The sequence below is a fragment of the Pseudomonas sp. WT-JTC genome (assembly GCF_056711565.1).
The window spans coordinates 2,804,931-2,861,110 of record NZ_CM160042.1 but is presented as its reverse complement, the minus strand read 5'-3'; the positions used below and the strand labels follow the sequence as shown (position 1 = coordinate 2,861,110).

General features: G+C 59.5%; 57 protein-coding genes, 1 tRNA gene and 2 pseudogenes (1 of these 60 only partly in view). 27 read left to right on the top strand and 33 right to left on the bottom strand.

The genetic code is table 11. The features are described 5' to 3' along the window. Positions 1–1,072 carry the 3' portion of an SMP-30/gluconolactonase/LRE family protein gene (locus tag AC06G5_RS13195; protein ID WP_413423566.1) on the top strand. Its footprint begins 8 nt before the window's first position, so the window shows 1,072 of its 1,080 coding nt (coding positions 9–1,080); its start codon lies off the left edge, out of view; it ends in the stop codon at positions 1,070–1,072. A gap of 240 nt (positions 1,073–1,312) precedes the next feature. On the opposite strand, the gene AC06G5_RS13190 is transcribed toward AC06G5_RS13195, so the two are convergent. The 3 genes from AC06G5_RS13190 to AC06G5_RS13180 form a co-directional block, all read right to left on the bottom strand. Beyond that, a complete protein-coding gene (locus AC06G5_RS13190) occupies positions 1,313–1,546 on the bottom strand; it encodes a DUF465 domain-containing protein (protein WP_480459638.1) in 234 nt (77 codons plus the stop codon). A gap of 225 nt (positions 1,547–1,771) precedes the next feature. Continuing rightward, complete coding sequence (locus AC06G5_RS13185; protein ID WP_413705023.1) at positions 1,772–3,883, bottom strand: ATP-binding protein; 2,112 nt, start codon at positions 3,881–3,883, stop codon at positions 1,772–1,774. A 216-nt stretch (positions 3,884–4,099) separates the two neighbouring features. Then, the gene (locus AC06G5_RS13180; protein WP_007973313.1) at positions 4,100–4,789 is read right to left on the bottom strand and encodes a GntR family transcriptional regulator; all 690 of its coding nucleotides are present in this window, start codon (positions 4,787–4,789) and stop codon (positions 4,100–4,102) included. 140 nt (positions 4,790–4,929) lie between these two features. On the opposite strand from AC06G5_RS13180, the gene AC06G5_RS13175 reads away from it, so the two are divergent. From AC06G5_RS13175 to AC06G5_RS13145, 7 genes are all read left to right on the top strand, one after another. Continuing rightward, on the top strand, positions 4,930–6,015 hold the full coding sequence (locus tag AC06G5_RS13175) for an ABC transporter ATP-binding protein (RefSeq protein WP_413423571.1): 1,086 nt from the start codon (positions 4,930–4,932) through the stop codon (positions 6,013–6,015). Between the two features lies 1 nt (position 6,016). Further along, entirely contained in the window at positions 6,017–6,934 is a 918-nt protein-coding gene (locus tag AC06G5_RS13170; protein ID WP_413423573.1) for an ABC transporter permease, read from the top strand. Continuing rightward, complete coding sequence (locus AC06G5_RS13165) at positions 6,931–7,719, top strand: ABC transporter permease (protein WP_008015945.1); 789 nt, start codon at positions 6,931–6,933, stop codon at positions 7,717–7,719. Before AC06G5_RS13170 ends, AC06G5_RS13165 begins: the two co-directional genes overlap by 4 nt. Positions 7,720–7,736: 17 nt before the next feature. Further along, positions 7,737–8,819: an extracellular solute-binding protein gene (locus AC06G5_RS13160; RefSeq protein WP_413423575.1), complete on the top strand. Its 1,083-nt coding sequence runs from the start codon at positions 7,737–7,739 to the stop codon at positions 8,817–8,819. A gap of 121 nt (positions 8,820–8,940) precedes the next feature. Next, on the top strand, positions 8,941–10,137 hold the full coding sequence (locus AC06G5_RS13155) for an amidohydrolase family protein (protein WP_413705024.1): 1,197 nt from the start codon (positions 8,941–8,943) through the stop codon (positions 10,135–10,137). Then, on the top strand, positions 10,134–11,621 hold the full coding sequence (locus AC06G5_RS13150) for an amidohydrolase family protein (RefSeq protein ID WP_480459637.1): 1,488 nt from the start codon (positions 10,134–10,136) through the stop codon (positions 11,619–11,621). Before AC06G5_RS13155 ends, AC06G5_RS13150 begins: the two co-directional genes overlap by 4 nt. A 12-nt stretch (positions 11,622–11,633) precedes the next feature. Beyond that, positions 11,634–12,296, top strand: a complete 663-nt coding sequence (locus AC06G5_RS13145; RefSeq protein ID WP_413428871.1) for a flavin reductase family protein — start codon at positions 11,634–11,636, stop codon at positions 12,294–12,296. Between the two features lie 140 nt (positions 12,297–12,436). Here AC06G5_RS13145 and AC06G5_RS13140 read toward each other — a convergent pair whose 3' ends face one another. The 15 genes and pseudogenes from AC06G5_RS13140 to AC06G5_RS13070 form a co-directional block, all read right to left on the bottom strand. Continuing rightward, positions 12,437–15,535, bottom strand: a complete 3,099-nt coding sequence (locus tag AC06G5_RS13140; protein WP_480459635.1) for an error-prone DNA polymerase — start codon at positions 15,533–15,535, stop codon at positions 12,437–12,439. After that, positions 15,511–16,926, bottom strand: a complete 1,416-nt coding sequence (locus tag AC06G5_RS13135) for a Y-family DNA polymerase (RefSeq protein ID WP_413705028.1) — start codon at positions 16,924–16,926, stop codon at positions 15,511–15,513. The genes AC06G5_RS13140 and AC06G5_RS13135 overlap by 25 nt, the downstream gene beginning before the upstream one ends. 7 nt (positions 16,927–16,933) lie before the next feature. Then, positions 16,934–17,551, bottom strand: coding sequence for a translesion DNA synthesis-associated protein ImuA (gene imuA / locus AC06G5_RS13130; protein ID WP_413705029.1), 618 nt, complete (start codon positions 17,549–17,551; stop codon positions 16,934–16,936). Next, on the bottom strand, positions 17,551–18,168 hold the full coding sequence (gene lexA / locus AC06G5_RS13125) for a transcriptional repressor LexA (RefSeq protein WP_413428921.1): 618 nt from the start codon (positions 18,166–18,168) through the stop codon (positions 17,551–17,553). The genes imuA and lexA overlap by 1 nt, the downstream gene beginning before the upstream one ends. Before the next feature lie 146 nt (positions 18,169–18,314). Next, positions 18,315–18,584: pseudogene (locus AC06G5_RS13120) on the bottom strand (DUF971 domain-containing protein); the annotation flags it as partial. Beyond that, complete coding sequence (locus AC06G5_RS13115; protein WP_480459633.1) at positions 18,581–19,543, bottom strand: HEAT repeat domain-containing protein; 963 nt, start codon at positions 19,541–19,543, stop codon at positions 18,581–18,583. The gene AC06G5_RS13115 and the pseudogene AC06G5_RS13120, both read right to left, overlap by 4 nt. Beyond that, positions 19,540–20,388, bottom strand: coding sequence for an ABC transporter ATP-binding protein (locus AC06G5_RS13110; RefSeq protein ID WP_413428603.1), 849 nt, complete (start codon positions 20,386–20,388; stop codon positions 19,540–19,542). The genes AC06G5_RS13115 and AC06G5_RS13110 overlap by 4 nt, the downstream gene beginning before the upstream one ends. Then, on the bottom strand, positions 20,388–21,170 hold the full coding sequence (locus AC06G5_RS13105) for an ABC transporter permease (RefSeq protein ID WP_413428602.1): 783 nt from the start codon (positions 21,168–21,170) through the stop codon (positions 20,388–20,390). The genes AC06G5_RS13110 and AC06G5_RS13105 overlap by 1 nt, the downstream gene beginning before the upstream one ends. A 146-nt stretch (positions 21,171–21,316) precedes the next feature. Continuing rightward, positions 21,317–22,723, bottom strand: coding sequence for an ABC transporter substrate-binding protein (locus tag AC06G5_RS13100; protein ID WP_413428601.1), 1,407 nt, complete (start codon positions 22,721–22,723; stop codon positions 21,317–21,319). 237 nt (positions 22,724–22,960) lie between these two features. Further along, the gene (locus AC06G5_RS13095; protein WP_007946457.1) at positions 22,961–23,206 is read right to left on the bottom strand and encodes a 4Fe-4S dicluster domain-containing protein; all 246 of its coding nucleotides are present in this window, start codon (positions 23,204–23,206) and stop codon (positions 22,961–22,963) included. Between the two features lie 26 nt (positions 23,207–23,232). Then, positions 23,233–24,963: a fumarate reductase/succinate dehydrogenase flavoprotein subunit gene (locus AC06G5_RS13090; protein WP_413428600.1), complete on the bottom strand. Its 1,731-nt coding sequence runs from the start codon at positions 24,961–24,963 to the stop codon at positions 23,233–23,235. 2 nt (positions 24,964–24,965) lie between these two features. Beyond that, a complete protein-coding gene (locus AC06G5_RS13085; RefSeq protein WP_413428599.1) occupies positions 24,966–25,712 on the bottom strand; it encodes a GntR family transcriptional regulator in 747 nt (248 codons plus the stop codon). Positions 25,713–25,943: 231 nt separating this feature from the next. After that, positions 25,944–26,912, bottom strand: coding sequence for a Gfo/Idh/MocA family protein (locus AC06G5_RS13080; protein WP_413428598.1), 969 nt, complete (start codon positions 26,910–26,912; stop codon positions 25,944–25,946). Between the two features lie 16 nt (positions 26,913–26,928). Next, positions 26,929–27,816, bottom strand: a complete 888-nt coding sequence (locus AC06G5_RS13075; RefSeq protein ID WP_413428597.1) for a Dyp-type peroxidase — start codon at positions 27,814–27,816, stop codon at positions 26,929–26,931. Positions 27,817–27,909: 93 nt separating this feature from the next. Then, positions 27,910–28,950 carry an AraC family transcriptional regulator gene (locus AC06G5_RS13070; protein ID WP_413428596.1) on the bottom strand — a complete coding sequence of 347 codons (1,041 nt, stop codon included), beginning with the start codon at positions 28,948–28,950 and terminating at the stop codon, positions 27,910–27,912. 208 nt (positions 28,951–29,158) lie between these two features. On the opposite strand from AC06G5_RS13070, the gene AC06G5_RS13065 reads away from it, so the two are divergent. Then, on the top strand, positions 29,159–30,103 hold the full coding sequence (locus AC06G5_RS13065) for a SphA family protein (protein WP_413428595.1): 945 nt from the start codon (positions 29,159–29,161) through the stop codon (positions 30,101–30,103). 100 nt (positions 30,104–30,203) lie between these two features. Here AC06G5_RS13065 and AC06G5_RS13060 read toward each other — a convergent pair whose 3' ends face one another. The 3 genes from AC06G5_RS13060 to AC06G5_RS13050 form a co-directional block, all read right to left on the bottom strand. Continuing rightward, the gene (locus tag AC06G5_RS13060) at positions 30,204–31,412 is read right to left on the bottom strand and encodes a DSD1 family PLP-dependent enzyme (protein ID WP_413428333.1); all 1,209 of its coding nucleotides are present in this window, start codon (positions 31,410–31,412) and stop codon (positions 30,204–30,206) included. A 74-nt stretch (positions 31,413–31,486) separates the two neighbouring features. Then, a complete protein-coding gene (locus AC06G5_RS13055; protein ID WP_480459631.1) occupies positions 31,487–32,881 on the bottom strand; it encodes a D-arabinono-1,4-lactone oxidase in 1,395 nt (464 codons plus the stop codon). Positions 32,882–32,902: 21 nt separating this feature from the next. Continuing rightward, complete coding sequence (locus AC06G5_RS13050; RefSeq protein WP_413428330.1) at positions 32,903–33,289, bottom strand: c-type cytochrome; 387 nt, start codon at positions 33,287–33,289, stop codon at positions 32,903–32,905. Between the two features lie 265 nt (positions 33,290–33,554). Between AC06G5_RS13050 and AC06G5_RS13045 the strand changes: the two genes are divergently transcribed. Continuing rightward, positions 33,555–35,180, top strand: coding sequence for an NADP-dependent glyceraldehyde-3-phosphate dehydrogenase (locus AC06G5_RS13045; protein WP_413428329.1), 1,626 nt, complete (start codon positions 33,555–33,557; stop codon positions 35,178–35,180). Between the two features lie 44 nt (positions 35,181–35,224). Further along, the gene (locus tag AC06G5_RS13040; protein ID WP_413428332.1) at positions 35,225–36,265 is read left to right on the top strand and encodes an FUSC family protein; all 1,041 of its coding nucleotides are present in this window, start codon (positions 35,225–35,227) and stop codon (positions 36,263–36,265) included. 15 nt (positions 36,266–36,280) lie between these two features. Here the strand turns inward: AC06G5_RS13040 and AC06G5_RS13035 are convergent, their stop codons facing one another. After that, positions 36,281–37,174 (bottom strand): DMT family transporter, encoded by an 894-nt coding sequence (locus AC06G5_RS13035; protein WP_413428328.1) that lies wholly within the window; start codon positions 37,172–37,174, stop codon positions 36,281–36,283. Between the two features lie 136 nt (positions 37,175–37,310). Here AC06G5_RS13035 and AC06G5_RS13030 point away from each other — a divergent pair, with 136 nt between their 5' ends. Together AC06G5_RS13030 and AC06G5_RS13025 are read left to right on the top strand one after the other, a co-directional pair. Further along, positions 37,311–37,748: an Lrp/AsnC family transcriptional regulator gene (locus tag AC06G5_RS13030; RefSeq protein ID WP_413428327.1), complete on the top strand. Its 438-nt coding sequence runs from the start codon at positions 37,311–37,313 to the stop codon at positions 37,746–37,748. 56 nt (positions 37,749–37,804) lie between these two features. Next, positions 37,805–38,134: a YceK/YidQ family lipoprotein gene (locus tag AC06G5_RS13025; protein WP_413428326.1), complete on the top strand. Its 330-nt coding sequence runs from the start codon at positions 37,805–37,807 to the stop codon at positions 38,132–38,134. A gap of 60 nt (positions 38,135–38,194) precedes the next feature. Here AC06G5_RS13025 and AC06G5_RS13020 read toward each other — a convergent pair whose 3' ends face one another. Further along, positions 38,195–38,866: a Bax inhibitor-1/YccA family protein gene (locus AC06G5_RS13020; protein WP_007995889.1), complete on the bottom strand. Its 672-nt coding sequence runs from the start codon at positions 38,864–38,866 to the stop codon at positions 38,195–38,197. A 123-nt stretch (positions 38,867–38,989) separates the two neighbouring features. Here AC06G5_RS13020 and AC06G5_RS13015 point away from each other — a divergent pair. Further along, positions 38,990–39,077: transfer RNA gene (locus tag AC06G5_RS13015), tRNA-Ser, on the top strand. Between the two features lie 206 nt (positions 39,078–39,283). Further along, entirely contained in the window at positions 39,284–39,496 is a 213-nt protein-coding gene (locus AC06G5_RS13010) for a hypothetical protein (protein ID WP_480459629.1), read from the top strand. A gap of 196 nt (positions 39,497–39,692) precedes the next feature. Here the strand turns inward: AC06G5_RS13010 and AC06G5_RS13005 are convergent, their stop codons facing one another. Next, positions 39,693–40,451: a hypothetical protein gene (locus AC06G5_RS13005; RefSeq protein ID WP_480459628.1), complete on the bottom strand. Its 759-nt coding sequence runs from the start codon at positions 40,449–40,451 to the stop codon at positions 39,693–39,695. A gap of 353 nt (positions 40,452–40,804) precedes the next feature. On the opposite strand from AC06G5_RS13005, the pseudogene AC06G5_RS13000 reads away from it, so the two are divergent. Then, positions 40,805–41,076 (top strand): annotated as a pseudogene (locus AC06G5_RS13000) (SOS response-associated peptidase family protein); the annotation flags it as partial. 131 nt (positions 41,077–41,207) lie between these two features. Beyond that, positions 41,208–42,284: a hypothetical protein gene (locus tag AC06G5_RS12995; protein WP_480459626.1), complete on the top strand. Its 1,077-nt coding sequence runs from the start codon at positions 41,208–41,210 to the stop codon at positions 42,282–42,284. A gap of 1 nt (position 42,285) precedes the next feature. Here AC06G5_RS12995 and AC06G5_RS12990 read toward each other — a convergent pair whose 3' ends face one another. From AC06G5_RS12990 to AC06G5_RS12975, 4 genes are read right to left on the bottom strand one after another with little or no spacing between them, the layout of a single operon-like run. Next, positions 42,286–43,416, bottom strand: coding sequence for a contractile injection system protein, VgrG/Pvc8 family (locus AC06G5_RS12990; protein ID WP_480459625.1), 1,131 nt, complete (start codon positions 43,414–43,416; stop codon positions 42,286–42,288). Positions 43,417–43,424: 8 nt separating this feature from the next. Beyond that, on the bottom strand, positions 43,425–43,631 hold the full coding sequence (locus AC06G5_RS12985; RefSeq protein WP_480459623.1) for a tail protein X: 207 nt from the start codon (positions 43,629–43,631) through the stop codon (positions 43,425–43,427). Then, a complete protein-coding gene (locus AC06G5_RS12980; protein WP_095052219.1) occupies positions 43,628–44,056 on the bottom strand; it encodes a phage tail protein in 429 nt (142 codons plus the stop codon). Before AC06G5_RS12980 ends, AC06G5_RS12985 begins: the two co-directional genes overlap by 4 nt. Positions 44,057–44,093: 37 nt before the next feature. Further along, complete coding sequence (locus AC06G5_RS12975) at positions 44,094–44,552, bottom strand: glycoside hydrolase family protein (protein ID WP_480459622.1); 459 nt, start codon at positions 44,550–44,552, stop codon at positions 44,094–44,096. A 485-nt stretch (positions 44,553–45,037) separates the two neighbouring features. Here AC06G5_RS12975 and AC06G5_RS12970 point away from each other — a divergent pair, with 485 nt between their 5' ends. The 3 genes from AC06G5_RS12970 (at position 45,038) to AC06G5_RS12960 (ending at position 46,041) form a co-directional block, all read left to right on the top strand. Continuing rightward, positions 45,038–45,328, top strand: coding sequence for a hypothetical protein (locus tag AC06G5_RS12970; protein ID WP_480459621.1), 291 nt, complete (start codon positions 45,038–45,040; stop codon positions 45,326–45,328). Further along, positions 45,325–45,636 (top strand): hypothetical protein, encoded by a 312-nt coding sequence (locus tag AC06G5_RS12965; RefSeq protein WP_480459620.1) that lies wholly within the window; start codon positions 45,325–45,327, stop codon positions 45,634–45,636. The genes AC06G5_RS12970 and AC06G5_RS12965 overlap by 4 nt, the downstream gene beginning before the upstream one ends. 81 nt (positions 45,637–45,717) lie before the next feature. Next, complete coding sequence (locus AC06G5_RS12960; RefSeq protein WP_480459618.1) at positions 45,718–46,041, top strand: hypothetical protein; 324 nt, start codon at positions 45,718–45,720, stop codon at positions 46,039–46,041. A 2-nt stretch (positions 46,042–46,043) separates the two neighbouring features. On the opposite strand, the gene AC06G5_RS12955 is transcribed toward AC06G5_RS12960, so the two are convergent. The 4 genes from AC06G5_RS12955 to AC06G5_RS12940 all read right to left on the bottom strand — a co-directional run bounded on the left by AC06G5_RS12955 (position 46,044) and on the right by AC06G5_RS12940 (position 48,232). Beyond that, a complete protein-coding gene (locus tag AC06G5_RS12955) occupies positions 46,044–46,328 on the bottom strand; it encodes a hypothetical protein (RefSeq protein WP_480459617.1) in 285 nt (94 codons plus the stop codon). 186 nt (positions 46,329–46,514) lie between these two features. Next, complete coding sequence (locus AC06G5_RS12950; RefSeq protein WP_102675202.1) at positions 46,515–47,024, bottom strand: hypothetical protein; 510 nt, start codon at positions 47,022–47,024, stop codon at positions 46,515–46,517. A 499-nt stretch (positions 47,025–47,523) separates the two neighbouring features. Beyond that, positions 47,524–47,730 carry a hypothetical protein gene (locus tag AC06G5_RS12945; protein ID WP_480459615.1) on the bottom strand — a complete coding sequence of 69 codons (207 nt, stop codon included), beginning with the start codon at positions 47,728–47,730 and terminating at the stop codon, positions 47,524–47,526. A 70-nt stretch (positions 47,731–47,800) separates the two neighbouring features. Then, on the bottom strand, positions 47,801–48,232 hold the full coding sequence (locus AC06G5_RS12940; RefSeq protein ID WP_480459614.1) for a hypothetical protein: 432 nt from the start codon (positions 48,230–48,232) through the stop codon (positions 47,801–47,803). Between the two features lie 255 nt (positions 48,233–48,487). On the opposite strand from AC06G5_RS12940, the gene AC06G5_RS12935 reads away from it, so the two are divergent. Both AC06G5_RS12935 and AC06G5_RS12930 read left to right on the top strand, forming a co-directional pair. Then, positions 48,488–48,730, top strand: coding sequence for a DUF4224 domain-containing protein (locus AC06G5_RS12935; protein ID WP_480459613.1), 243 nt, complete (start codon positions 48,488–48,490; stop codon positions 48,728–48,730). Position 48,731: 1 nt separating this feature from the next. Then, positions 48,732–49,781, top strand: a complete 1,050-nt coding sequence (locus tag AC06G5_RS12930; protein WP_480459612.1) for a tyrosine-type recombinase/integrase — start codon at positions 48,732–48,734, stop codon at positions 49,779–49,781. Between the two features lie 514 nt (positions 49,782–50,295). On the opposite strand, the gene AC06G5_RS12925 is transcribed toward AC06G5_RS12930, so the two are convergent. Beyond that, complete coding sequence (locus tag AC06G5_RS12925) at positions 50,296–50,646, bottom strand: BON domain-containing protein (RefSeq protein WP_413705032.1); 351 nt, start codon at positions 50,644–50,646, stop codon at positions 50,296–50,298. Between the two features lie 509 nt (positions 50,647–51,155). Between AC06G5_RS12925 and AC06G5_RS12920 the strand changes: the two genes are divergently transcribed. The 5 genes from AC06G5_RS12920 to AC06G5_RS12900 all read left to right on the top strand — a co-directional run bounded on the left by AC06G5_RS12920 (position 51,156) and on the right by AC06G5_RS12900 (position 55,136). Further along, positions 51,156–51,470 (top strand): hypothetical protein, encoded by a 315-nt coding sequence (locus AC06G5_RS12920; protein WP_413428324.1) that lies wholly within the window; start codon positions 51,156–51,158, stop codon positions 51,468–51,470. Positions 51,471–52,192: 722 nt separating this feature from the next. Then, the gene (locus AC06G5_RS12915; RefSeq protein ID WP_413428323.1) at positions 52,193–52,381 is read left to right on the top strand and encodes a hypothetical protein; all 189 of its coding nucleotides are present in this window, start codon (positions 52,193–52,195) and stop codon (positions 52,379–52,381) included. 199 nt (positions 52,382–52,580) lie between these two features. After that, positions 52,581–53,390, top strand: coding sequence for a glycosyltransferase (locus tag AC06G5_RS12910; RefSeq protein ID WP_413428322.1), 810 nt, complete (start codon positions 52,581–52,583; stop codon positions 53,388–53,390). An 83-nt stretch (positions 53,391–53,473) separates the two neighbouring features. Then, positions 53,474–54,274: a 2OG-Fe(II) oxygenase gene (locus AC06G5_RS12905; protein WP_413428321.1), complete on the top strand. Its 801-nt coding sequence runs from the start codon at positions 53,474–53,476 to the stop codon at positions 54,272–54,274. 121 nt (positions 54,275–54,395) lie between these two features. Further along, positions 54,396–55,136 carry a Mut7-C RNAse domain-containing protein gene (locus AC06G5_RS12900; protein ID WP_413428320.1) on the top strand — a complete coding sequence of 247 codons (741 nt, stop codon included), beginning with the start codon at positions 54,396–54,398 and terminating at the stop codon, positions 55,134–55,136. The last annotated feature ends 1,044 nt before the right edge of the window (positions 55,137–56,180 follow it).

Sequence of the window (56,180 nt, the reverse complement as noted above, 5' to 3'; positions counted from 1 at the left end):
AATCTTCAAATGCCTGTTGCTGGTCATCGTCGCCATCGGCGCCTTCCTGCTGCTGATGCCAACCAGGGTGCAACCGGTGGCCTGGGCGCCACAACCCGCGCCTTCCCTCACCAGCGGAATCTACGCCGACAACCAGCGACTAAAGGGTATGGAACGCGTCGGAGCCGCCGACATCGATGGGCCGGAAGCCTTGTTGCTGGAAAACGACACACTCCTCACCGGTCTGCACGACGGTCGCCTGATCCGCACCAGCCTGGACGGCAAGACCACCAAAGTCCTGGTCGATACCGGTGGCCGGCCACTGGGCCTGGCCCGGCATCCCAATGGCCTGCTGGTGATCGCCGATGCCGTCAAAGGCTTGTTGTCACTCGACGCCCAGGGTCGCCTGGTGGCCCTGACCACAGAAGCCGGCGGCGTTCCCTTCGGCTTTACCGACGATGTGGTTATCGACAAACCGGGTCACTACGCCTATTTCAGCGATGCTTCGAGCCGCTTCGGCTATGGCCACGACGGTGAGGCCGTGCTCGAACACGGCGGTGACGGCCGTCTGCTGCGTTATGACTTCCAGTCTGGCAAAACATCGGTTGTGCTGGACAAGCTGGAGTTTGCCAACGGCGTGACCCTGGGACCGGACGATGCCTACGTGCTGGTCAATGAAACCGGCGCCTACCGTATCAGCCGTTATTGGCTCAGCGGCCCCAAGGCCGGCACTCATGACCTGTTTATCGACAACCTGCCGGGGCTGCCGGACAACCTGTCGTTCAATGGTCACGACCGGTTCTGGGTGGCACTGTATGCCCCCCGGAACGCCTTGCTCGACGGCACGGCGGCGCATCCGTTTGTGCGCAAGATGATCGTGCGAGCCATGACCGTCTTGCCCAAACCCGTGGAAAAACGCGGGTTTGCCCTGGGCCTGGACCTTGAAGGCAAAGTGATCGCCAACTTGCAGGACGGCAGCAGCGACAACTACTCCCCCATCACCACGGTGCGCGAGTATGGGGACTGGTTGTATTTCGGTTCGCTGAAAGCGCAGAACATGGTGCGGTTGCCGTTGAGCAAGGCACTGCAATGAGCAAGCCCCGCCTCTGATCCTGTAGGAGCGAGCTTGCTCGCGATAAACCCGAGAACGCCGCGGGGCACCTGCCAACCAGCGTTATCGTTGACGACCATCGCGAGCAAGCTCGCTCCTACAGGGGGGCGGTGTTCAGTTCACAGGGGTATTTGGGCTGGATGATGAGGCACCTCGTCGAGAGCCGTAACATCGGTCTCCGGGCATTCGAGGTGCCGGTTCTGGTTGCCGTTCCAGCCTGGATCAGGACGACGATCCAAGTAGCCTGACGATCTTGTCCTTGACCTCCAGGCGCTTCGCCTTGAGCTTCGTCACCGTGTCATCGCTGGATTTGGCCTCCTCCGCCTTCACCACTTCGGCATCAGCCAGGGAATACTTGTTGATCAGTGAATCCAGTAACGGATCCTTGGTGCGTTTCTGCTGGATTTCTTCCTTTGAGCGTTTCAGATCCTGATAAAGGTCATGGGGCACCGGCATGGAACACCTCCGTTTGTTGATCGACAGCGAGACGCGATCAATTGCGTTCACCAACTATCAGAATGGCCTCGGTTAGCCTGTTCTGTCGACCACCTGTCAGACCAGCGGTGTCCGTTCGTCGTCCTGTCGCAAAGGCGATAAAACCTTCGCCTGCGCCGACGCCTCCACCGGCTGACGATGACTCGATAACCTTTTGAATGCTGTGTGGGGAATCAGCTGTTTTTGTCAGCCGTTAAGCACCGTGCGCACCATTTTTCGAAGTGCTTCGGGATTGTAGGGTTTGCTCAGCAGGTGGGTGTCGGGGCTGAGCTGGTGATTGCGCGAGATAATGTCGCGGGTATGCCCCGAGGTGAACAGCACGGCCACCGGAGGCTCCTGCACTTTCGCCCAGGCTGCCAGGTCCGAACTCTTGATCAGCCCGGGCATGACCACGTCGGTGAAGATCAGGTCCACCGCCAGCCCTTCCAGCAACATTTGCATGGCGACGTCACCGTTGGTGGCCGTGAGGATCTGATAACCCTCTTCGCGCAACAACTCCACCACCGACACCCGCACCGCCTCATTGTCTTCAACCACCAGGATGCGTTCGTGCCCGCCCCGCTGCGGCATATCAGGGTTCAGCGTTTCGCTGGCTGCCACGCGCAAGGTGCGCGGGAAGTACAACTGCACCCGGGTGCCCTGCCCGACGTCGCTGGCGATTTCGATATGACCGCCACTCTGCTTGACGAAACCAAACACCATGCTCAATCCCAACCCGGTGCCCTGCCCATCGGCTTTGGTGGTGAAGAACGGTTCGAACGCCTGGGCGAGCACCTGCGGCGGCATGCCGACACCGGTATCCGCCACGGACACCCGCACATAGTCCCCGGGGGTAATGCCTTTTGCGGCGCAAAATTTGCGATCGAGGGTGATGTTTTCCGCGCAAAGGTCAATCCTGCCCTCGCCTTGAAGGGCATCACGGGCATTGATCGCCAAATTGAGAATGGCGTTTTCCAGTTGATTGCGATCGACAAACACGCTCCAGGAATCTTCAGGTGCCGTCATGTGCACCTGAAGGGTTTCACCCAAGGCACGCAGCAACAGCTCCGCCAGGCCATCGAAAATCTGCCGCAGCGTGAAGACCGCGGGCGACAACGGTTGGCGACGGGCGAACGCGAGCAACTGCGAGGACAGCTTGGCACCGCGCTCGACGGCGGCAATCGACGCCGCGACCCGGCGCTGCACATTGGCGTTACCCGGCTCATGGCGCGCCAGCAGGTGCAGGTTGCCGGCGATCACTTGCAACAGGTTGTTGAAGTCATGGGCCACGCCGCCGGTGAGGCCGCCGATGGCTTCGAGTTTCTGTGACTGGCGCAATTGTTCTTCTGCCGCCAGACGCGCCTCGACCTCATCAGCCACCCGTTGCTCCAGGTTGCGAGTGAACTTGAGCAGGGATTCTTCGGCGGTCTTGCGTTCGTGAATATCGATCAGCACGGCGGGGAAACGAAACGCCTCGCCCTGCTCATCGAACTCGCAACACCCGCTGGCGAGTACCCAGAGGTAACTGTCATCGGGGCGCTGGATGCGGTATTCGGCGTTGTAGGGTTCACCGGTCTCGACCGACAGTGTGATGCGCTCCTGAACCCAGGCGCGATCGTCCGGATGGATCCGGCTTTCAGCGATGTCCTGGGACAGATTTTGCAGGTCTTGTCCGGGCGGATAGGAAAACGTGCGAGCGAAGCGCTCATCACCCGACAACACATTGGTCTTGATATCCCAGACGAAGGAGCCGAGCAAGGCCCCGGCGTTCAGCGCCAGCCGTACTCGTTCGTTGTCGGCGTGATAGGCGTCTTCGGCCGCCTGTCGCCGACGTTCGGATATCACCCATTCGGTGGTTTCCACCACCATGGCCATGACCCCGGCCGGGCGACCGTCATCGTCGGCCACCGGGCTGTAATAGAGGTCGAGCCAGACGTCCTCGGGAACGCCGTCGCGCAGCAGTACCAGGACTTTATTGCGATAGGACAAGGTGCCACCCGCCAGGCAGGTATCCACCACATGGCGATTGAATTCGGCCACCTCGGGCCATCCCAGTTCGACCGTAGAGCCCAGCAGGTACGGATGACGTCCACCGGCAAACTTGGAGTAAGCGTCGTTGTAGATCATGTACCCCGACTGTCCCCAGAGCATCACCATCGGCAACGGCGAGGCAAGCATCAACTGCACCGCACTGTTCAGGCTTTTCGACCATGAGTCGAGTGGGCCAAGTTCAGTCAGGCTCCAGTCGAACGCACGAATGCGTTCGGCCATTTCGCCGTTCCATCCGGCACACCCGTGGCTATCCGCTAGAAACTGCATCGACTGGCCCAATCCCGGTAAATTGCACCCGTTTGTTTCGAGCATTCTGGATGCTATTCGTTTCATAGAGGTATAGCTGATTCTCACGGGCCACTGGAGATCCCCTGTAGGAGCGGGCTTGCCCGCGAAGGCGGTGTATCAGCAGACGAACAGGTTGAATGACACACCGCTTTCGCGAGCAAGCCCGCTCCCACAGTTTTTGATCTTCAGTGGGGACTAGACCTCAATCAAATGCTTGAGCGGGTTGTAACTGCTTTTCAGCGTGGCCGCGACATCCAGAATGGCCTTCTCGATGCCATTCAGGTGCATGCAGGTCAGCTCGATGGCCGCGCTCTGGTTGCCTGCTTCGATGTACTCGATCAGCCGCAGGTGTTCATCGTCGCGGCAGGCCTCATGGCTGTCGTCATCCAGTGCCGCGGCATACAGCGACGCCCGGGAAATCAGCTTCTGGAACCAGTCGAGCAGCACCGGGTTGTTCAGGCTGCGGGCCAGCTTGATGTGGAACTCGCCGAGCAGGTGAATCAGCCGCTCGTGATCACCGCTTTGATGCGCCTCATCCTCCAGCAGCAAGTGATCGCGCAGGTCCTGGGTTACCGCGGTATCGCGACGACGGCACAGTTCACTGACGATACCGATCTCGACCAGACGCCGGGTTTCGAACAGCGAACGGATCTCCTCGTCACTGGGCAACGAAACCGATGCACCTTTATTAGGCTCGGTGGTGACCAGTCCATCGGCTTCCAATTGCTTGAGCGCGGCCCGGACAGACGTGCGGCTGACATTGAACAGCTCGGCCAACGAGGCTTCGCCCAGCTTCATTCCCGGACGCAGCGAGCGTTTGCTGATCGCCTCGTAAACCCCTTGGTAGACGCGGTCGACCGTGGTTTCCAGTTTCTTTTCCGTCATTCATCAACTCCTTCAGCCCTGTGCAAACAACCCTGGCGAATGAACGGCCATTGAAAAAGGGGCTTGCACGAGCAGGTTAATCCGGGTATTTCTAAATTGCATCCAGATTTTGCATACAATAATTAGAGGAATGCACCATTATGGGTCATCCAGTTGCAATTGAAGTGCGAAACGTCTCCAAACGCTATTCCGACGATCCGGGGCTTGCACCCGCCCTCGATAATGTATCGGTGGACATTGCCGACAACGAATTCTTCACCCTGCTCGGCCCATCCGGCTGTGGCAAGACCACCCTGTTGCGCACCATTGCCGGCTTCGAGCATGTCAGCGACGGCGAGATTCGCCTCGCGGGCGAGCCGGTCAATGACTTGCCGCCGTTCAAGCGTCGGGTCAACACGGTGTTCCAGAGTTACGCACTGTTTCCGCACATGAGTGTTGCGCAGAATATCGCCTTCGGCCTCGAGATGCAGGGCCTGGATCGCAAACTGATCCCGCAGCGGGTCGATGAGATGCTCGCGCTGGTGCAAATGCAGCACCTGGCCAGGCGCAAACCAGCCGAACTGTCCGGCGGCCAACAGCAACGGGTGGCTCTGGCCCGAGCCCTGGCGCCGAAGCCGAAAGTGCTGCTGCTGGATGAACCGCTGTCGGCCCTGGACCTCAAGCTGCGCAAGGAAATGCAGGTCGAACTCAAGCGCGTACAGAAAGAAGCCGGGATCACCTTCATTTTTGTCACCCACGATCAGGAAGAAGCGCTGACCCTGTCCGATCGCATTGCCGTGATGTCCGCCGGCAAAATCCTGCAAATCGGCACGCCCAATGAAATCTACGAACGCCCGCAGCACCAGTTCGTCGCGCAATTCATCGGCGATATCAACTTCCTCCCTGGCCACCTCAAGCGCGGCCAGCAGAACGAAAAACTCTTCGTACCCAGCGGCATGCCAGTGGAAATCCCCTGCCCGGCCCAGGGCTTTGACGGCAGCAAGGTGCAACTGGCGTTCCGCCCCGAGCGTTCGCAACTGGTCGAGCCAACCCAGCCCCACCACCTGCGCGGCGTGATCGAAGCCGTGCTGTATGTCGGCACGGCCACGCTCTACCAATGCCGTTTGAACAACGACATCAAGGTCATGCTGCGCGAGAACAACGAAGGCCTGAGCCACGGGCGGGCGGTGGGTGATCGCGTCGCGGTCAATCTGCCACCCCACGCCTGCCTGTTGATGGAGGCCTGAGATGAGCGTCAGCAGCACTTCCCCAGCCCTCAACCGCGCGCTGTTGCTCAGCCCGGTAGTCCTGACCCTGCTGGCCCTGATCGCCATTCCGCTGGGCATCATGGGCTACATCAGCCTGTTGCCGCGCAACGTCTATGGTGGCGTCGACTGGCAGGCCAACTGGCAATTGCAAAGTTATGTGCAGCTGTTTTTCCAGGAAGGTTTCGACGGTGAGCTTGAGCTCAATTGGGTCTACGCCCAGGCACTGATCCGTTCGGTATTCCAGGCCGGCGGCACCACGGTCCTGTGTTTCCTGTTCGGTTTCCCGGTGGCGCTGTGGATGTCGAGCCTCACGCCCCGGCGGCGCAACCTGATGGTGTTGCTGATCACCATCCCGTTCTGGACCAACCTGCTGATCCGCAACTACGCGTGGCTGATCATCCTGCGCGAACAGGGCTGGGTCGCCCAGAGCCTCAACGCGCTGTTGCCGCAGGCCGGCGGTATCACCCTGCTCTACAACGACTTCGCGGTCAGCGTCGGGCTGGTCTACAGCTTCCTGCCGTTCATGATTCTGCCGATCTATTCGACCCTGGAAAAACTCGACTGGCGCCTGGTGGAGGCGGCCTATGACCTGGGTGCCAACCGCTGGCACGCATTGCGCCGGATCATCCTGCCGCTGTCGATGCCGGGGGTGATTGCCGGTGCGTTGCTGGTGTTCGTGCCAAGCCTGGGCGCCTTCATTACCCCGGCCATCCTCGGCGGCGGCAAGACGCTGATGATCGGCAACCTGATCCAGCAGCAGTTCGGCACCGCGCGCAACTGGCCGTTGGGCAGCTCGCTGTCGTTCCTGTTGCTGGGGATCATGTTGCTGTCCCTGGTGCTTTACGCCCTCTATAGCCGCAATGCCGCCAAGACCCACCGCCCGGGAGCCCAAGCATGATTGCCCTGCACCTGAAAAAACTGCCGCTGACCCGTGAAGTCAGCCTGTTGATGCTGGCCTATCTGTACCTGCCGATTTTCGTGTTGATCGCCTACAGCTTCAACGCCAACCGCTCGGCGACGGTGTGGACCGAGTTCTCGCTGGACTGGTACGGGCGCATCCTGGCCAACCCGTCGATCCAGACCGCCGCGCTGAACTCGATCATCGTCGCCAGCATCGCCACGGTGTGCGCCACGGCGATTGCCTTGCTCGCGGCGCTGGCGACTTACCGGCCGTTCTACGGACAGAAAATGGTCGAAGGCGGGATCAACCTGCCGCTGATCCTGCCGGAAATCGTCACCGCCGTGGCCACCCTGCTGCTGTTCATGGCACTGGGGATCAAGCTCGGTTTGCTGACGGTGATCATCGCCCACATCGGCTTCTGCATTCCCTTTGCCTACCTGCCGATACGTGCGCGGCTCAATGACCTGGACAAGAGCCTGCTGGAAGCGGCGAACGACCTGTACGCCAACCCCTGGCAGGTGTTTCGCCGGGTGACCTTGCCGCTGTTGTGGCCGGCGGTGCTGTCCGGTTCGGTGCTGGCGTTCGTGGTCAGCCTCGACGATTTCATCATGACCTTCTTCGTCGCCGGACCGGGTTCGACAACCTTGCCGGTGTACATCTTCTCAGCCATCAAGGCCGGCGTGACGCCGGAGATCAACGCGATCTCGACCCTGATGCTGGTGATATCCATCGTGCTGGTGGTGCTGGCCTTCTGGCTGGGACAGCGCGGTAAACAACAATAAGCCTGGAGACTACGTTGATGAGCAAGAAAGTGAAAAGCCCCCGTTTCGCCGCTGCCAGTTTCGCCGTTGCCGGTCTGGCCTTGAGTTGCTTCACCGCGTTCACGGCGTTCAGCGCCCAGGCCGCCGAGCCCAAGGAACTGTTCTTCTACAACTGGACCGACTACTACCCGGTCGACCTGCTGGCCAAGTTTGAAAAGGAGACCGGCATCAAGGTCACCATGGACGGCTACGACAGTAACGAGACCCTGCTGGCCAAGTTGCAGGCCGGCGGCGCGGCCTATGACGTGATCGTGCCGTCGCAATCGATCATGCGCACCCTGATCAACCAGAACCTGCTGCTGGAGATCGACGCCTCGACCCTGCCAAACTTCCAGTACGTCAAACCGGCGTTCCGCGACCCGGGCTTCGACCCCGGCCGCAAGTTCTCGGCGCCGTACCTGTGGGGCACCACCGGGTTCTCCTATGACAGCGCACGGGTGCCCGGTGGCAAACTCGACGACTCGTGGAAAGAGTTCTTCGAGCCGCGCAAGGAACTGCAAGGCCAACTCGCCGCCCTCGACACCTCCAGCAGCGTGATCAACGCCGCCAGCCACTACCTGAATGTCGACGAATGCAGCGAAAACCCGCAGGACGCCAAGCGCATCCTCGAACTGCTGCAAAAACAGAAACCGTTCCTGAAGATGTACAGCTCGGACAACACCGTCGACCGTATGGCCAGCGGTGAAGTGATCATGATGCAGAACTGGAACGGCTCCACAGCGCGGGCCACCCTGCAGAAGAGCACCATCAAGTACGTGTATCCGAAAGAAGGCCTGGCGATGTTCCAGGACAACTTCGCCGTACCGAAAAGCGCGCCGCACCCCGGTAACGCGAAGATCTTCATCGACTGGATGATGAAACCGGAAAACGCCGCCGCCGTGTCCAACGCCATCGCCTACGCCAACGGCATCCAGAGCGACAAGCTGATCGACGCCAAATGGCGAGTCATGGACGCCATCAACATGCCCGACGAATTCGCCTCGCGCCTGCGCCCGGAAAAGGAATGCAGCAACAAGGCGCGTGAGCTGCAAGACCGTATCTGGGCGAAACTCAAGGGCTGATCCGAGACCGAGTCGCGGCCTTCGCGAGCAAGCCCGCTCCCACAGGGAACGCATTCCAGATGTGGGAGCGGGCTTGCTCGCGAAGAGGCCGGCCCTGACAACATACAACTTGAGGTATTCAATGACCCACCCCCACTGGCTGCGCAACGTGCGCCCCTACGGCGCCCCCGCCGAAGACCTGTTGATCGAAAACGGCCGGTTCAGCCAACGCCGCCCCGCTTCGAACGAAACCCTGTCGGCCACCGACATCGACGGCCAGAACCAGTTGCTCACGCCTGCACTGGTGGAAAGCCACGTGCACCTGGACAAAACCCTCTGGGGCCAGCCATGGCGCCCCAATAGCGCCGGCCCGACCCTCAAGGACTACATTGCCAACGAACGGCGCATCCTGCGCGAAGTCACCACACCGATTGCGCAACGGGCCGGCGCCCTGCTGGAAAACTGCATCGCCCGTGGCTCGCTGACCATGCGTTGCCACGTCGACATCGACCCGGAGTTCGGCCTGCGTCATGTCGAGGCCATGCAACAGCTGCGCGAACAATATCGCGACCTGATCGACCTGCAACTGGTGGTGTTCCCGCAAACCGGCCTGATCAGTCGCCCCGGCACCGCCGAATTGATGCGCGAAGCCATGGCCCTGGGCGTGGAGAACGTCGGTGGCCTGGACCCGTGCGGCATCGATAACGATCCGCTTGCGCAACTGGATTTCGTGTTCAAGCTGGCCAGCGAATTCGACCGTGGCATCGATATTCACCTGCACGACAAGGGTGAGCTGGGCCTGTGGCAGATCGCGCTGATCGCCGACTACACCGAGCGCTTCGCTCGCCAGGGCCGGGTGATGATCAGCCATGCGTACTGCCTGGGGATGTTGCCGTGGAGCCAGGTCAAACCGGTGGCCGGGCGCCTGGCGGTACTGGGTATTTCGCTGATGAGTTCGGCCCCGGCCGATTGCGCGGTGCCGCCGTTCCTGGCCCTGCGCGAAACCGGTGTGAATGTGTGCCTGGGCTCCGACGGCATTCGCGACGCCTGGTCGCCCATGGGCAACGGCGACATGCTGGAACGGGCGATGCTGCTGGCGTTCCGCTTCGACCTGAGCAAGGACGACGAACTGGCGGCGGCGTTCGCGGCGGCAACCGCCAATGGCGCCCAGGCACTGGGTTGCGAAGCCAATCGCCTGGCGATCGGCCAGCCAGCGGATTTCCTGCTGATGCCGGTGCAAACACTGGGTGAAGCGGTGGTTTCGCGGCCGCTGCGTCAGGTCTATCGCACGGGTCAATTGATTGCTGCGGGTGGCCGTTTGCTGGAAAGCCGGCTGTGAAGCGCATCGGCTTGCGGGCCAGTTGTGTGGTCGGCTTCGACGGCACCCGGCATGTGCTGTGGCGCGACGGCGAAGTGGTGTTCGCGGGCTCGCGCATTGAGTTTGTCGGGCGCGGTTATCCGGGCCCGGTCGATCAGTGGGTTGATTACGGCAATGCGCTGATCGGCCCCGGCTTCATCGATCTGGATGCCCTCGGCGACCTCGATTCCACGGTGCTGACCCTGGACAACGGCGACGAGCGCGACATGGGCCGGATGTGGTCGGCGCAGTATCTGGCGCGTGGATCGCGGGAAAGTTACAGCCCCGAAGAAGAAGTCTTCAAATACCGCTACGCCTTCACGCAACTGATCCGCAACGGCATCACCACGGCCATGCCGATCACCTCGATGTATTACCGCGAGTGGGCCGAGACCTACGACGAGTTTGCGGCCGTAGCCGATGTGTCGGCCGAGCTGGGGCTACGCACATACCTCGGCCCCAGCTACATGAGCGGCATGAGTTACTGGCAGGCCGACGGTACGCTGGCGCACCATTGGGACGAAGCCCGGGGCATGGCGGGACTGGATGCCGCTGAACGGTTTTTCCGCGATTTCGACGGCGCGAATGACGGCCTGATTCGCGGGGCGCTACTGCCGGACCGCATCCAGACTTGCACCCCGGCGCTGCTGCAGCGCACCGCCAAGCTGAGCCAGGAAATGAATGCACCGATGCGTTTGCATTGCTGTCAGGGTCTGGGCGAAATGGCGATGGTCGAGCAACTGCGCGGCACCTCGCCGTTGGGCTGGTTGCAGCAGCTTGGGCTTTTGAACCCACGCAGCCTGCTGCCCCACGGCATCTACACCCACGGCGATGACGACTTGCAGCGAGTCGTGGACGGCGGCGCCAGTCTGGTGCATTGCCCGGTGGTGTTCGCCCGCGATGGCGAGGCGCTGAACTCGTTCGGACGCTATCGGGCCAAGGGCATCAACTTCGCCCTGGGCACCGACACCTGGCCGGCGGACTTGCTGGACAACATGCGTCAGGGCTTGAACATCGCCCGCCTGATGGAGGGCGGTAATGACCTGACCAGCACGCTGGACCTGTACAACGCCGCGACACTCGGCGGCGCCACCGCTTTGGGGCGCGACGATCTCGGACGTCTGGCGCCGGGGTGCAAGGCCGACATCACCGTGTTCAACCTGCGCGCAATGCACCTGGGACCGTTATTCGATCCGCTGAAAAATCTGGTGCTGGCCGGTCGCGGTGACGACTGCATCGCCAGCTACATCGATGGCCGCTGCGTGATGCAGGACGGCCAGGTCAAGGGCATCGACTACTGCGCCCTGCAACGTCAGGCCCAACGGCAATTCGAAAGGCTGATGCGCAGCCACAGCGACCGGGCCTTTGGCCAACCGGACTGGAAAAGCCTGTTCCGGCCGGCCATCCCGTTCGCCGACGACTACAGCGCACAGGCGCCACTGAGCGCGATTGATCCCCTTTTTTAGAGAATTCTGCCCATGCAAAGCTTCGACTTCAGCCAACTGAGCCCCCGGGACAAATACAAGATCCTGATCGGCAGCGTCGTGCCACGGCCGATTGCCCTGGTCACCACCGTCGACGGCGAAGGCCGGGTCAACGCAGCACCGTTCAGCTTCTTCAATGCGCTGTCGGCCGACCCGCCCATCCTCGCCCTTGGCGTGGAAAACTACGACGACCAAAGCCCCAAGGACACCACCCGCAACATTCAGCTCAACCAGGAATTCACCGTCAATATCGTCAGCGATGCACTGGTGGAAGCCATGAACGTCTGCGCCGTGCCCTTCGCCCCCGGCTTCGACGAATTGACCGCCGCCGGCCTCACCGCCATCCCAGGCACCACGGTCAAATGCCCTCGCATCGGCGAAGCCCCGGTGGCGCTGGAATGCCGGCGGATGATGGCGCTGTCCATCGGCCAGTCGCGGGAAATCATCTTCGGTGAAGTGCTGATGGCCCATGTGCGAGACGAACTGATCGACCCGAAAACCCTGTACATCGACCAATTGGGGCTGGATGCGATCGGACGCATGGGCGGGCATGGCTATGCACGCACGCGTGACTATTTCGATTTGCCGACACGCTCATTGCAGGCATGGACGGAAGCACCGGGCGGTGGGGAACGGTTTTGGCCGCTGGGCAAGTAGCCAGTTACACATAAACCTGTAGGAGCGAGCTTGCTCCGGGCGGCGATCCGACGATGGTCGTCAACGATACCGCTGGTAACCTGACACCCCGCGGCGCTCTCAGGTTCATCGCGAGCAAGCTCGCTCCTACAGGGGGGGGGTCAGTGAAAATCCCGGCTACGCACAGTGATGCCATCCAGTAGCGGGCTCAAATCACTCAAGCGCCCGGCAATCAGGTGCCGGACCTCGCCCTCTTTCTCCCAACGCCCATCGACCTTGAGCAACTGCGAGCCGACCAGCACCCGGCGCTGTCGCTCGGCCAGGTCACGCCAGACCACCACGTTGACGTTGCCGAACTCGTCCTCAAGGGTGACGAACGTCACGCCGCTGGCGGTGGCCGGGCGTTGCCGGCCGGTGACCAGCCCGGCGACGCTGACCGGCCGACCGTGTTCGACGTCCAGCAACTCCTGCGAACTGCGGCAGCGCCGCGCCTTCAACTCACTGCGCAACAGGGCCAGCGGATGCGGTCCGAGGGTGGTGCCGACACTGGCGTAATCGGCTTGCAGGTCCTCGCCCACGGTGGGTTTGGGCAACGACACCGCGTCCTCCTCCCGGCTCGGCAGGCCGGCAAACAAACCCAGCTGCTTTTGTACCCCGGCCACTTCCCAGCGTGCCCGGTGCCGGTCGCCGGCCAGGCCACGCAACGCGCCGGCATCGGCCAGTTGCTCCTGGGCGCGGGCATCGAGTCGCGCCCGTTCGCCGAGGTCGGCGATGTCGGCAAACGCGCCTTTCGAGCGGGCCACCTCGATGCGCCGCGCATCGTCCTCACGAAAGCCCTTGATCATGCGCATGCCCAGGCGAATCGCCGGCTGCGCACCACTGACCGGTTCCAGGCTGCAATCCCAGTCACTGGCGCGCACGTCCACCGGGCGAACCTGCAAATGATGACGGCGAACGTCCTGCAGAATCTGGTCCGGGCTGTAGAACCCCATCGGCCAACTGTTGATCAGGGCACAGGCGAAGGCCGCCGGCTCATGGCATTTCAACCAGCAACTGGCGTAAGTCAGCAAGGCAAAACTGGCGGCGTGGGACTCGGGAAAACCGTAGCTGCCAAAGCCCTTGATCTGCTCGAAGATCTGCGCGGCAAACTCCGGCGTGTAGCCCTTTTTTTTCATGCCGGCGGCCAGTCGATCCTTGTGCGGTTCCAGCCCGCCATGGCGCTTCCAGGCGGCCATGGAGCGGCGCAACTGATCGGCCTCGCCGGGGCTGTAGTCGGCGGCGACGATGGCGATCTGCATCACCTGTTCCTGAAACAGGGGAACGCCAAGGGTACGTTTCAACACCTCGCGCAACTCTTCGGAGGGGTAGCTTTCGAGCTCTTCCCTGTTTCGGCGACGCAGATAGGGATGCACCATGCCGCCCTGAATAGGTCCGGGGCGAACGATGGCCACCTCGATCACCAGGTCATAGAACTTGCGGGGCTTGAGCCTGGGCAGCATCGACATTTGCGCCCGGGATTCGATCTGGAACACGCCGATGGTGTCGGCGCGGCCGATCATGTCGTAGGTTTGCGAGTCTTCAGAGGGGACCGTCGCCAGACTCAAATCCAGATTGCGATGACGGCGCAACAGATCAAAGCAACGGCGTATCGCACTGAGCATACCCAGAGCGAGGATATCGACCTTCAGGAGACCGACCGCGTCCAGGTCGTCCTTGTCCCACTGAATGATGGTGCGTTCGGCCATCGCGGCGTTTTCCACCGGCACGAGGTGGTCCAGCGGCTGCTCGGAAATGACGAAGCCGCCGGGGTGCTGGGACAGGTGCCGGGGGAACCCGATCAGTTGCCGGGTCAAACTCAGTACCCGGCGCAGCACCGGGCTTTCGGGGTCGAAACCGCCTTCACGCAGGCGCTCCACGGGCGGTGTTTCATCACTCCAGTGACCACAGCAATCGGCCAGGGCATTGATCTGGTCTGGTGGCAGCCCCAGCGCCTTGGCCACGTCGCGTACGGCACCGGCCGCATGGTAAGTGCTGACCACGGCCGTCAGTGCCGCGCGGGTTCGACCATAGCGCTGGAACACGTACTGCAAGACTTCTTCGCGGCGTTCGTGCTCGAAGTCCACATCGATATCCGGCGGCTCGTTGCGCTCCCTGGAGAGAAATCGTTCAAACAGCATGTTCATTCGCTCGGGGTCGATCTCGGTGATGCCCAGGGCGAAACACACCGCCGAGTTGGCCGCCGAGCCTCGGCCCTGGCAGAGAATCTTCTCGCGCCGGGCGAAGGCGACGATGTCCTGAACGGTCAGGAAATAGCTTTCATAACCCAGCTCGGCGATCAGCCCGAGCTCCTTGTCGATCAGCCCGCGAACCTTGTCGCTTGCACCGTCGGGCCATCGCTCGCGAATGCCGCGCTCGGTCAACTCCCGCAGCCAGGATTCCGCGCTGTGCCCTTGCGGCACCAGTTCGCGGGGATATTGATAACGCAATTGGCCGAGATCAAAGGTACAGCGCCGGGCAATGGTCAGCGTTTCTGCCAGCAACTCTGGCGGATAAAGCGCCTGCAGCACGTCGAGGCTGCGCAGATGGCGTTCGCCGTTGGGATGCAGGCGCAACCCGGCATCGGCCACCGGCAGGTGATGACGGATCGCCGTCATGGTGTCCTGCAAGGCGCGCCGGCCGCGAGCGTGCATGTGCACATCGCCGCTGGCCACTGGGGGAATCCGCAGCTCCCTGGACAGGGTCAACAGATTATTCAAACGCTGGGTATCGTCCTGACCGCGGTGCAGTTGCACCGCCAGCCACAGGCGTTCGGCGAAAACCTGCTTCAGCCAGCAGCCCTGTTCGAAGTCATCCACCGCGTCCGGCACCCACAACGCCAACAGCCCCGGCAACGGTTCGCTGAAGTCCTCGCGCAGCACCTGATACTGGCCTTTCTGCGTGCGCCGCCGGGCGTGGGTGATCAATCGGCACAGCGCCTGATAGCCCTCGGGGTTCTCCACCAGCAGCACCAGCTTCGGACCGTTCTCGATGCGTATTTCACTGCCGATGATCAGCGGCAACTCCACGGACTTCGCCGCTTGCCAGGCGCGAACGATGCCCGCCAGGGTGCACTCGTCGGTCATCGCCAGGGCTTGATAACCCTGTTCTTTCGCACGCTGGAACAGCTCGAGGGCGCTGGAAGCCCCGCGCTGGAAGCTGAAGTTCGACAGGCAGTGCAATTCGGCATATTCGATGCTCATGCGAACCAGCCCTGCAGCCACAACGGGCCATCCTCACCGACCGCCCGGTAGGCCCAGCCCTGTTGGCCGGCACGGGTTTCGATCAGGTAATAGTCACGACGTACGTCGTCACCGTCCCACCAGCCGGACTCGATACGCTCCGGCCCCATGAGGATGCGCGCCGAGCCCTGATGCACGGCCAGCGGTTCAGTCAGCAGCCAGCCCGGCCGTTTCACGGCGGCCGGCACCGCGCAAGGCTGGCTGTCGGCACTGGCCTGCCACGCGCACTCGGGGCGGTGATCGGCCTGGAAACGCAAGCCATGCACCGCGTCATCCCCCAGCCGTGCACGCAGGCGTTCGCGCAACTGCTCCCAGGGCAGGGACTGTTGCGGGCGATCGTCGAACAGTTCCCGATGCTGGGGCACGAAGGCCGGCAAATCCTCGGCGCGCAAGCGAAAGCCGCGCACCGGCGCCTCGACCTGGACTTGCTCCAGCCGCCCCCGGGCCAGCTCGAAGAGCATCGCCGGATCGCGCTCGGCGCTGAGCAGGCCGACCTTGATGACCGTGTCCGGCAACCCGGCATGCTCCAGATGCAGGTCGAAACGCTGTACGCCGCTGTCGCGACCGCAGAGGAACGCCGACAGGTCGCCAGTCAACCGGCGCAACGGAAACAGCAAGGCTTGATGGGACTGCACATCGAAATTGAGCTCGATACGCACATCGAAGCGGTCCGGCGGCAAGTAAAACGCCAGCGCCAGCCGCCGCAAACCGGACAGGGCATCCAGATGCTTGAGCACCTGGACCTCGAAACGCCGGGCCAGGCTGTGCCTGGGCAACGCCTGCACCTGGCTCAAGGTGCGCAGGCCCATGCGCGACAAGGCCGTGGCGACCGATGCGTCGAGGCCGACCCGGTCGACGGGCATTTGCCCCAGATGATGCTGCAAGGCTTGATCGTCCGGCACCACCAGACCGTCATAGACGTTGGCCAGCACCCGCGCCGCCACCGGGTTGGGCGCGGCCACGATGCGGTGCCGAAACCCCAGCTCACCGAGCTCACGGCGCAAAAGCGCTTCGAATTGCGGCCAGGCACCGAACAGGCCGAGACTGGATTCGATCTCGAACACCACGGCCCGGGGGTAATGCACGCTGACCTGGGAACTGAAGCGATAGGCCCAGGCGGCGAGAAACTGCTGCCAGTGTTCGATTTCAGCGGCATCGTATTCGGCCGTGACAAAACCTTTGCTCAAGGCCTGTGCCGCGCTCATGGACTGGCCGGGACGCAAGCCCAGCGCCCGCGCCGCACCGTTGACTGCCTGCAGCACCCGGCGCTGGGCCGGGCCGGTCAGCAACGCCAGGGGTTCCTCGGGATCGGCGCGCTGACGCAGTACCGCGTCCAGCGCCAATTGCGGGAAAACAATGCAGACCCAGCGCATGGCAACCTCAATGCCCCACGGCGAAGGCAATCGGCGCCGAACGGGCCAGGCCGCCACGGCACTTGAGTACACGCAGTTGTGCCGGTCGGGCATCGATGGCGATGCGCAAGGCCGCCGGCGAAGGGTTGATCGCTTCACTGAGGGGACGATAGGCGAAGGCCAGGGTCTGGCCGGTTTCCGCCGCCACCTGCAAGCGGCGCAAGGCGCGGTCATCGGCCTTGTGCGGCCAGCACAGCACCGCACCGCAACTGCCCGAGCGCAGGCATTGTTCCGCGGCCCACAGCGCATCGCGCTCGCCGGCCTGGATGATCGACAACTGACGCAGATCGACCCCGGCGCTCTGCCACGCCTGGGGATACGGCAAATAAGGCGGCGCCACCAGCACGATGCGCTCGCCCGCCGCCGACAGCCGTGCCAGTGTCGGCCACACCAGTTGCAACTCGCCCACGCCCTGCCCGGCCAAGAGGATTTCCGTCAGCGCCGCCTCCGGCCAGCCTCCGCTGGGCAATGCGGCGTCCAGCGCGGCATGCCCGGTGGGTTGCGGGCTGGCGGCCGCTGGCGCAGGCCTGCCCTTCCAGACCTGGCCAGCATTGAACAGCGTATCCAGCGCAACGACGGCACCCATCAGCCTTGCCTCACCAGGCCACAGAACACGCCTTCGATGGCCAGGTCCCGGTCGGCTTCGACAATAATCGGCTGGTAGGCCGGGTTGCGTGGCAGCAGGCGAACCACATCGCCGACCCGCTCGAAGCGCTTGATGGTGACTTCGCCGTCAAGCCGCGCCACGACGATCTGGCCGTTGAGCGCCTCCGGATTGCGGTGCACGCCCACCAGATCGCCGTCGAGAATACCGTCCTCGATCATCGAGTCACCCCGAACCCGCAGCATGTAGTCCGGCACCCGCGAGAAGATCGACGGATCGAGCAGCAAGCGGCTATGGACCTCCGCATCGGCCCCGATCGGCGCACCGGCCGCAACCCGGCCGAGCACCGGGATGTCCAGCAACTCGGGACGCGGTGGCTGCCCGAGCAGGCGAATGCCCCGGGCCTGGTGCGGGTTGACCTCGATAAACCCGGCTTCGGTCAGCGCCAGCACATGCTTGCGCGCCACGCTACGGGAGGCAAAACCGAACACCTCGCTGATTTCAGCGAGGCTCGGAGGCTGACCATGCTCGGCGATGCGATCGCGGATGAAGGTCAGGATGGCGGTACGGCGGGGAGTCAGAGTCGTCATGGAGTACATTTGTACTCTTTTGGCTTTTGCCTGGCAAGGACCGTGTAGGAGCGAGCCTGCTCGCGAAAACCGTCCAGGCGCACCGGTTCCTCCAATTGCATCGCTTTATCGTTCGCGTCCATCGCGAGCGAGCTCGCTCCTACAGAGGGGCCGGCCAGACCGGAAAGATATGCCCACGGATAAATCCCGCGCTCATGACCATCGCTGAACACCAGTTGCAGTCCATACCCCTGCGAGTGCAATTCAATAACCCGAACCCGCGCATCGACCATCGGCGTCATCCCCCGCATACGAAACGCCCGGCACTGCGAACACGGGCACTGCCGACGCAGTTCGGCGTGGTCCAGCCACTGCTCGCGACCATCCGGCCAGTTCAGTCGCAACTGCTGTTTGCTCCGTGAATTACCCACCGCCAGCGGATTCATTGCAGTTGACTCAAGGCAATGCGCACGGCCTTGCGCACTTCCGGGTCGCCGTCGTCCTGTGCGGCCTGCAATGCCGCGATGGCCCGCGGGTCGTTCAATTCGCCCAGGACCAGCGCGGCCTCCTTGCGCAGGTTGCTGATGCGGTGGCCGAGGGTGTCGATCAGCGCATCGAGCGCAGGTACAAATCGCAAGCGACCGAGGCTGCGGGTGGCGCGCAGGCGCACTTGCCAGTAATCGTCACCCAAGGCATCGATCAGGGCCGGGCCGGCGTCGAGGTGGCCGACCTTGCCCAGGGTGGTGGCGGCTTCTTCGCGGACTTGCCAGGCGGTGTCCCGCAAGGCTTGGCGCAGGGCCGGCAGCACCTGCGCGTCAGACGCCAGGCCCAACGCCCCGGTGGCGGCACGCCGTACGTCGGTGTCCGGGTCATCGCTGGCCAACCGCGCCAGCGCCGGCAAGGCCTCGAGTTGCTTAAGCCAGCCGAGCACACCTACCGCTTCGCGGCGCACACCGGCGCTTTCATCGTCCAATGCCCGTGCAGCCGCATCGGCGGCATCGGGGCAACGCAACTCGCGCAAGGCCCTGAACGCGGCAATGCGTACGCCAGTGTCGGCGTGCCCGGTCCACGGCAGTATGACCCGGCCCGCCGCCTCGCTCTTGAGCAGGCTAAGGCTTTGCGCAGCGGCCGCCTGCACCGCCGGGGATGGATCAGTCAGCGCCTGGCACAACGCTTCGACCACGGGCTCGTCCTCCCAGGCTTCCAGCAACCGCGCGGCTTCGGCGCGAACGTCGGCAATCGGGTCTTCGGCCAGTCGATCGATCAACCACAGCAGGCCGTCCGGTTCCTCAAGATCGGCCAACTCGATCAACGCGATCCGGCGTACACCGGGGTCGTCATCGGTCAGGCGCGGCTGCAGGGCAAGAATGTCGTCGTTATCGGTTACATCGAATAGTGAGGTCATAGGGCAAATCGCGGCAGTTTGTTTTCAGGGGGAAGGCCGAGCGGATTCAGGCGCGGCAGCTGCCGGCCGTCTTCGTGGCGCAGGAGTTCGAGGCAATGACGCTTCAGGTGCGAGAATTCAGGGCGGGTCACCAGCTCCGTGCTGCGCGGCCTGGGGAAGTCCAGGCGCAGGTCTTCGATGATCCGCCCGGGGCGTGAACTCATGACCAGCAAGCGGTCGGCGAGGAACAGCGCTTCGTCGATGTCATGGGTGACAAACACCACGGTGGTGCGGATGCGCGTCCAGATGTCCAGCAGCAGTTCCTGCATGTTCAACCGGGTCAGGGCATCGAGGGCACCGAAGGGTTCATCCATCAGCAACAGGCGCGGGCGGTTGACCAGCACCCGGGCAATTTCCACCCGTTGCTGCATGCCGCCGGAGAGCTGATCGGGCCAGCGCCCGGCAAACCCTTCGAGCCCCACCAGGGCGAGGATTTCATCCGCCGCCTTGTGCCGTTCGGCCTTGCCGACGCCACGCATTTTCAAGCCGAACGCCACGTTGTCACGCACCGTGCGCCACGGAAACAAGGTGTGCTGCTGGAACACCATGCCGCGTTGTGGCGATGGCCCCGATACCGGCGCGCCATCCACGTTCAAGGTGCCGGTGCGCGGTTGCAGGTGCCCCGCCAACGCGCCGAGCAAAGTCGACTTGCCGCAGCCGGACGGCCCGAGAATGCACACGAACTGTCCCGGTTCGATCTGGCAATCGAGACCCTGCACCGCTTCGAAGGCCGCTTGGCCCTCGCCCAGGCTGATTGACAGCCCGCGAATATCGATACGTCCTTGCAGGTGTTGAAAAACGCTCATCAGGCTTTTCCTCGTGGTCGATGCCAGGGCGTGAACAGCCCGCCCAGACGTTTGATCAGCAGGCTGCTGCCCATGCCGAGCACGCCGATCAGCAACATGCCGACGACGATGTCGGCGTAGTTCTGGATGGTGTAGGACTCCCAGGTGTAATAACCAATGCCGAACTGGCCGGAGATCATTTCTGCCGTGACCAGGCAGAACCACGAGGTGCCCATGCCGATGGCCAGGCCGGTAATGATGCTGGGTCCGGCCCCGGGAAGTACGACCTCCAGCAGGATTGCCCGGCGCCCTGCCCCGAGGCTTTTCGCCGAGGCGATCAGCCGCGGGTCGACGCCTTCGACGCCATGCACGGTGTTGAGCAGGATCGGGAACAGTGCGCCGGTGAAGGTGATGAACACCATCGACAGTTCCGACGAAGGAAACATCAGGATCGCCAGGGGAATCCACGCCACCGCCGGGATCGGGCGCAGCACTTCCAGGGGCGGCAGCAGCAGGTCTTCGGCCCATTTCGAGCGACCGATGGCCAGGCCCAGGGCCACACCGATGATCAGCGCGGCGAGGTAGCCGGCGAATACCCGGCCAAGGCTGCTGCCCAGGTGTTGCGCGAGTTTGCCCGAGTCGCCGAGGCCGAGGGCGGCTTCAATGACCGCCACGGGTGTCGGGACGTTGGCGAAGGTCACCAGGCCGAGGTTCCAGTGGTGGCTGGCGGCGAGTTGCCAGAACAGCAGGCAGAGCAGCAAGGACGCGGCTCTGGGGATCCAGCGTGAATATGATCGGTACACAATTATTCCTCTCAACCCACCTCCTGTAGGAGCGAGCTTGCTCGCGAAGAACGCCAACGATTACGCGCTCTGTCTGACGGATCGCGTTGTCCGGACGTTTTTCGCGAGCAAGCTCGCTCCTACAGGGGGCTGTGGTGTTTCGGCTGTTAGCGAACAGCCACGGCTTGTGCGGTAGCATCGGTGAAGTCGTACACTTTCCCGCCCTGGGCGGTGGCGAACTGCTGGGCCTGGCCCTTGAGCAGGAACGCACTGAGTCGCCCTTTCGCATCACTGGCAAACCACGCCTGATCCGCCAGCAACTTGATCCCGCTGTCGCTGGCCTGGGTGTACACCGCGCGGATGTTTTTGCCTTCCTGCTTCAGGGCGGCCAACGCCGTGAACGCCAGCTCCGCCGACGCGTACTGGCGGACTTTCGGTTCGCCGCGGACCCAGATCTCGGCCACGTGGCTGAAGTCGGTGATGCCTTTGCCGCTCGACGCATCCACCGCTTTAAGCGGCGTCTGCGCGTAGTTGGCCAGTTGCGCTGTGTAGTCCAGGTTCGACGCCTTGAACGCGGCGCGAATGTATTGGTCGTCGATGAAGGTATTCAGATCGAGACCGCGATCGGCCTTCTTCAACAACTTCAGGGTATCGATGGCAGTGCCCACGGCCTGACGGTATTCCGGCTTCCAGCTCAGGTCACGGGTCTGCACGCCGAGGGGGCCATGGAACAGGTAGTTGACCTCGGCATCGACCCCGGTGACCTTGGCGATCAGCTCGCTGTATTTCTCCGGTTCAGCCGCCAGCAACTGGTTGGCTTCGATACTCGCCCGCAGGTAAGCGACGACGATTTCAGGGTACTGCCTGGCATAGGCCTGATCGACCAGCGCACCGTGGAAGGTCGGCGCGTTGGCCTGGGAGCCGTCATAAATCTTGCGGGCGAAACCACGGCTCGGGAACAGTTCGGCGAAGGGCACGAAGTCGGCGTGAGCATCGATCTTGCCGGCCTGCAACGCGGAGCCGGCGACTTCCGGCGGCTGGGCGATGATGTTCACGTCCTTGAGCGGGTCCCAGCCCTGCGCCGCGACGGCGCGCAGCAACATGCCATGGGCGGTGGAGGCGAACGGCACGGAGATGCTCTTGCCCTTGAGCTCGGCCAGCGACTGCACGCCGGATGCACTCGGCACCACGATGCCGTTGCCGCTGCCCTTGGTGCTGCCCGACAGCACGCTGATAAACAGGCTGTGCTTGCCCGCCGTTTCAAAAGCCACACCATTGAACGCACCGGGGAAATCGGCCATGGCGCCGAAGTCGAGTTTGCCGGCCACCATCTCGTTGGTCAGGGGTGCGCCGCTGGTGAAGTTTTTCCACTGCACGTCGTATTGGGCGTCTTTATAGGGGCCCTCGTGGGGCAGGTATTTGTCCAGCAGACCCAACTCACGAATCAACAGGCCACCGGCGGCGCAGTTGATGGTGGTGTCCTGGGTGCCGATGGCAATGCGGATGGTTTCGGCTGACGCCGACAAGGTGAAGGAAGCCAGTACCAGACCGGCCAAAGCTGCACGCAACATCATGAGTGTTTCCCCTCGAATCATTTATTGGATGTTCGTCTCCGCCGCGATCAGGGCGCGGTGGGAAACGAGGGGTGTTTTGAAGCAGGCGTCCGGTGGTGGCCGGATGGCTTTTGTGTCGTATTTACTGGCCTCATCGCTGGCAAGCCAGCTCCCACAGGTTTCGTGGTTGTTTTCACAATCTGAGGGACAGCACAAATCACTGTGGGAGCGGGCTTGCCCGCGAAGGCGTCCTGTCAGTCAACGCAATAAATAAGGAATCTCCACTTTCACCGCCCCGGTCGGGCAGTCCTTTTCACAGGGCATGCAGTACCAGCATTCGTCGAACGCCATGTAGGCCTTCTGCGTGGCCGGGTTGATCGCCAGCAGGTCCATCGGGCAAACGTCGACGCAGACGGTGCAGCCTTTGTGGGCGATGCAAAGGTCCTCGTCGACCGTGACCGGTGCGTTGGAGCGGAAGAAGATTTCCTGGGGTTGATAGGCCATGTTCACTCTCTCTTTCGTTGACGGCATCACGCCGCGTCGGCACCGACCCGCAATCGGTCGTAGGCCTGCATTTCATCGGCGTCGAGCGGGATGATGTAGGGCTCGACGGCTTTCTTGAAACTGGTCATCAAACCGTTTTCGCCTTTCTTCAAGTGGCAATGGCAAAACCAGTCGTTGTCGTTGCGCTGCGGGTGATCGACGCGATAGTGGTACAGCCCCCAGCGACTTTCGGCGCGGAACAGTGAAGCGCGGGCGGCCATTTCGGCGCAGTCGCGGATCATGCTGACTTCCATGGCACGCATCAGCTCGTGGGCGTTGTGGGCCTTGATCTGATCGAGGTCGCGCTGGATGTCGCTGAAACGTTGCAGGCCGATCTGCATCTTCTTCGTCACTTTCGGCGGTTGCAGGTAGTCGTTGACGAAGCGCCGCAGCTTGTACTCGACCTGCGCGGGTGGCAGGCCGTGTTCGCGATCCAGTGGCGCATAGACCCGTTGTTTTTCGGTTTCGATCTGCCGGGCATCCAGCGCTGAAAACTCACGTCCGGCGACAAAATCCGCCGCGTTGTGGCCGGCGAACCAGCCGTAGGTGAACGCGCCGAGCATGTAGTTGTGCGGCACCGCGGCCATGTCACCGGCCGAGTACAAGCCCTTGACCGAGGTCTCGGCCTTCTCGTTGACCCACACCCCCGACGCCGAATGCCCGCTGCAAAAGCCGATTTCCGAGATGTGCATCTCGACCATCTGCGTGCGGTAGTCGGTGCCGCGATTGGCATGGAACTGGCCGCGACTCGGACGCTCGTTGCTGTGCAGGATCTCCTCGATGTTCTGGATGGTTTCCTCGGCCAGGTGATCGAGCTTGAGGAACACCGGACCGTTACCGCTTTCCAGTTCCTGATGGAACTCCCACATCATCTGTCCACTCCAGTAGTCGCACTCGATGAAGCGCTCGCCCTTGTTGTTGGCGGTGTAGCCGCCCAAGGGACCGGTGACGTAGGCGCAGGCCGGGCCGTTGTAATCCTTGATCAGCGGGTTGATCTGGAAACACTCCAGGTTCGCCAGCTCGGCCCCGGCGTGGTAGGCCATTGAGTAGCCATCGCCGGCATTGGTCGGATTTTCGTAGGTGCCCATCAGGTAGCCCGAGGATGGCAACCCCAGGCGTCCGGCGGCACCGCAGGCGAGGATCACCGCTTTGGCCTTGATCACATGGAAGTCAGCGGTTCGGCAATCGAAGCCCATCACGCCGTTGACCGTACCCTCTTGATCCGTCAGCAATCGGGTGCAGACCAGCCGGTTGGTAATGGTCACCCGCGCGCGCTTGAGCTGCCGGTACAGGACTTTTTTGATGTCGTGCCCTTCCGGCATCGGCAACACATAAGCGCCCATGTGGTGGACCTTCTTCACCGCGTAGTCGCCGGTTTCGTCCTTCTCGAATTTCACGCCCCAGCGGTCCAGCTGCTCGATGGTTTCGAAGCTATGGGTCGCGTAGGCGTACACCGCAGCCTGGTTGACGATGCCGTCGTTGGCGATGGTGATTTCCTTGGTGTATTGCTCCGGCGTCGAGTGGCCGGGAATGATCGCGTTGTTCAGGCCGTCCATGCCCATGCTGATCGCGCCGCTGCGCTTGACGTTGGCCTTGTCGATCAACAGCACCCGCAGGTCGCGGTTGCGTTCCTTGGCCTTGATCGCTGCCATCGGGCCGGCAGTGCCGCCGCCGATCACGACGATGTCGTATTCCTGTTCGAGGGTGTTGCGTGTCATGTTCAAGCCCCTTTGTGCCGGTCGATCCGCAGGCGGTACTGGAAGGCATCGCCACGGTAGTAAAGGTGTTCGAAGTCCAGCGGCCGACCCTCGGCATCGTGGGTCAGGCGCTCGATACGCATGATCGGCGAGCCAGGTTCGACGTTCAGCGCCCGAGTCAGGTCGCTGTCGGCCAGTACCGCATCGATGGCCAGGTCGGCGTGCCCCAGGGTCAGGCCGCAGTCGTTTTCCAGGATCTGGAAAATGTCGCGAGTGACCAGGTCGGCTTTTTCCAGGCGCTCGCCAACGGCCTTGGGCAGGTAAGTGATTTCCAGGGAAATCGGCTCGCGATTGATCAGGCGCACCCGTTTGATCTGCGCCACGACCTCGCCTTCGGCGACCTGCAAACGCTCGGCGACGAGCTTGTCGGCGGCAATGAACCTGAAGCTGCGCAGGCGGTTGATCACCTCATATCCTCGACCGGTCATGGACTCGGCCAGGCCTTGCAGGGTACTGACGTTCTGGAAGGTTTTCGGCTTGGCGACGAAGGTGCCTTTGCCGTGGATCCTGAAAATCAGCCCTTCCTTTTGCAGGTCACCCAAGGCTTGGCGCACGGTGATGCGGCTGACCTTGAACAACGCGCCAAGCTCGCTTTCGGAAGGCATCTGGCTGTCTTGCGGGTATTCACCGTCGAGGATGCGCGCGCGCAGCACGTCTCGCAGCTGGGTGTGCAACGGGACGCTGCTCAGGGATAGAACGTTATCGGTCATGGCAGATCACTTGTTATAACGAGTTATGACGTGATCTTAGAGAGGTAATGACAAGCTTGAGAAATACCGAATGCGCATAAGGTTAGATGCACAACGCAATCCAAAACTGTAGGAGCGAGCCTGCTCGCGATAAACCCGAGAACGCCGTGGGGTGTCAGGCTTCCAGCGTTATCGTTGACGACCATCGCGAGCAGGCTCGCTCCTACAAGGGATTGTGTGCGGTCTGAAGAATCAGTGGCGCTTGAGGATCTGGTCCATGACCCAATCGGTCTTCAACGCCTGCCCGGCCACGGCCGGATGCTGCGCGTCACCACGTATGTGCGCATTCATGCCCAATACGTGGTGCCACTGGATGTGCGCGTGATGCTCGATGTTCAGGCTGAGATGTTCATCAGTGTGCAGCTCGACCGGGTGCTCGTCGAACACTGAAAACGTGATCCGGCCTTTACTGCCAATCACTTCGACCCGGTCTTCACGGCGATCGGCAACGAAGTTCCAGCAGCCCATCCCCAGTGCCCCGCTGGCAAACCGCCAGGTGGCGCTGACGGCATCTTCGGCCGCGTACAAGCCGGCCTGCCGTGCGGTGAACCCGGCGACTTCGACGATATCGCCGAGCAGGTACTGAAACAGGTCCAGGCCATGGCTGGCCAGATCGGCGAAGTAGCCGCCACCGGCAATCGTCGGGTCAGTGCGCCAGTTATCGGTGCCGTTTCGGTCCGCTGCCGACGGGGCTTTGGTGAGCGTCCAGCTCAAGTGCCGGACCTCGCCGATCCGCCCCTCCTCCAGCCATTGCCGCACTTGCCGGAAGCGTGGCAGCGAACGTCGGTAATAGGACACGAACAGGTGCAGCCCCGCATCGGCAAACACCTGCTGCATCTCGCGGCTTTGCCCGGCGTTCAGCGCCATCGGTTTCTCGACGCAGCAATGCTTGCCGGCGGCGGCCACCTGCAAGGCATAAGCGTGATGGCTGTCAGGTGGCGTGGCGATGTACACCGCGTCGACCTCGGGATCGTCGATCAGCGCTTGCGCATCGGTGTAGACCCGAGCGATGCCGTGGCGCGCGGCGTAGTCGGTGACGGCTTCCAGGCGCCGGCCCATCACCGCCACCAACGCCGATCCGGATGCCTTGTAGAAGGCCGGTGCGCTTTTGCGTTCAGCGACACTGCCACAACCGATCATGCCCCAGCGCACCACGTTCATAGGCTCTCCCTGCTTCTCAGCCGATGCGCAATGCGCGCAGGTCCGGTCGACCGTCCTTGAGCGGCGGGCACCAGTAGTAGCCGCCGGTGACCGGACGGCTGATGCGGTACAGGCCGTCGGTGATGCCGTCTTCCAGGCCACTCATGCGACGCAGTTGGGCTTCGAAGGCATCGAGGGAAAAACCGAAGGCCAGGAACATCAGGCCGGCGCGGTCACCTTCGATCCACGGCATCGAGCGGCGCACCACGAAGGCCTCAGGCGCAAAGCTTTCCTGGGCGGTGCGTTTGACGTGGGCGGAAACCGGCGCGTCGTCGATCTCCTCGTTATCGCTCAAGCGGCGGCCCATGATGTTGTCTTTTTCATCCGCCGACAGCGCATGGAAACCTTTCAAGTCATGCTGCCACTGCTGGATCGCGGCAAAGCTGCCACCCACCGTACCGTCCGCGCCCTCACCGACCACGGCGGCGCTCACGGCGGCTTCGTCGTGTGGGTTCTCGGTGCCATCCTCGTAGCCGGTCAGGTCATGGCCGCTCATGTGGCGGAAGGTTTCGTTCATCTGCACCAGGCGCAACGCCGGGGCCAATGCTGCTGCGATGGCGTTGCTGCGGTTGAGCAACTCACCACGGTCTTCACCGTGCAGCCAGCACCAGAGCGCCTGTTGGGTCGATGGATTATCGACGCCGACACCGGTCAGTGCCGGGAAAACGCGCAGGCCTTCGATCTGCCCATCCAGCGCCTTGACCAGGGATTCACCGAAGCCGACCACCACCGATTTGCCGTCCACCAAGCCTTGCAGGTTATCGAGCGCGGTCGGTAGAGCAGCGACGGATTCGAGAGCGAAGAACATATGGCGGGCTTGAGGCGGAACGGGGGTGGCGAGAATGCCCGGCTGGTAATGACTCATATGAACTCCTCGAAAAAGAGCTCGGAGTTTAACCGGAGTACGAGGGTTTGTGTGCTGTCAGAGGCCACACAAGCCCCTCTCATTACAAGGAGATCAAACCGCGCTGGGGCTTTCGTTGCGGAACGCACTCGGGCTCATGCCGGTCCAGCGCCTGAAAGCCCGGCGAAAGCTGCGCACGTCGCTGTAGCCGACTTCCTCGGTGATGCGCTCGATGGACATGTCCGGGTTGGCCAGCAGGCTCATGGTGCGGGCCTGGCGCACTTGTTCCAGCAGTGTCTCGAACGTCAGGGCATGTTCGGTGAGGCGGCGGCGCAAGGTGCGGCTGCTCATGTTCAGGTCGCCGGCGATTTTCTCGATGTGGCTGCCCTCGGTCAGGTCCCGGGCAATCGCCCGTTCAACCGCCTGGATCAAATCCATTTTCCGGTGCACCTGCGCAGCTTCCAGTTCGAGCAACTTCACTGCCTGACGCAGGGCCAGGGAATGGTGATTGGGCAAGTGAACGTCCAGCCAATACGCATCGATCACCATGCGGTTCTGCAGGCAACCGAAACGCACGTCCGGCCCCAGCAGGCGCGAATATTCGCTGAGATAGTCCGGCGCGGCATGCATGAACTCCACGGCCATCGGCTTGAAATCCGCCCCGACCAGCGCCCGGCCGTACACCAGCAGGCTGGCGAAAAACTCCTCGACCGCGAACAACTGCACGTCGGCGAACGGCAAGCGGCATTCAACGTCGACAAACACCCGATCACCCGCCTCCTCCACGCTCGACACGACAATGCTGCCGGAAGTGTGTTGATGACGGATGCCCAGTTCAAAGGCATCGCGCAAGGTCTTGCACAGCGACAATACATGCCCCAACAACCCCAGCGTTCCGAGTACATTCTGCGCGCCGACCCACAAGCCCAGCCCCTGATTGGGCAGGACTTTGAGCGCTCGCTGAATCATGGCCACGGCCTGGCGATAGGAAATGCGCTGTGCCGGGTCCTGAAGGTCTTCAAAGTCAAATCCCAACCCTCGGCACAGGCTCTCGGGGTCGATGCCTTTTTGCTCGGCGACTTCGGCCAGGGTGTGCAGGAGGAACGGCGACACCAGCGCCAGTTCAAAGGTGGGGTCGGTCACTTTCATTTGCATGGGACTGTACATTCCGGGTCGAGCTGCATTCTTATTTTTGTAACCGGTTATGTCGGAAGAAGTTAGCACAGGGTTCGAAGGCTGTCCGCAGATGCCCCCCTAAATGGCCGCCAATACCCTACCTTGCGGGGCACAGACAGCCTATTTCTATGTTGCGGCCCTCGTATGGACGCCGGAAAGCCCGCTAACAATAATAATGAGGACACCCATGATCCCGACCCGCACGACTCTTCCCCTACTGGTCATTGGCCTGGCCGGCGTCTGCGCCCCGCAACCGGCACTGGCCACCGAGGCTGGCGTGGACAACATCGGCCCCGGCACCGACGGCTTTTTCATGTTGCCGCTTTCGCCCGACAGCCTTCCGGACAACATGGTTGCGTTCAACCTCTACTACAACCACTACAAAGCCACGAAGCTGAACATCAGCTCGCTCGGCGGCAAGGTGCCAAACGTCGAGATCGAATCCACGGCGGTCATTCCGCGCCTGGATTACCTCAGCCCGGTGCGGGTATTCGGCGGCCGGCTGGCCGGCTACATCGCGCAACCGTGGCTCAAGCAGGAAGTCGCGGTGTTCGGCTTGCAGGACACCCGCGAAGGCATGGGCGACACCACGATCGCGCCGATCATTCTCTGGGACATGGGCCCGAACCTGACCCTCGGCGCCGCCATTGAAGTCACCGTGCCGACCGGCGAATACAGCGTTGATCGCCTGGCCAATACCAGCAACAACTTCTACACCTACAAACCCTTGTTCTCCTTCACCTGGCTGCCGACGGACAGAACCGAGGTGTCGATGAAGACCACCTACAGTTTCAACGAGAAAAACAAGGACACCGATTACAAGTCGGGGCAGATTTTCCACTTCGACTATTCGGCCAGTTTCAAGATCACCGACGACCTGATGCTCGGGCTGAACGGCTACTACCTGAAGCAAACCACCGATGACAAACAGTTCGGCCACACCGTGCAGTTCAATGGCCAGGACGTGAACGACGGGGTGCGCGGCCAGGTGTTTGCGATTGGTCCGGCGCTGCACTGGACCTTTCTCAAATACGCCAGCGCGGAGATTCGCTGGGCCAAGGAATTCGACGTGGAAAACCGGCCTGAAGGGGAAATGCTTTGGGCCAAGGTCAGTATTCCCTATGCGTTCTGATTGACCCCTTCGCGAGCAAGCCCGCTCCCACAGGGTGCAGCGTTGCTCTTGTGGGAGCGGGCTTGCTCGCGAAGGCGGCGGCAAATGCACTGAAAATCCTTCAGGAATACACCGGCCAGCTATCCACAATCTTCCCACCCCGAACCGCCAGCAAATCCCCGAACTGCAACAACACCGACTCCGTCTGGGTCGGCCGCAAAAACACCTGGTCCTCAACCGTCAGCCCCACCGCCGCCGAACCATTGACCATTTCCTGGTTCGAGCTACGGCCATACACAGCATTGCTCTGCAACCCCGGCGGCGATTCGAACTCCGCCATCCAGTGACCGCCATAGATAAAAAACGTCTGGCGCTGATTGGTGTCCCACCAGGAAAACAACCCGGACTTGTCATCCAGCGCCGGAATATTCACCGCCCCGGTGCTCTTTAACACCGGCGTGGCGATGTAGGCGGCTGGCACATGTTCCACCAGTGACGGCAAATCATAGTGAACGGGCTTGAGCATCGCCGTCCCCACCGACACTTCGCTGCTGAGCTGTTCGCGCTCATGCATGCGATAGCTCGGGCTGCCAGCCGTATTGAGGGTCAGCCCGCCATGCCACAAAGCGGGGTATTGCTGACGCGTGAAATCGACGCAGCGGCTGTAGATCACCATCACCTTGGCGAACAACTCCTCGGGCGAACCCAGAATCCCCGGTACACCCATGCCCACGAACGGGTCGTAGCCCATGAACCCGGCGAACTCCAGGTGCTGTGGATGCTGGCTGATCAGCGTCAGCATCTGCCCGAGTACGCCAAGGTCGCTGACGCCACCGCGATGCAGTCCGACATCCAGTTCGATGTTCACCCGCAATCGCGTGCCCAGCCCCTGAGCCAGGGCGAGGTATTGCTGCAAGCGTTGCGGCGTATCGAGCAGCCATTGCAATTGCTTCGAAGGGTCGAAAGCGCCCTTGTGCGAACGATAAAACAACTCGGCCGAACGCACCGGCAGCGGCTTGCCCAACAGAATGTCGGCCTCGGGAAACTGCACCGCGTCATGATTGAGAAACGGTTGGTGAAAGGACATCAGGCGTGGCGTGCCGGCGCGCCGGGCGATGTAGGCCAATAGCCCCGGTGCCGGCAGCGATTTTTCCACCAGCCGCAGGTGCTTGCCGCCGCGCTTGACCGATTGCATCACCACATCGATGTTGTGATCCAGCCGATCAAGGTCGATCAGCATCACCGGTCGCATCGGGCCGTGATCCTTGAGTTCGCGGTTCAGCGTACGGAAGTAATCGCTGTACGGCGCACCTCGGTCCCCCGGCCGCAGCCATGCCCCGAGCCCCACCAACAAGGCGCCGACGCCTGCGCTGCCAAGCAAGAAATTGCGGCGATTGACGGCCATCAGTTCACCCCCAGAATCGATGACAAATGCGCATTGAGGAATTTGCCGCTGGGGTCGAGTTCCTGCCGTACCTGGATGAACTCCTGCCAGCGCGGGTACAGCGGCTGCAGGTTTTTCGCGTTCAATGTATGCAACTTGCCCCAGTGCGGCCGGCCGTTGTATTTCCAGAAAATCGGCTCGACGGCGGCGAAGAAGTTGTGATGATCCATCTGGTAATGCTGGTGGACCGAGATCGAACAGCTGTCGCGGCCTTCGAACATGCTCAGGGGAATGTCGTCGGCCTTGACGTAACGGTATTCAATCGGAAACCAGGTGCGCAGGTCTTTGTCCTGGATCAGTTTGAGGATCTCGCGCAAGCACGCCGGACCGTATTCGGCCGGCACGGAATATTCCATTTCGTTGAAACGCACCGTGCGCACGTTGGCGTAGATATCGAACGAGTCGCCCACCCGATCATCGAAACTGGCGAGGTGGCGCAGGCTGTTGAGCATCGTGCGGCGCAGGTCCGGGAAATCACTGCCGTACTTGTCGATTTTCTCGATCAGCGTGACGAACTCGTTGCCGCCCTCCTCATCTGCCGGGACCGGTGGTGTAGCCGGGTCGCTGGTTTCGTTCAGGGCGATCGACAAGGCGTAGTCGGAATGGGTCACCACGAGCATTTCCCAGTGCTGGTTTTCCCGGGTGTTCTTGTCCAGGTCTTCCAGCAACTCTTCAGTCCTGGCGATCCACTGCCGCTCCCGCAAGCGATACGCCGGGCGGTTTTGCAGGCGCACCCTGGTTGCCACGCCCAACACCCCCAGCGACACCCGGGCGGCGCTGAACACTTCAGGGTGACGATTGGCGTCACACTCCAGCACGTCGCCGTTGGCGGCCACCAATTGCAAGCCGCAGACATGCGCCGAATACGATTGAAAGTTCTTGCCGGTACCGTGGGTCGAGGTCGAGATCGCACCGGCAAGGGTCTGGTAATCGATGTCAGCCATGTTTTGCAGGGCCTGGCCAATGTCTTTGAGCGGTGTGCCCATGCGTGACATTGGCGTACCGGCGGCGAACTCGGCTTGCAGGGTTTTCGCATCATGATCGAGCAAACCCGAGAAATAGCTCAGCGACAGCAAAGTCCCGTCAGTGGGCACCAGCGCGCTGAAGGAGTGTGCCGAGCCCACCGGACGAATCTTGCCGGGTGCCTGGCGCACCACTTGCGTCAACTCATCCAGGTTCTTTGGCGCCAGCCTTGCTGCCGGCAGGCAACTCTGGCCGCCCGACCAGTTGCGCCAGGGAATCAACCGTGGCGCGCGCAGCAGTTCGGCCAATGCCGGTGTCGAGCCGAGCGCGGTAAAGGCGCCAATGACGCTCGCCCGTTGCAACAGCTGACGCCGTGTCATGTCCATCGTCATGAATCGCACCCTGCTTTCTTGTTATTGGATTGGCTGGCCGGACATAAAGGCAATCAGCGCCAGGAACTGCTCTTGCGAACACTGCATGCACATGCCCATCGGCGGCATGCCGTTGTAACCGTTGATCGCGTGATCGAGCAGTGTGTCGGCGCCCTGCTGCACCCGTGGCTCCCAGGCCTTTATGTCGCCGGTCAGCGGCGCCCCGGCCGCCGGGTTGGCATGGCAAAGCTTGCAGCTGTTGTCGTAAACCTGCGCCAACTCGGCGTCGGCGGGCTTCGCGGCGCCTGCTTCACTGCGGCTCGGCGGGTTTTTCGGCTCTTCGCCGCACCCCGCAAGCAACGCAGCAAAGACGCACCCCGCCAAGGCCAAACAAAGACTAGGCTTTTCAGTTAACCGGCTTGCCTGCATGGCTGTCCTCTCATTGGGTGCCCGGTCTGCCGGGTGCACTTTTTTGTTGTGATCAAGCAGAGGTCAACACTAAGGCACCCCGCATGGGCGGGTTGAGGGCATTGGGGGCCAACAAGGGGAGCTTCTGAGGCCATGACGGAAGGCGTCGATAAATCCGCCATCCATCACGCTATGCGACAAAACGCTGAGATGAGTCATGACAAGCATCGCTGAGGTCTGCTAAAACGATTCATCAGTGCATTATCCAATCCAGAGGGGTAGCGACATGACCACAGCCAAGATTCTCGAGAACCTGTTCCCAAGCCCCGCTGACATCCCGGAAAAGTACCGCCTTGATGGCCAGACCGAGCAGCGTGAGTACCTGGTCGATGGCGTGCTGAAAACCTGGAACGGGCCACTGGCCCAGGTTCGCAGCCCGGTGTATCTGGCCGGCGCCAATGGCGACGAGCAAGTGATCCTGGGCAGCACGCCGTTGCTCGATGCCGAGACCGCATTGACCGCCCTCGACGCTGCCGTGCGCGCCTACGACCGTGGCCAGGGACTGTGGCCGACCATGCGCGTGGCCGAGCGCATCCAGCACGTCGAAACCTTCCTGGGGCGCATGCGCGAGCAGCGCGACGCCGTGGTCAAGTTGCTGATGTGGGAAATCGGCAAGAATCTCAAGGATTCGGAAAAGGAATTCGACCGAACCTGCGACTACATCGTCGACACCATCAACGCGCTGAAAGAACTCGACCGCCGCTCCAGCCGTTTCGAACTGGAGCAGGACACCCTCGGCCAGATCCGTCGTGTGCCGCTGGGCGTCGCCCTGTGCATGGGTCCTTACAACTATCCGTTGAACGAAACCTTCACCACGCTGATCCCGGCGCTGATCATGGGCAATACCGTGGTGTTCAAACCGGCCAAACTGGGCGTGCTGTTGATTCGCCCGTTGCTGGAAGCCTTCCGCGACAGCTTCCCGGCCGGGGTGATCAACGTCATCTATGGCAGCGGCCGCGAGACGGTCAGCGCGCTGATGGCCAGCGGCAAGATCGACATCTTTGCCTTCATTGGCACCAACAAGGCCGCCAGCGACCTGAAAAAACTCCATCCGAAACCACACCGCTTGCGCGCAGCGCTGGGCCTGGATGCGAAAAACCCGGGCATCATCCTGCCGGAAGTGGATCTGGACAATGCGGTCAGTGAAGCGGTGACGGGCTCGCTGTCATTCAATGGCCAGCGCTGCACAGCGCTCAAAATCCTTTTTGTCCACGAAGACGTGGTCGAGTCCTTCATCGACAAATTCAATGCCAGACTTGCCAACCTCAAACCCGGCATGCCCTGGGAAAGCGGCGTATCCCTGACGCCACTGCCGGAATCGGGAAAGGTCGACTATTTGCATGCACTGGTGGCGGACGCCGAAAGCAAAGGCGCCAAGGTGGTCAACCCCAACGGCGGTGAGGCGCGTGCGTCGTTCTTCTACCCGGCGGTGCTATACCCGGTCACGCCGCAGATGCGCGTTTATCAGGAAGAACAGTTCGGCCCGGTCATCCCCATCGTGCCGTACCGTCATCTGGATACCGTGATCGATTACGTGCTGGAGTCGGACTTCGGCCAGCAATTGAGCATCTTCGGCACCAACCCGGTGGCGGTTGGCCGGCTGGTGGATACCTTTGCCAATCAGGTCGGGCGCATCAACCTCAATGCCCAATGCCAGCGCGGCCCGGACACCTACCCCTTCAATGGTCGCAAGAACTCCGCCGAAGGCACCTTGTCGGTCCATGACGCACTGCGGGTGTTTTCAATCCGCACCCTGGTGGCCACCAAGTTCCAGGAGACCAACAAGGACCTGATCAGCGAGATCATCAGCGGCCGCAGTTCGAGCTTCCTGACCACCGACTACATCTTCTGAGGAGAGCTAGCCTGAGTACATCCAGAGCCCAACGATTGCCACCGCTGCTGCGCCGATTGCTGCGGCCGTTGCTGGACCCGTACCGGCGCTATCGCCATGCCCGGGTGATCCATGCGGTGCGGGTGTCGCTCGGGTTGCTGGCGACGATCCTGCTGACCACCGGCATCCATCTGCCCCACGGTGAGTGGGCGTCGGTGACGATGCTGGTGGTGATCGGCGGCTTGCAGCACCACGGCAACATCGGCAAGAAAGCCGCCGAGCGTGCCATCGGCACCTTGATCGGCGCCGGCGTCGGCCTGGCGCTGGTGGCACAACAGGCCTGGCTCGGGATGCCCTGGCTGACCTATTTCGCGATGTCGGTGGTCTGCGGTTTTTTCTCGTATCACGCCATCGGCAAGGGTGGTTACACCGCGCTGCTGTCGGCGATTACCGTGTTCATCGTCGCGGGGCACGGCGACAACCCGGTCACCGATGGCTTGTGGCGCGGAGTGGATATCCTGATCGGCATTGCCCTGGCCCTGGCGTTTTCCTTCGCCCTGCCGCTGTACGCGGTTTATTCCTGGCGCTACAACCTGGCCGATGCGCTGCGTGATTGCGCGAAAACCTACGGGCGCATCATTGACGGCCAGGCCATCACCGCCGACGAACACCTCAAACTCATGACTCGCCTGAACGCGGTGATGGTGCAACTTCGCTCACTGATGCCGTCGGTGTCCAAGGAAGTGAAGATTTCCATGACCGAACTGGATGCCATCCAGCGCAACCTGCGCATGTGCGTCAGCACCCTGGAAATCCTCGGCAACACCCGACCGGATGCCAATGACCCCGAGGCGATGACGCTCCTGCAAACGGCATTGAAAGCTGAGCACCGACAGATTCGCGTGCAATTGATCGGCATGGCCCGGGCGTTGAAATCAGGTGCCGCCCAGCGGCTCAATCGGCCCATGGACTTGCCGCTGGTCAGCCTTGATGCGCCGATCTACAACAGTCTGGACGGGTATAGCTTGCTGACCCGACAACTGGCCGCCAACGTCGGCGAGATGCGCCAGCGACTGGCCGGGAGCGCGCCGCGCTGGAACATCTGACGCCGACGTAGCGGGTTACGGCGTCACTGTGCGCCGAAACTTCAGCGACCAGCCCTGTTGCATGCCGGCCGCGGCCAGCAGGATCGCGGCGACACCGATCCACTGCAGCGGCTCCAGGCGGTGACCGAAGGCAAACCAGTCGACGAAAATCGCCGCGATCGGGTAGATGAAGGACAGCGCCCCCGTCAACGCCGTCGGCAGCTTTTGAATGGCGCCGTACAGCAACACGTACATCACGCCGGTATGCACCATGCCCAGCGTCATCAGGCTGGCCCACGCGCTCGGCGCCTGCGGCAATGCCGAAAAATGCGCGAATGGCGCGAGCAACAACACACCAGTACTGACCTGGATCAGCGCAATCAAATGCGGTGGAGTGCCGGTCAGGCGCTTGATGATCAGCGCGGCAATCGCGTAGAGAAATGCCGCACCCAACGCCAGGGCAATACCCGTCAGGTAATCGTTGCCACTCTCGCCCTGGCTGCCATGGGCGCTGACAATCGCCAGCATTCCGAGAAACGACACGCCCAGCCAAGCCAGTTTCTGCGCGGTGATCTTTTCATTGAGAAACAGCGCCGCCAGCCCTACCAGCATGAACGGCTGGACGTTATAGACGGCAGTGCCGATGGCAATCGACGCCCGGGAATAGGAGGCGAACAACAGCACCCAGTTGCCGACAATCGCCACACCGCTGAGCACCGCCAGCAAGAAGGTGGTGCGGGTCAAAATACCGGGGCGCAAAAAGCCGAAGGCGGCACAAATCAGCAGCAAGGTGCCGGCACCGAACAGGCAACGCCAGAACACCACATCCAGCACCGGTTGCCCGGACACCAGCACGAACCAACCGATGGTGCCGGAGATCAGCATGGCGGCCGTCATTTCGAACGAACCGCGGCGTAGGGTTTTGTCCATCATCAGACTCCTGTGTTTGTGGGCAAAGTATGCCAATGCACTCAGGCGCTACTCCATAGCAAAAAGCAGGCTAAACTCGAGATCGACCTTTTTTATCAAGGCCGTTTTGAAAAAGTGCCTAACAGAGGATTTTGCCATGACCGATGACATCGACCAGGTGCTGATCACGGCTCTGATGGAAGACTCGCGACGTTCGCTCAAGGCCCTGGCGCAAATCAGTGGCCTGTCCTCCCCCAGCGTTGCCGAGCGTCTGCGCCGCCTGGAAGAGCGTGGAGTACTCAAGGGCTACACCGTTGAAATCGACCCGAAATGCTTTGGCTATCAACTCCAGGCCATCGTGCGCGTTCGCCCGTTGCCGGGGCAATTGCAGGAAGTGGAACGGCAAATCATGGCCATTCCCGAATTCACCGAGTGCGACAAGGTCACCGGCGACGACTGTTTCATTGCGCGCCTGCATGTGCGCTCGATGGAACAACTGGACACCCTGCTCGACCGCCTCAACACCCTCGCTGAAACCAATACGGCAATCGTCAAGAAAACTCCGGTCAAGCGCCGGTTGCCGCCCATGGCGTGAGTGATATTTGTTTCAGACTGAAGTAGATTGACGGTTTCCGGCGAAGGATTGACGGTATGAAAACCACAGTAATGCTACTCGCGGCATTGATGCTTGCGGGTTGCGGCACGATTCAGACAGTTGTGCGCAGTGACGAAGCGGCCGCAAAAAGCCTCAAGAAGCAAAAAAGTTACTGCGGTGCGGTACCGCGCATCTACAGTGGCGTGACCTACGATTTTTGCTTCCTGAATGCCCCCCTCGAAGAGGGCCGGGATGCGCAGGTACATGGCCCTGCCCCCGCTATTGTGCTGATCGATGTGGTCATCTCCGGCGCACTCGATACCTTGTTGCTGCCCTACACCATCTACCGCCAGCAAGCCGACGGCAGCATCGTCATTGTCGAATAGCCCTGAATTGCGAATATAAAAAAACCCGCCTGAGCGGGTTTTTTACTTCAAGGCCGACGATCAATCATCGCGCCCCATGATGCCGAACAGCTGCAACAGGCTGACGAACAGGTTGTAGATCGATACATACAGGCTGATGGTAGCCATGATGTAGTTACGCTCGCCGCCATGAATGATGGCGCTGGTCTGGAACAGGATGCAGACCGAGGAGAACAGCACGAAACCTGCGCTGATCGCCAGTTGCAGACCGCTGATCTGGAAGAACATGCCCGCCAGCGTTGCACCCAGCAGCACGAAGAAGCCTGCCGTGATGAAACCGCCGAGGAAGCTCATGTCCTTGCGGGTAATCAGCACATACGCCGACAGGCCGCCAAACACCAGCGCCGTCATCGCGAACGCCGAGCTGACCACTTCAGCGCCGCCCTGCATGCCCAGGTAACGGTTGAGGATCGGGCCAAGCAGGAAACCCATGAAACCGGTCAGGGCAAATGCCGACACCAGGCCCCACGCCGAATCACGGAGTTTGTTGGTGAGGAAGAAAAGACCGTAGAAGCCGATCAGCACCACGAAAATATTCGGGTAGCCAACACGCATCTGCTGGGCAACGTAGGCCGTCACACCGCTGAATGCGAGGGTCAGGGCGAGCAAGCCGTATGTATTGCGCAGGACGCGGCTAACCTCTAGCTGCTCAGCCTGCACGCTGTTATTAACTGCGTAATCCTGTTCGCGCATGGCGACACTCCTGTTGGTTTGAAACGTTCAGTCGCAAAGATCATAACAGACGCTCTGTAACAAGCCATGCAGAGAGTTTGACAGTGTGTTTCATTCAGGTATTATGGCGCCCGCAACGCAAACGGAGGTGTGGCCGAGTGGTTTAAGGCAACGGTCTTGAAAACCGTCGACTGTAACAGGTCCATGAGTTCGAATCCCATCGCCTCCGCCATCTTTGATACGACAAAGCCCTGATTATTCAGGGCTTTGTCGTTTCTGGGATCAGGGGAAAATCTAGGTGCTGGGCATGTGTTCCATAACTATTTTGGAAGTGTTCCATAACTCAGCCCGTTATGCCCCTCTCCCGGCGTTCTGCCGACGGTTAAGAATCCTTCATGAAACGCAGTGCTACGCTGACCTCATAACCGAGGATTCGCGATGCCAAACTCAGATCTGCTCCCTTCCCTACTGTTCAAGATCAACGAAAACCAGCTCGCCCTTGAAGCTGCCATCTTGGAGCTATCGAACTGGGTTGAGCAGCGCGGATCGGCCGATGTCGCCGACAACGTGCGCGGCGCCCTTGAAGCCATCGACAAGAATGAAGAGTTCATCAAGCTGACGCTCGCGGTGCTGATGACGCCCGAGTCATAAATTGACGACACACTCGCCCCTAGTACCCCACGCTGGGAACTATTAGGGTGGCAAAAAATCCTCTTTTTTGTGCTTATGCAAACGGTAAACCGTGGCTTTCAGCGAGGGTTTTGCGCAACTTTTCCCCCTCCTTCGACTGGCCAAGAATGTGACCATCCACGGACAATGCATACGCTCCCTTCCGCCCTCGGCGTCGTTAGCTGCAGGGATAAACATCCCAGACATTCACCCAACCATAATGCTGCTTGAAGCTGCCAGGACTCAGGCTTGGTGCACCTGGGATAACAGCGCGCTCTACAAATATTTTGAGTCGGTTACCCTCGATTTGCTCGACGACTGCTACCAGGACGGTAGTTGATGAACCTAGAATGTCCCTGGACTCCACATTTTGGCAAACCTGAGCTCCGCGGTAGGCTACTTTGTTTCGCTCGCTGATTCGCTTGTCTATCAGATGTTGCCGCTTGATTTCCTGGCTTAACTTCTCCATCTCAATGTCTTCAGCTTGTTGGCGCTGCTTCTCAGATAGAGTCGTGTAATTCCACGCGGACTTAAGGTAGTAATCGACATCCCTGCCGTTGGTTTCGGTAAACTCCACGACGTTCAGCCCGACCATCCCCGCCCCCTCAGCAAATCGTTTGATGACGAATATCTCACGCTCCCTCTGCTCGTGGACACATGCCCTTCCTGTTCCTTTATCCCAATCATAGGCACGCCCGCCGCGGGCATAGCAGTAATCTATAACGGCCTTAAATGTGCTATCGGCAGCTTCCTCAGGTAGAGAGATCGATGCACCGTTTCGGGTAGCAACAGAAGTTACGCGTTCCTTGCCATACTCGGTCGCAATGGCAGTGATCGCCTTCGCCGGGGGAGTACCGGCATAGTCGGCACCGACGGTCGAGCACCCACTAAGGGCCAGTACTGGTAACAAAGCAAAAAAGAGTTTGCGTCCGTGCACATGGAGCTCCAATGTGTTTGAAATATGGGTTGAGTGTCCTGCTGATCAGCCTCACGGGAAGTTATCAAAGTGATATCGGAGCGTCCAGCGACCGCTTGTGGTCGATCTCTGTACTGCACAATGGCTGGCAACCATCTCGTTGCCCCCCTAGCGCACTAGCACCCCATGCATGCGGACACATCTACAGTCCGTTAAACACAAGGCTTCGCGCCAGGCTCTCGCTGCAACGATGCCTAACAGTGCGCAACCGCTTTTTACAAAATCACTCGGAAAGTCACTGCGCTTATTTTGCCCCCTCCCCGGCGTTCTGCCGACCTCAAACTCCCCTGCTACTGGTACAAGACCTGCCCGGCGAGCATGAGCCCAACGAGCACGACGGCTTCGTAATCATCACCGCCGACAGCGCCGGTGGCATGGTGGACATCCACGATCGGCGCCCAGTGAAGTAGTCGACTGAGCTGGCTCGCGAATGGCTGGACCCGCGACGCCAAAGGAGCACGCAGAACAGATGGTGATGCACTAGGGCGTGCCCACTGAGGCGTTCGAGTAGTTCAAGGTTGACCATGCGATTGGCAACATGAGCAATCAACGGTATGACTTGATAAAACCGTTGGTTAACTGGTAAATAGAATCTAGGAACCGCTACACGACTAGGGGTGTGCACACCCCACACCAAACAGCCACTATTAAATATATTATGCAAGCACTTTAAAGAAAAAGCCTTTAAATGGATCTCAGACAGTAAGGATACGCCCTTTGAAACAAGATAAGAGACCCTTCCGAAAAAACCCCGGAATAGTGCCCGTGGAATTAGCAGGAATGAAATCGATATGCCAGAACTGTAGCCACATCAACGAAATAGACTGGGTTGGAGACTTAACTCATCCCAAGGAACCTATACAGGCACTCGACAAGTCAGGATATTGGGTTCCTGTTTCATTCCCTGTCATTTGTACTAGCTGTGAAGCGGAAACTCAGTTTCAAATCCCGATAATAGAAACTGAATGCCCATGGGATTTATATGGTGACGAGGCAGGAAGAATAGTTGAAATAAACGGCAAGCAAATAAGCTTTTTTTGTATATCCATGGTCGCCTTACATGTAACAAAGCATAAAATTGCTGAGCGGAAACTGCGTAATTTGAAGCTAATCGCACGCCCGAATCACCCGCCCGAGCAATGGACACACCACTTCACAAAGATTTGGAGCGACAATGGAGACGACAGAAAATTTGATTTTGCTGGAATTAAAGACAAAATTAAGTACGGACAAAGATATGCCGCACTGATCAAAAGTCTAAAACCTCACCTTGCCACGTTTAACTTCTCAAGCGCAATAATACTGCACGAGGACAAGAAAGAGAGAGCAGCCCAACTAAAACATCAAAAACAAGACATCTTCAAACAAACATTATTGACCACCCTCTCACTTTTTCGAAATAACAAAAAACAAACGATGTGGACTTTCGACAACATTAAAGACACATCAAATGGTGAAAAAACCGAGGGCTGGGCTGATGAGTGCTTTCTGGGCCTCCAATACACACGACTCTTCACCTATTTAGCTGGTGGCAACGCAATTATAGCCCCTAAGTTCGTTTCACCGGGAAGCCATTATCTGCTGGAAGTTGCTGACTTCATTAGTTTTTGTATGGCTCGTGAGTTTCAGCGAGTATCCGAAGGAAAAGACGCCGAACTGCCATCCGGGCTTATGGGAAATATGACAAATCAAATGGTTGACGTGAATAATGTCCCGTTTTGGATATATGAAAACGGATCAATTTCCATTAGGAGGTATTTCATCAATAAAACCCTAAAACACCTCAAGCCATAATTCACGGCACTTCTATGAAGAAAAGGTGGCAACCGAGCTTAAGCGTCTGCTTTGCACCCTTCGTCCAAACCGGCGGCTTGGGCATGGTCGTCGCGTAGTAGTACATAGCACCGCCGGTTGGATCTGGAACTTTACCTGACATCACTTGGTGAGCAGCGATCTGCCACAGCCGATTAGCGCTGGTGCGATGGTTGCGCACATCGAGCCGGCCCTCGGCGACCATCTCAGGCGTCAGCGGTCGGGTGATGGACATGGTGGACTTGCCGCGCTGCAGCTTCTTCAATTGCGCCGCCGCCGCTTCCTGGGCGCTCTTTTGATCCGTATGGGTTTTGCGGATGATGTAGCGCGGGCCCGCCTGGCTATCGGCGTCTTCAGTCGCCTCGCTGGCATTGTCCGGGGCATCGCCGTACACCGACACCGCGCCGGCAACTATGCCCGCGACCACCGGCACCTTGCGCTGCTCGGCTTCGTTGAACCAATACGCGACCACCGACTGATAGTCGTTGCGCTCTTGGATCGTGACCCGGCCGCTGCTGTTCTCCGGGTCACTGATCACGATGGTCGGCAGGGCGGCGCCCGTGACGGTCTGCGCCAGGCCCTTGGGCAGCACCACCAGGCGACCGCCAATCGGCTTCGCCACGGCACCCAGCTCACGAGCCAGGCGCGTCAGCAGATTCATATCGGATTCGGCACGCTGGTCGATATGGTTAAAGACATGCTTAGCCAGGTCCGGCGCTACGGCCGCAATGTAGCCATGTTCGGTGGCCATCTTGGCCACCAGCGCGCCCAGGGTAATCCCGTCGAACGTGGCATCACGCGGGGCCTTGATCCCGCCCAGCATCTTGGCCGCCTTGCCGTGGATCACCAGGGCCTGATCGTCTAATGGCTCTTCCAGTTCGTCGACCTGATAGGCACCTTTGAACACCAGGGCACCCGGCTCGCCTATCCACACCTTCAGTTCCGCGCCCGTCGACGGTAGGCGAATCAGGTTGTCGCGGTTATCCAACTCAATCGCCACGGTATCGCTGTCTTCACCCGCGGAATCCTGCAAGGTCAACTTGATAAAGCGCTTGCGTAGCATGGCGGTAATGTCGGCATCGTTGGCCGTGATTCGGTAGTCCGCTTTTTTCATGGTCGTCCTCAATCCCACAGCGACACTTGCCCAGGCGCTTGCGCCGGGGCCAGGTCTGGCAATTCAATCAACAGTCCTTCAGGCAGTACCGCGCCCCGCCGGCAAAGCCCCGGGTTGGCCTCTAACACCGCTTCGGACGTTCCCGGGCGAGCGCCGTAATACACATGGCAAATGGCGTCGAGCATGTCGCCCGGACGGGTGCGGTAAGTCCTCATGCTTCATCCTCCCCGTACTCGGAAATTGACAGCGACCCCTTGCGCACCAGGGGCGTACCGTCCTTGAGGAAAAATTCATCCGCCACGGTCAGGCCGTCGATCACCCACAGCCCCAGGTCGGCCCCCGACTGCTTCAACTGACCCTCCACCTTGGCCGTTCCCCCCGACACCAGGCGCAACGGCTCGCCCGCGTCACCCATCATGCGCAGGCGGTCGAACAGCAACACGTCGGCGCGCGACTGCGGGTAAACGGTGATGTCGAAGGTTTTGCTAGTGCTGTCGGGGCCGTGGAACTGCTTGCCTGGCTTGGCCCCGTAACGATCCTTTTTCGCCCAGCGCCAGGCCATCGAGGTCGACAGCCCTTGATACTCGGTCGTGGCCACGCTGAAGCGAAAGTCGCCCAGCGCCATCATTACTTCAGACATACCCCTCCCCCGCGAAAGCCGCCCGGGGGCGGTTTCGCTATTTAGCTCTTTCGCTATTTCGCTTGTTAGCCTTACCGGCAACGAATCGCCACCGCTTGAGTTGATCGCACGCGTGCACGTACTGCCCTTGGCGCAGCAGGTTGGCCGCTGTCGAGCCGCAGAACTTCGGCCCACCAACGTTGTAGGCAAACAAGCCCCACCCCGCTTTCATCGATTCGGGCATGGGGTCGGGGGTGGTGACGCACCTCGCAACGTCCCTCAGCCCGATGTCGATGGCCTCACGGTTGCGGCGCGTGCAGCCCTCGACTGTTTCAACGTCGCCCAACTTCACACCCTTGGTCACCCCTCCGCAGATGGTAGGAACGCCACCAATGTCTAGATAGGCATGCAGAGGGTTGCCCTCGACGATGGGGACCGCCACGTCCATCAGCTGATAGGCCGAACCACCGGCAGCCAACACCGCCAGAAGCGCGGCCGGCAGCTTTATTTTCGCCATGCCGTCACCGCTGACGTAACCGAGCTAACCAGCGTGGTGCGCCAGGACGGGAACGCCTTATCGAGCAACAGCAACAGGGTATACTCCCCAGCACCAGGCCGTATCGGAGTGTGATCTGAATGCGCAGGCTGATGCAACGACACTGATTGGCGGGGTAGCAGGATAATTTACCCGCATGCCGGATATCAGCACCGGCCTGATCACACCCCGATGCGGATGATTCTGCACCGCGCAACGCGGCCCCCGCATTTCCACCAGCCCAGCACGGAGGATTGGCAGTCATGTAACCGACAGATATCGAAGCCCGCCCAATGGCGGCACCTGCGACACGTAGGGAGGTCTTCGTGACGCAAACAAAAGCCCGGTTCCGATCGGGCTTTTTTACGCCTGCCTTTATCCGTCAGCACTCTCCCCTGCGCCCAATAGAACACACCAGGCAACACGAGTGCTGACGAATACACGCAACCCACACCGAGGGATCAACCATGCAAATGCACCCACTGATGCAAGCGCGCGTCGACGGCAACATCGCCCTGCAGATTCGCGCCACGGCGGCTACCGCCGAGTTCTACGCAATGATCGGTAAAGACGCGCCGGCTAACCCGGTTCGCTACCAGGTCGTCAGCAAGGGCGAGAACGCCTATCACGTCATCGAGCGCTCGACCTGCAAGGTGAAGGGCTTCCGCTTCACCTGGAAAGCGGCGATCAACCTGGCCCAGGTGTTGGAAGCACGAGCCAATGGCGTAACCGTGAACATCGAGGGCTGGGGAAAATGATCGGCGTACCAATGCCCAACCCGCGAGACTCGATCCTCGCAAACCTGAACCAGCAGCTGGATCACTACTTCGGCGCAGGCAAGTCGGTGCATGAGATAGCCCCGGGCGTCAGTGGTGAACGTGAGTTGACCTTTGGCACCGCACGCGGCAACAAGCTGCGCGCCGACCGCGACAAGCTGGCCCCGACGCTGAAGAATTTGGCCGAAGGCGGCGCCACCCAGTATCAAGCCGCGACCGAAATCGGTATCGACCATAAACGCGCCAAGCTCATTGCCCGCGAGAACAACTTCACGTACGCCGACAAATGAGGCGCATCAGCAACCAGGTGCGCCAGCGCCGACGAAAGACATGGCTGGATCTACCGGCCCACGGAATTGAAGAGGCAGGCCATGGCCAAGAGCAACGCGGATATTCAGCGGGACAAGCGCGCCAAGGAGAAAGCCTTGCTGGACCGGATCGGCGCCGAGAAGCGCACGTTGATTGTGTCGAAGGCGCTTGCTGATGCACTTCAGGTGCTGGGCGAGCGCCACGACTTCGAGGAATGGCAGGAGACGGTGTCGACCTTCATCCTGAATCTTGCGGCGGCGCCGGCCGGAGACTCCGCCCGATTCGCCACCATGTCGCGACACGAAATAACGATCAGCGAAAACGTGTCGCGTAAGTTGGATCTGGCTTACCGGCGTGAGGCGTTACGGATTTGCCATACCGATTAACTTCAGTGTTTATTGCCGCTAGAGAAACCGGTGCCCTGGCTGAAATCGGCCGTATTCAGATGGTCCCGTAGCGCTAAAGCTGCTGCGCCCGATAGGGTGATCCTTACGACAGTGGCTTTATTGGTGCCGCCAAGAATCATGCAGGGAGCGTCGATGTGTAAACACCCATCGCTCGAACTCATTTTAAACGGCGGCTCTATGAAATGATTGATGAGAGGGATTCCCTCATCTGCTCGCCTCTCCACCTCTTCTGCCCATTTCGCGCCCTTCTCATCTAAGTCCGACATCACCACGCTCCCTTGACCCGGCCCCATGCCGGTCTCCTGTAATACCCCACCACACCCCAAATTGCCACTGTCGCATCCGGTCACGGAGGGCGGGCCTGGCTGAAGGCGCTGGCACCGTCGTCAATCATGGCCGGATCGACCGCCATCGGATTGCAGTCCTAGCAGGCAAGCAAGGCATGTGCATTGCTACCAACTGCCCTCATTTCGGTAAATTTGCGCAACCAACTCAAAGCTCCGCAGCAAATGCCTTTTCAGATATACGCGGTTTTTTCCGTAATAAACGGCAATGTCATCAGCGTAATCGCATCCCATTTCTTGATCATTGATAACAAAGGCCCGAGGCCCATACCCTGAAGCTACGCAGAAAGTAAACTTCCCCGCGTCGATCTTGTGTTCCCCACTCGTAACGTGACAAGCAGCGTTTCTACACGCTCTAACGAGATCAGTGACATCGGTCATGCTTTCAGTAACTTCCATGTCGTCATCGAAATTTATTCTTTGTCCATCTAGTTTGGCTTTCTGCAACAGGTCATTGAGATGGACCAACACAAGCGTTACCGCTGACTCGAACATTACTCCTGCACTGCTGCCCGCGTTGAAAACTCCGGAATTGAATACATCCGCACAACGCGTGACTGAGGACTGGATGTCGGCTGCCCTCATCCATGCTGCGAAGTTCTTCGTGTCTTCTGCCATTTGTTTCTCCTTGATCCGGCTCCATGCCGGTCACTCGTAATACCCCACCATCAACCAATTTGCCACTGTCGCATCCGGCCACGGAGCGCGGCGCCTGACTGGAGATTCACCATGAGCACATTTGCTGTTTTTGGAATGAATGAGCACTTCGCCCGCGAAGAGGCGAAAAAGAAGGTTCGCGACTTCAAGATCGAGAAGGGTTAGCGCATCGAACTCTCGATGAGCCAGTGGCTCCAGGCTGTCGAAGACCGCGTTATCAATATCATGGATGGCAAGCGAGTCGCCCAACTCAGCAGCATGTTCGATGCCCCCCCAGTACGCCGCCGACTACGCCGAGCGTATTCGCAAGCTGGGACGGTGCCGAGACGTGATCATCAGGGCAAAGATCAAGCTGCCGCAGAACGATGCAAAGCGGAAGTCGGCGACCAAGCTTTCGTGGATGGACTACTCGCCAGAATCGACAGCGGCCACATGACCCACCCACCTATTGCGCTGATAGCTACGCCAGCGCAAGGAAATTGGTCAAATTTTCCTTCATGAACTGCTTTATTTCCTTCGCTCGTTCCATGGTGGTGCCGGGTGGCAGGTCAAATCCAAAGGACTGATCGGGGAAGCCGTTTTCTGCCGTATAGGATTCAATACAGATGAATGGCTGTCCATCGTGAAATTCCTTGATGGTGAACACCGGTTGCATGCGCTTTGTCATTTTGAGCTCCTTGAGCCGGATTTATGCCGGGCTCATCTACAAATACGCGACATTGCAAAGTCGTACCAGCTCAGTCATAACCACCCTTCATGTTGCGGATGATCGGGTGAGCGTCACTTCGCCGATACACTCGAAGTTTCAAGCCACTTGAACAGGTAATAACTGAGTACTTTTCTGTTGGTGGTTGCTGTTCAGCAACTACTTCCGAGCAGTCCCATCCGTAGGTATTCAGAGCATGCCAAGCGAGATCGGCCTTGCTGAGATTCCGACTGCTATGAGCATGTGAGAGATCATAGTTGAACTCAGAATCTTCGGCCTTGGTGGATTCCTTCGGGATGCTCGGTTGAATCGGCGCCACTTTGTCTTGAACAACGCTGTAGTTGGGGGTTGTGTTGGCGGTTGGATTGTTATGACTGTCAATCATCCCCTTGCCGACAAGCCCGGCGAGCCCAACTGCCAACACAATCCCAATGGTCCTTCTCTCCACGACATCCTGCCCCACTCAAAAGACATTGATCATGTCAGCTTGAGCTGATTCCAGTCCACAGTTTGAACCTTTAACAATTTTCCACCGCCCGGGCATGCCCCAGCATAGGACGCCCCATGCCCACAGAAAACAAAACGGCCGTGCCTGGCTTTGACCTGAACACACCAGATGGCGGACGCGGTTACCTATGCCGACGGCAGTCAGATGCTGACCGCAATCATCTGAACCCCTCCCCACCTTCTGCCGCCACGCGTGGCATGGAGCATCAACATGGAAACCGAAATTCTCTCGGATGAGGAGCTGGCGGACCTCACCGGCTACAAGGCCAGAGCTTACCAACGGCGCTGGCTGATGGATCGCCAGTGGGTGTTCGTTGAGAGCCGCGGCAAACGCCCGCTGGTGGGCCGCATGTACGCCCGCATGAAGCTTGGGGTGATTTCCCAGACCATCGCTGACCCCAACCAACCGCCGGCACCCCCGGCATGGACGCCTGACTTCTCGCGAGTGAACTGATATGCGCCCCCGCAAGACCGAACACCATCATCTACCACCTCGGATGTATCAACGAACTCGTAAACGTAAGAACGGCAGCGTCTGGACCGCCTACTACTACCGGGACATGCTGGGTAAGGACATACCTTTGGGCAAAGAGCTCGACAAGGCCAGGATCAAATGGGCTGAACTGGAAGCCAAGGAAAAACCCCTGGACCTGCGAACCATGAAAGGGATCTTCGACCGGTACATTCGCGACATCATCCCCAAGAAGGCGGCGCGGACGCAGAAAGACAACCTAGCGGAGATCAAGCAACTTCGACCGATGTTCGACAGTGCCCCAATCGACTCAATCACTCCGGCAACAATTGCCGGATACCGGGATGCTCGGTCGGCGAAGGTGCGGGCAAATCGCGAGATTGCCACCCTCTCCCACGTTTTTAACATCGCTCGGGAGTGGGGGCTGACGACCAAAGAAAATCCCTGTCAGGGGGTTCGCAAGAACAAGGAAACGCCGAGGGACTATTACGCGAATGATGTAGTTTGGGATGCTGTTTACAAGAAAGCAGCCCAAGAGCTGAAAGACGCGATGGACCTGGCCTACCTGACCGGGCAGCGGCCGGCAGATGTCCTGGTGATGCGAAAGGACGATGCTGCGGGGGCATATTTGGAGGTTCAGCAAAACAAGACACACAAAAAGCTGCGGATTCAAATGACGACTGGCGGCGAGGCAAACAGTCTGGGCAAACTTATCGCGGAGATATCTGAACGCAATGCTCAACACGTCTCGAACTATCTGATTGTTAGCCGGCACGGCAAACGGATGACCGCGACGATGCTGAGAAAGCGCTGGGACTTGGCCAGGGAGAAAGCAAAATTGGAAGCTATTAACGCTGGTGACGAGCTGCTGGCCAGTCGGATCGGAGATTTTCAGTTTCGAGACATCAGGCCAAAGGCCGCTTCCGAAATCACTGATGTCGGCGAGGCGAGCTTGCTGCTGGGACACACCAAAGGCGACATCACCGAGCGGGTTTATCGCCGCGTCGGTGCCATCGCAAGGCCCTCAAAATGACCAAAAATGTGTTCCATAACTCAAATTTGCCCCCTTGTAGAATGCGGCCTGTGGCGATGCCGAGAACTGAGCATAATGGAACGAAAAATCGCTGCAGGCCGCGATTTTAAAAGCTTTACATAGCGGTCTTGAAAACCGTCGACTGTAACAGGTCCATGAGTTCGAATCCCATCGCCTCCGCCATCTTTATACGACAAAGCCCTGATTATTCAGGGCTTTGTCGTTTCTGGAGTCTGTGAATCCGTGCAGCCTCTGGAGGGCGTTACAAAGCTATTTGGTAACCGCTACAAAACTTTCCTGACTTTCCCTCTCCCCCGGCGTCCTGCCAACGGTTAAAAATCCTTCATGAAACGCAGTGCTACGCTGACCTCATAACCGAGGATTCTCGATGCCAGACTCAGACCTGCCCCCTTAGGGATTGCGAACTGAGTGGACTTCATCAGGCCCCGGGAAATCAACTTCCGTCCGCCCTCGGTTTCCGACTGGGAGCGCGGCGCCTGCAAAGTTGCCATTATCATTTGTCGTCCATCTTTGTTGACGATTGTGGCCGGCGCTCTGTGCTCTCTTCGGCGTTGGGCGCTTCTGGAAAACTCCCTGGCGTGAACACATGGGTCTGCAAGTCGCTGGCATCGACTTCGGCGACACCATGAACCGAACGGGCCAGACCAATGGCCTGTTCACACTGTCTATGAGTGTTGACGCGGCCGCTTAACCCCACTCTGCCCGCATGGGTTTTGACATTGATATGCAGGCTAAGGGTCGGATCGGAAAATGCCAGGGCCGACTTCACCCTGGCGGTAATCCATGCATCGTGAACGGCCATTTCCAGACCATGAGAGTAATGCTGGAAGGAGTGAATTTTCATGGCTGAACCCTCTCTCGCGTAATCAGACGTACTGTCCATCCCATTAGCTGTGCTGCCCTCTGCCTGTCAGGTGAACGCTATGGATACCTGATTCGTTTTGGAACGCTCGCCACGCAAACATCGACAGAAACTAATTATAGTACGGCCGTTGCCTGCGGTCAGAGCGCTGTCCCCGTGAACATCCGCCTTGGTCGCTCTGTGCCAGGCGCAACACCTACAGAGCACTCCAGACAGTCCTTATTGCGATCAGCCCTGATCAACCCATGGCTGCCGATCTCGACCGACAGAATCGGCCAGGAACGGACGTTTATAGATACGAGCACTTAACCCAGTGCCAGCTGAGATGCTTGTTCGCAACCAGGCTGGGGTCGCTGATGGGTTACGCTGCCGTTGGTCGGCGCCTTGCGCAGAGGTGCGATAGAAAACTATAGGAATAAACTCTCGTGCCGATATCAGTGAGGCAAGGCCTGCGCGCGCCTGACCTTGAACCTGAGCGAACGAGCACATTGATGAGTGATAAATCTTTGGAAGAAAAAGCGGCAGTGATGGTCGCCCCACATGAAACGATGGCCAGTATCGGACAGATCACTGCCGGGCGCGATGCCCTGCAACAGCGCCTGGACAAGGCTGATCGCACGACTCAGGAGCTTCAGAAGCAACTGGACTTGGCAAAGACGCTGATGACCCGTCTGCTGGCGGCGAGTTTTGCGTCGACCGGCAAACCTTCCGCGCCCCTGACAAACTGGGGGCTAAATGAGATCGACGTTGTCGAACGGGAGATGGCCTGCTATTTGAATCCTGCCAATGAGGCGAGTGCCGCTTGACAGGTCGCACACTGAATGCCTGCAGGCCGCGTAGATACTGGCCCCAAGCAGAATGCCGCTGTTGGGTTACCACAGCGGTTACCCATCGCGGTGTACTGGGCCTGCATGATCGCAGGCCCTTGGCGTTTCGGGTTGGGGTTACTCATGGGTTACCCCCTCACCAGTGACCGCCGCCCCGTATCAATGGATGCAAGATTCAGTTCGGTTGACTCCGGTCCGCTTGAACGAAAGGTCAGGCCTCATGCTGCAACCTTACTTTGGTGGGACGGACTATCTATATTCGGTCGCTCTCTGCCTGTCGCGACAGGCAGCAATCGGCTAACCGTCGTGTAGGCACCATTGCCAAGCCCTCAACGTAGCCAAAAAAGTGTTACAAAGCGTTAGTGCCACCCCTTGTAGAATGCGGCCTGCAGCGGGGCCAAAAAATGCTCGTATTAGAACGAAATCAAGCTACAGGCCACGAATTTCGGACGCTTGCATCTCGAACTTGAAACCGTCGACTGTAACAGGTCCATGAGTTCGAATCCCATCGCCTCCGCCATCTTTATACGACAAAGCCCTGATTTTTCAGCGCTTTGTCGTTTCCGGGGTTTGGCAAAAAGCTTGCCACACGAAAGGCGCTCCAGAACCAGGCCCGGTTACCCCCTCCCCGCGCTCCGTCAATCGTGAAAAACCCTTCTTGGAACCTGGTACTACGCAGACCTCATAACCGAGGATTGGCGATGCCAAACTCAGATCTGCGCCCTTCCCTACTGTTCAGGATCAACGAAAATCAACTCGCCCTCGAAGCCGCCATCATGGAGCTTTCGAACCGGGTCGAGCAGCGTGGATCAGTCTATGTCGCCGCCCCCCAAGACGCTCGCCTGACGCCTCCGGATATAACGAATCAAGTCACGGATGTTTACCTATAGAGCAGATCCTTATACGATGAAGTCCGCATCTACGGTTCTCCATCAGGCCTGAGCAAGCCATTGTTATTATGCAAGACAAAATGACTTAACAAATTATGTTCTATATCCACGCAAAATTTTGTGCAAAAAGACAAGTAAAAGCTGCATGCAGGTTAAATTATTACTGCAATTAAATACAATAATATTGAGCACCTAAACAATGAGCAACCCTGATTTTTCGGCCGAAAGCCCTAAAACTTTCAGCATAGTTATAGTAAATTACAAAACACCAGAAATCACCAAGATATGCCTGGACTTATTGCACCAGCATTTTGGCAGTAACGGCGTGCCAGTCTGGGTAGTCGACAACTATTCCGCCGATGAAAGCACTGAGTATTTACGAACGCTTGACTGGATCAATTTAATCGAGCGCTCTGTTTCCAAACCGGAAGCTGGCCATATCGCGCATGGCAAGGCACTTGACCTGGTTTTAGAGCGAGTTGAAACTGATTATTTATTCCTGATGCACACTGATACATTTGTTTTCGATAAAAATGTTTTTCCGATGATGCTCAATAAATGCACAAAAAACCCAAAAGTCGTAGCCGTCGGTTGTGTCGAGCAAATAAACCGTGGCACCACGAGAACGCTTTGGCGCTTTAGCTCACGACTATTCAAACACCACTACAGACGCCTGAAAATCTCTATGGGATTGCGTTCCAGAGAACCAAAACCGTACAAAGAAGCCTACTTGAAAAGTTTCTGCACGTTGTGGAACTGCAAACTTGTCAAGCAGCACAACATGCACTTTTCAATGGATGATCGCGTGCCAGGCTATACTCTCCAGGACCGCATGACCGAGCTTGGCTATGCCGTTGAAATGTTATCGCCGCGTAAAATCTTCAGCTATCTGGATCATATTCAGGCCGGCACTGTCGCAGCGGCTGGCGGTTATGGAAAGACTCACAGACGAACCAAAATGTACAACAACATCCTTAAGCGCCTGAACAAGGATGACAGAAAAAGTTAAGCTACGAATTGACGCAACGAGCAGTGCATTCAATTCTGTTTGATGTCACCCACAAGTCTTTATATCAAGTTATTGGAGCGGTAATGGCACCCATCACTCAAGCACTACCTATGACCCTGTCCCCGGAGCTTGATTTCGACCAACACGCTGCTAGCGCCTTTGGTGGCTCATTGACCAGTCGCTATGTTCAGGCTACGCCATTTCCGCACATCGTCATCGATAACTTCTTGCACGAAGACCTGATTGCGAGCATCTGCTCGCACTTCCCAATCGAGCCAACCAACAACGAAATGCTCTATGAGCGCGGCTATAAAGGTCAACGAAAACGTCAAATCAGTCCCAACGAATGCACCCCCTATCTGAAGACTATCTTCAACGCGTTCAATTCGGCTCCCATGTTGCAGTTTCTTGAAAAGCTCACAGGCATCGAAGGCTTGATACCCGACCCCTACTTTACCGGCGGCGGCCTGCATGAAACGAAAAGCGGTGGTTTCCTGGGTGTGCATTCGGACTTCAGGCTCAACAAGAAGCTTAATGTCGAGCGCAGACTGAATGTCATCATTTACCTGAGCGAAGACTGGCGAGAGGAATACGGCGGCAACCTGGAGCTCTGGGATGTCGAGATGAAGACCTGCCTTAAAAAAGTCCTGCCAATCTACAATCGCTGTGTCATTTTCAACACAGACAAAGACAGTAATCACGGGCACCCAGAGCCTTTAACGACTCCAGAGCACATCACCCGCAAGTCCATAGCGCTTTATTACTACACCGCTGCAACCATGGCGATCGACCCCACACAAAGAAACAAAACCCACTATAAACCAAGGCCCAAAGATCGTTTAAGCCTAAAGTACTACATGAGCAAACTGATCAAGAAAAAATAATCTGCCCCCCCCGTTGAAAGATCGGCTTAATCTTTCAGCGGGCGTTTCGTAGTTTTGGGCCTGCCGGACAAGATGTCAGGACCAGACTCGCTTATCCTGCAGCCCTGCCATACTGTTCAGCATGACCAGTGCAACTTTTCGCTTCTACGAGGAGCTCAACGATTTCCTGCCGGCCGAGCGACGGCGGCAGTCCTTCACCTGCGAATGCGCGCAAGGGGCGACGGTCAAGCACATGATCGAGGCGCTCGGAGTACCGCACACGGAGGTCGAACTGGTGCTGCTCAACGGCGAGTCGGTGGGCCTCGAGCGGGCGATCTTCGACAGTGACCGGCTGGCGGTGTATCCCAAGTTCGAAGCGCTGGACATCAGCCCGCTGCTCAAGGTTCGCGCACAACCTTTACGGGTGCTGCGCTTCGTCGCTGATGCGCACCTTGGCGGGCTGGCCAGCCTGCTGCGCATGAGCGGCTTCGACACCCTCTACGACAATGGCTTCGAGGATAGCGAAATCGCCGAGATCGCTGCGCAGCAAGGACGCATCGTGCTAACCCGCGACCGCGAACTGCTCAAGCGGCGGATCATCAGCCACGGCTGTTACGTGCATGCCCTGAAACCTTCACTGCAACTGCGCGAATTGTACGAGCGCCTCGATCTGGCGCGTAGCGCGCGGCCATTCAGCCTGTGCCTCCATTGCAATCTGCCGCTGCACGAGATCAGCCCGGAACTGGCCCGGCTGCAGGTACCACCACGCATTGGCACTCTCTATTCACACTTCCTGCGCTGCGACGCCTGCCAACGGGTTTACTGGGAGGGTTCGCACTGGCGCGGCATGTGTGCACTGCTGGCACCTCTGTTGGACCGATAGCCGCGCGCATCGGGCCGGCTGAATGCCAGGGATAACCGAACGGCTTTAGCCGTTTTTTTAGTTGGAAAACACGTATCGCCCCTTGATTTTTCTTGGTGTGAAAAAAACCAAATCCGGAAATATCTTCTGGCGAACGTAACATACGAAAGCAAACATTCCGATGCCTATAACCGAGCCGATAAACATTGAGATGGAGCCTGAAATCAACCCTCCCACTTGCCTCGCTGCCGAGCCCATTGATAGAACAATGTATGCATTGTAAGCACCTGCCAGATGATTGTAGAACCCCCAGGCGAACAAGAGCGGAACAAGTGCGCTCAAACAGCCAATTGTCCATCTGGCGTTAGGCCCAATAGCTGAACCTATACCAAAGCCGATTAGAAGAGCGAGTGCAGCCTGGATAAACATTAGTGTAATAGCGGCATTAACCTTGCGGTCATGTATATCGCAGAGGTAGGGGTCGGCAGTTGAAGCTATCAAGCGAGCAAGCAGACTGTCCTTGATCCCTTGGCCTGAAAGCTGAGTGAATACTTCCGATCTGGGGACTCCGGACGAGAGCAGGTCTTTTATTTTGGCTTTAGCTTCTTTTTTTTCATATCAGTAACGACTCCGTGGCACAAGGGCAAATTGTGATGACGCCTGAAGAGAGGTGATCACGTTTTCACGAGCCTGCTGGACGGTGTTCCCCTCCAACGCGTACAGGTACCTGAGCAAGCATAGCCACTAATTTGCCACCGTTATTCACGACGGCAGCCATGACCGTTTTTGCCTGCCTGGACTGCCCCCATAACGCAGATTGTGCTCACGTATTTGTCGGGCCAGGGTCAACACCAGACGCAAGCCACTGGCGGCCAAGGGGTGAACGCCGAGTCACGACCGGAAACTGCGAACTGATCCCCGCGACCAAGGTTTCAGGAATGAAAATGCCCGGCGATTTGCCGGGCATTTCCTAACCACCAAACGAACTTCAAACAGTTCAAAAAACAAGTCGCAAACCCCGTGACTCAACAGGGTTTGCGACTCATTGCCAATACGTCCCTCAGC

Coding starts and splice junctions, on each gene's coding strand:
- AC06G5_RS13190 (WP_480459638.1), bottom strand. CDS start 1,546: ATGCCGGTGCCCCATGACCTTTATCAGGATCTGAAACGCTCAAAGGAA.
- AC06G5_RS13185 (WP_413705023.1), bottom strand. CDS start 3,883: ATGCAGTTTCTAGCGGATAGCCACGGGTGTGCCGGATGGAACGGCGAA.
- AC06G5_RS13180 (WP_007973313.1), bottom strand. CDS start 4,789: ATGACGGAAAAGAAACTGGAAACCACGGTCGACCGCGTCTACCAAGGG.
- AC06G5_RS13175 (WP_413423571.1), top strand. CDS start 4,930: ATGGGTCATCCAGTTGCAATTGAAGTGCGAAACGTCTCCAAACGCTAT.
- AC06G5_RS13170 (WP_413423573.1), top strand. CDS start 6,017: ATGAGCGTCAGCAGCACTTCCCCAGCCCTCAACCGCGCGCTGTTGCTC.
- AC06G5_RS13165 (WP_008015945.1), top strand. CDS start 6,931: ATGATTGCCCTGCACCTGAAAAAACTGCCGCTGACCCGTGAAGTCAGC.
- AC06G5_RS13160 (WP_413423575.1), top strand. CDS start 7,737: ATGAGCAAGAAAGTGAAAAGCCCCCGTTTCGCCGCTGCCAGTTTCGCC.
- AC06G5_RS13155 (WP_413705024.1), top strand. CDS start 8,941: ATGACCCACCCCCACTGGCTGCGCAACGTGCGCCCCTACGGCGCCCCC.
- AC06G5_RS13145 (WP_413428871.1), top strand. CDS start 11,634: ATGCAAAGCTTCGACTTCAGCCAACTGAGCCCCCGGGACAAATACAAG.
- AC06G5_RS13135 (WP_413705028.1), bottom strand. CDS start 16,926: ATGCGCTGGGTCTGCATTGTTTTCCCGCAATTGGCGCTGGACGCGGTA.
- imuA (WP_413705029.1), bottom strand. CDS start 17,551: ATGGGTGCCGTCGTTGCGCTGGATACGCTGTTCAATGCTGGCCAGGTC.
- lexA (WP_413428921.1), bottom strand. CDS start 18,168: ATGTACTCCATGACGACTCTGACTCCCCGCCGTACCGCCATCCTGACC.
- AC06G5_RS13115 (WP_480459633.1), bottom strand. CDS start 19,543: ATGACCTCACTATTCGATGTAACCGATAACGACGACATTCTTGCCCTG.
- AC06G5_RS13110 (WP_413428603.1), bottom strand. CDS start 20,388: ATGAGCGTTTTTCAACACCTGCAAGGACGTATCGATATTCGCGGGCTG.
- AC06G5_RS13100 (WP_413428601.1), bottom strand. CDS start 22,723: ATGATGTTGCGTGCAGCTTTGGCCGGTCTGGTACTGGCTTCCTTCACC.
- AC06G5_RS13095 (WP_007946457.1), bottom strand. CDS start 23,206: ATGGCCTATCAACCCCAGGAAATCTTCTTCCGCTCCAACGCACCGGTC.
- AC06G5_RS13090 (WP_413428600.1), bottom strand. CDS start 24,963: ATGACACGCAACACCCTCGAACAGGAATACGACATCGTCGTGATCGGC.
- AC06G5_RS13085 (WP_413428599.1), bottom strand. CDS start 25,712: ATGACCGATAACGTTCTATCCCTGAGCAGCGTCCCGTTGCACACCCAG.
- AC06G5_RS13080 (WP_413428598.1), bottom strand. CDS start 26,912: ATGAACGTGGTGCGCTGGGGCATGATCGGTTGTGGCAGTGTCGCTGAA.
- AC06G5_RS13075 (WP_413428597.1), bottom strand. CDS start 27,816: ATGAGTCATTACCAGCCGGGCATTCTCGCCACCCCCGTTCCGCCTCAA.
- AC06G5_RS13070 (WP_413428596.1), bottom strand. CDS start 28,950: ATGCAAATGAAAGTGACCGACCCCACCTTTGAACTGGCGCTGGTGTCG.
- AC06G5_RS13065 (WP_413428595.1), top strand. CDS start 29,159: ATGATCCCGACCCGCACGACTCTTCCCCTACTGGTCATTGGCCTGGCC.
- AC06G5_RS13055 (WP_480459631.1), bottom strand. CDS start 32,881: ATGACGATGGACATGACACGGCGTCAGCTGTTGCAACGGGCGAGCGTC.
- AC06G5_RS13050 (WP_413428330.1), bottom strand. CDS start 33,289: ATGCAGGCAAGCCGGTTAACTGAAAAGCCTAGTCTTTGTTTGGCCTTG.
- AC06G5_RS13045 (WP_413428329.1), top strand. CDS start 33,555: ATGACCACAGCCAAGATTCTCGAGAACCTGTTCCCAAGCCCCGCTGAC.
- AC06G5_RS13035 (WP_413428328.1), bottom strand. CDS start 37,174: ATGGACAAAACCCTACGCCGCGGTTCGTTCGAAATGACGGCCGCCATG.
- AC06G5_RS13030 (WP_413428327.1), top strand. CDS start 37,311: ATGACCGATGACATCGACCAGGTGCTGATCACGGCTCTGATGGAAGAC.
- AC06G5_RS13025 (WP_413428326.1), top strand. CDS start 37,805: ATGAAAACCACAGTAATGCTACTCGCGGCATTGATGCTTGCGGGTTGC.
- AC06G5_RS13020 (WP_007995889.1), bottom strand. CDS start 38,866: ATGCGCGAACAGGATTACGCAGTTAATAACAGCGTGCAGGCTGAGCAG.
- AC06G5_RS13010 (WP_480459629.1), top strand. CDS start 39,284: ATGCCAAACTCAGATCTGCTCCCTTCCCTACTGTTCAAGATCAACGAA.
- AC06G5_RS12990 (WP_480459625.1), bottom strand. CDS start 43,416: ATGAAAAAAGCGGACTACCGAATCACGGCCAACGATGCCGACATTACC.
- AC06G5_RS12985 (WP_480459623.1), bottom strand. CDS start 43,631: ATGAGGACTTACCGCACCCGTCCGGGCGACATGCTCGACGCCATTTGC.
- AC06G5_RS12980 (WP_095052219.1), bottom strand. CDS start 44,056: ATGTCTGAAGTAATGATGGCGCTGGGCGACTTTCGCTTCAGCGTGGCC.
- AC06G5_RS12975 (WP_480459622.1), bottom strand. CDS start 44,552: ATGGCGAAAATAAAGCTGCCGGCCGCGCTTCTGGCGGTGTTGGCTGCC.
- AC06G5_RS12970 (WP_480459621.1), top strand. CDS start 45,038: ATGCAAATGCACCCACTGATGCAAGCGCGCGTCGACGGCAACATCGCC.
- AC06G5_RS12965 (WP_480459620.1), top strand. CDS start 45,325: ATGATCGGCGTACCAATGCCCAACCCGCGAGACTCGATCCTCGCAAAC.
- AC06G5_RS12960 (WP_480459618.1), top strand. CDS start 45,718: ATGGCCAAGAGCAACGCGGATATTCAGCGGGACAAGCGCGCCAAGGAG.
- AC06G5_RS12955 (WP_480459617.1), bottom strand. CDS start 46,328: ATGTCGGACTTAGATGAGAAGGGCGCGAAATGGGCAGAAGAGGTGGAG.
- AC06G5_RS12950 (WP_102675202.1), bottom strand. CDS start 47,024: ATGGCAGAAGACACGAAGAACTTCGCAGCATGGATGAGGGCAGCCGAC.
- AC06G5_RS12945 (WP_480459615.1), bottom strand. CDS start 47,730: ATGACAAAGCGCATGCAACCGGTGTTCACCATCAAGGAATTTCACGAT.
- AC06G5_RS12935 (WP_480459613.1), top strand. CDS start 48,488: ATGGAAACCGAAATTCTCTCGGATGAGGAGCTGGCGGACCTCACCGGC.
- AC06G5_RS12930 (WP_480459612.1), top strand. CDS start 48,732: ATGCGCCCCCGCAAGACCGAACACCATCATCTACCACCTCGGATGTAT.
- AC06G5_RS12925 (WP_413705032.1), bottom strand. CDS start 50,646: ATGAAAATTCACTCCTTCCAGCATTACTCTCATGGTCTGGAAATGGCC.
- AC06G5_RS12920 (WP_413428324.1), top strand. CDS start 51,156: ATGAGTGATAAATCTTTGGAAGAAAAAGCGGCAGTGATGGTCGCCCCA.
- AC06G5_RS12915 (WP_413428323.1), top strand. CDS start 52,193: ATGCCAAACTCAGATCTGCGCCCTTCCCTACTGTTCAGGATCAACGAA.
- AC06G5_RS12910 (WP_413428322.1), top strand. CDS start 52,581: ATGAGCAACCCTGATTTTTCGGCCGAAAGCCCTAAAACTTTCAGCATA.
- AC06G5_RS12905 (WP_413428321.1), top strand. CDS start 53,474: ATGGCACCCATCACTCAAGCACTACCTATGACCCTGTCCCCGGAGCTT.
- AC06G5_RS12900 (WP_413428320.1), top strand. CDS start 54,396: ATGACCAGTGCAACTTTTCGCTTCTACGAGGAGCTCAACGATTTCCTG.